The following is a 57671-nucleotide window of genomic DNA, read 5'->3' as shown; positions in this document are numbered from 1 at the left end:
CCTGCAAGTCTGCTTCCATCCGGTAACATGTCGCTTTCGCCGCATGCCCGCTCCCATGTCCATCGCCGCCATCCTGCTTCCCGATTTTTCGCTGATCCTGATCGGCCTGATCCTGATACGCGTGACGAACTGGGGCGCCGAATTTTGGGCCGGCCTGGAAAAGATGGTGTATTTCGTGCTGTTCCCGGCGCTGCTGTTCTATTCGACCTCGCGCACGCCGCTCGACTTTTCCACCACCGGCAAGCTGATCCAGGGCGCCCTGCTCATCGTCACGGCCGGCATTGCGCTTGGCTGGCTGGCCAAGCCGCTGTTCCCGGTCGGGCCGATGAGCTTCGAGTCGGCAGTGCAGACCGCTTTCCGCTTCAATTCCTACATGGCGCTGGCGATCGCATTCCGGCTGGGCGGCGAAGCCGGCACCTCGATGATGGCGCTGATCATCGGCTTCGCCGTCCCGCTATGCAATATGGCCGCCGTGCATGCGCTGGTGCACAAGAGCGGCGGCCTGGCCAAGGAACTGGCCAAGAATCCGCTGCTCATCGCCACCGCCTGCGGGGTGCTGTTCAACCTGACCGGCCTGCCGATGCCGGAAGTCGCCGGCGTGGTGCTGTCGCGGATGGGCAATGCGTCGATTGCGCTCGGGCTGATCATGGTCGGCGCCGGACTGAAGCTGTCCGGCCTGACCGAGGGACGCGGGATGTCGGCCTACCTGATTGCCGTCAAGCTGCTGGCCTTGCCGGTCATCGCCCTGCTCATCGGCGCCTGGTTCGCGCTGCCGCCGCTGCAGCTGCAGATCCTCGTCACGTTCGCCGCCCTGCCCACCGCCTCCAGCGCCTACGTGCTGGCCGCGCGCCTCGGCGGCAACGGGCCGCTGGTCGCCTTCATCATTTCGGCGGGCACGCTGGCGTCGATTGCGACGCTGCCGGTCTGGCTGATGCTGGCGCGCTAGGCGCCGGCGTGGCGCGCCAGCGCCCATGCCACGTGTTCCCGGACCAGCAGCGACGGGTGCGCCGCGCGCGCGTCCAGCGCCGCGACGATGCCGGCGTCGCCCGCCAGGCCCGCGCCTGCCGCATTTCCCAGCCCGACAGCGATATTGCGCAGCCAGCGCTCATGGCCGATCCGGCGTATCGCGCTGCCCTGCAGCCTCTCGTCGAATTCCTGCTCGGTCCATGCGAATAGTCCGGTCAGCGTCGCATTGTCCAGGCCGTTGCGCACATCGAAGTCCGGCAGGCTGGCGCGCTGCGCAAACTTGTTCCATGGGCATACCAGCTGGCAATCGTCGCATCCCAGCACACGGTTACCGATCAGCGGCCGCAATTCCAGCGGGATTCTGCCCTTGAGTTCGATGGTGAGATAGGAAATGCAGCGCCGCGCATCCATGCGCTGCGGCCCGAGGATGGCCTGGGTCGGGCAGGCGGCGATGCAGGCGGTGCAGCCGCCGCAGTGGGCGCTGACCGGCGGATCGACCGGCAGCGCCAGGTCGGTATAGATCTCGCCCAGGAAGTACATCGAACCGGCGTCGCGGTTGAGCAGCAGCGTATGCTTGCCGCGCCAGCCCAGGCCGGCCTTGTCGGCCAGCGCCACTTCCAGCACCGGCGCCGAGTCGGTGAACACGCGATAGCCGAATGGGCCGATTTCCGTTTCCACCCGCTGCGCCAGCTGCTGCAGCCGGCTGCGCAGCACCTTGTGATAATCGCGGCCGCGGGCATAGACCGACACCACCGCGGCGCCCGGGTCGGCCAGGCGCGCCAGTTCGGCGTCGCGCCAGTCCGGCCCGGCGTCGCGCGGCAGGTAATCCATGCGGGCGGCGATCACGCGCCGGGTGCCGGGCACCAGTTCGGCCGGCCGCGTGCGCTTGCTGCCGTGCGCTGCCATATAATCCATCTCGCCATGGAAACCCTGGGCCAGCCAGGCTTCGAAGCCGGGCTCGCTGGCGGCAAGGTCGGCGTCGGCGATGCGCACATCGGCAAAACCGAGTTCGCGGCCCCAGGCCTTGATCGCCGTGGCGAGTACGTCAAGGTCGATCACGGTTTCGGCATGCACAATCGTTATTCCCTCTCTGACAGGCAGCTATTTTAAAAGATGCGTCACTTTGAAGCAGAACTGAAGGATGAAGCCGGCACGCTGGCGCTGGGCGCGGCGCTGTCGCGGGCGCTTGCGCCGGGCCTGACCATCTACCTGCATGGCGACCTCGGCGCCGGCAAGACCGCGCTGACCCGGGCGCTGCTGCATGCGGCCGGCCACCCCGGCCATGTAAAGAGCCCCACCTACACGCTGGCCGAACCGTACACCGTGCAGCTGTCCGGGCAGCCGGTCGAGGTCGTGCATTTCGACCTGTACCGGATGGCCAGCGAGGAAGAGTTCCTCGACGCCGGTTTCCGCGAGTATTTCAACCACCGTACCGTCTGCATCATAGAGTGGCCGGAAAAGGCTGGCGACTTGTTGCCTCCGCCCGACATTAACGTCTTCCTCACCGTGCATGGCGAGGGGCGTAAGGTAGAATTGCAGGCCTTGTCTCAGCAAGGTTCCCTATGCCTCGAACGCCTGCACTTCGCTCCCAATCTCTGACTTCCCGCAACCGCCGCGTCATGCTCAAGGCGGGCGGCACGTTGCTTCTGTCGGTGATGGGCGCAACGCCGGCGCGGGCAACGCAGATCGTCGGCGTGCGGGTCTGGCCTGCAGAGGAATATACCCGCGTCACGCTGGAAAACGACAGCAACCTGAAGACGACCCATTTCCTGGTCAAGGACCCGGAACGCATGGTGGTCGACATCGAGGGCATCGACCTGAACCCGGCGCTGAAAAGCCTGGTGGCCAAGATACAGTCGAACGACCCATACATCCGCCAGGTGCGTGTCGGCCAGAACCGGCCGAGCGTGGTCCGGCTGGTGTTCGACCTGAAGGAGGAAGTGCGGCCGCAGGTGTTCGTGCTGCCGCCGGTCGGAACCTACCAGCATCGGCTCATCTTCGACCTGTACCCGGTCAACCCGCCCGACCCGATCGCCGCGCTGATCGCCAAGGGCGACTGGATGAAGGAAATGCCCAAGGAATTGCCGCCCGAGTTCGGCGCGCCGATGACCGACGAAAGGCGTCAGCCCAAGCCGCGGGCGAGCGAACCGCAAATCGCGAAATCCGAGCAGCCCGACGACCCGCCGCCCAAGCTCACCCGGATGATCACCATCGCGCTCGACCCCGGCCATGGCGGCGAGGACCCGGGCGCCATCGGCGCTTCCGGCAGCCGCGAGAAGGACGTGGTGCTGGCGATCGCCAAGCGGCTCAAGGCGCGCATCGAACAGCAGCCCAACATGCGGGTGATGCTCACGCGCGACGCCGACTACTTCGTGCCGCTGCAGGTGCGGGTGCAGAAGGCGCGCAAGGTGCAGGCCGACCTGTTCGTGTCCATCCATGCGGATGCGTTTGTCGAGCCGACCGCGCGCGGCTCGTCGGTCTTCGCGCTGTCGGAAAAAGGCGCCAGCTCGACTGCCGCGCGCTGGCTGGCCAACAAGGAAAACTCGGCCGACCTGATCGGCGGCGTCAACCTGCGCGGCCAGGATCATCAACTGGCCAGCGTGCTGCTCGACCTCTCGACCACCGCGCAGATCAACGACAGCATGAAGCTCGCGCGCGCGGTGCTCGGCGAGATCGGCGGCATCAACAAGCTGCACAAGGGATCGGTCGAACAGGCCGGCTTCGCGGTGCTGAAAGCGCCGGACATTCCCAGCATCCTGGTGGAAACCGCCTTCATCTCCAACCCGGAGGAAGAGGCGCGGCTGACCGACGACGGCTACCAGAACCAGATGGCGGACGCGCTGATGAACGGCATCCGCAAGTACTTCTCGAAGAATCCGCCGCTGGCGAAGAATCGCCTGACCTGACCTGGGCTAAAGCCGGCGCGCGTTGCCGCCGGCCGGCGAGGCCCGCCCTGCGGCGGCCTCGCCAGTTTTATCAGCTGCGTGCGAACCGCTGGTAAAACTTGTACAGCGCGCCCAGTGCCACCGGGATCGCCGCCGCGCCGACGCCGACCAGCACGATCACTGTCAGGTGGTCGCGGATCACCGGGATGTTGCCGAAGAAATAGCCGGCGGTGACCAGTCCGACCACCCATATCAGCGCGCCGGTGATGTTGAAGAACTGGAATTTCGCCACGCTCATGCCGGACACGCCGGCGACGAATGGCGCGAAGGTGCGGACCACGGGCACGAAGCGCGCCAGGATGATGGTCTTGCCGCCGTGGTTCTCGTAGAAGGCATGGGTCTTCTGCAGCGCCTTCTTGTCCAGCCAGCGGTAGTCGTGGGTAAAGACCTTCTGCCCGATCGCCGCGCCTATCATGTAGTTGACGGTGTTGCCGGCCACGGCCGCGAACACCAGCAGGCCGACCAGCACCCAGTAATTCAGCTCGCCGGTCGCGGCAAACGCACCGGCGATGAACAGCAGCGTGTCGCCAGGAAGGAAGGGAAATATCACCAGGCCGGTTTCGGCGAACACGATGGCCGACAGCACTGCATAGACCATCTGGCCGTATTCGGCGATTACCCTGCCGAGTGACTTGTCCACGTGCAGGATCATGTCGACAAATTGCATGAAATCCATTGTTTCCCCTTAGTTCGAGTGCGTAAAGTGCCGCGGAATCATACACCACTGCTTGTCAAAATGACCCGTTTTGACGGTCGTTCAGCGGACGACTGCGCGCAAACTTCATGCAGGTAGGACGCTATAATCGATGCATGAATGCTCCCTTCCAGCCGGCGCGCCGCGCCATCCAGCCCTTGTCCGACCAGCTCATTTCCCAGATCGCCGCCGGCGAGGTCATCGAACGGCCGGCCGCGGTGGTCAAGGAACTGCTGGAAAACGCGCTCGACGCCGGCGCCACCCAGGTCACCATCCGGCTCGACCAGGGCGGGGTCAAGCGCATCGCCGTCTGCGACAACGGCCGCGGCATTCCGCCGGAAGAACTGCCGCTGGCGCTGGCCCGCCATGCGACATCGAAGATCGCCACGCTGACCGACCTGGAAAGCGTGATGTCGCTGGGCTTCCGGGGCGAGGCGCTGGCGTCCATCGCGTCGGTGGCCCAGCTGACGCTGACCTCGCGCACCGCCGACGCGCCGCATGCGTGGGAGATCGGTCCCGGCGCGATGCAGCCGTCGCCCGCCTCCGGCGCGGTCGGCACCACGGTCGACGTGCAGGACCTGTACTTCAATACGCCGGCGCGCCGCAAGTTCCTGAAGTCGGACCAGACCGAGTACGGTCATTGCGCCGAAGTGGTCAGGCGCATCGCGCTGGCCCGTCCCGACGTCGGCTTCACCCTGACCCATAACGGCCGCACGGTCGAGCACTGGACCGCCTGCGAGATGGACAAGCGCAGCGCGCAACTGCTGGGCGAGGGCTTCGCCCAGGCCAGGCTGGCGCTGGAGGAAGCCAGCGGCGAACTGCGCATCCACGGATATGCCGGCTTGCCGACCGCGGCCAGGCTGCGCGCCGATGCGCAGTACTTCTACGTCAACGGCCGCTTCGTGCGCGACAAGCTGCTGACCCACGCGGTGCGCGCCGCCTACCAGGATGTGCTGCATGGCGACCGTTATCCGTCCTATGTGCTGCGGCTGGACCTGGACCCGACGCTGGTCGACGTGAACGTGCATCCGTCCAAGATCGAGGTGCGCTTCCGCGACAGCCGCGCGGTGCACCAGTTCGTGTTCCACGCAATCAGCCGCACGCTGGGCAAGACGTCCGCCACCGCGGCCGGCACGGTGCCGGCGCCGCAGCCCGCGGCCACGCTGGGCGGCGCCCTGTCCGCTTCCTCGTGGCAGCGGCCGCCGCCGCAGCAGGCCAGTTTCGGCGCCCAGTTCACGCCGCGCTTCGGCCAGCAGGACACCGGCGGCGTGACGCAGTCGACAGCCAGTTACGGCGCGCTGTTCGACGGCTTGCGCCAGCAGTCCGACGCCGCGGCGGACAGCCAGGTCCGCGAGCCGGACGCGCCCTACGTCGCCGCCCCACCGGCCGCGGATGCGCAGTCGCAGGAATTCCCGCTCGGCTTCGCGCTGGCGCAGCTGCACGGCGTCTTCGTGCTGGCGCAGAACGCCGCCGGCCTGGTGCTGGTCGACATGCATGCGGCGCACGAGCGCATCCTTTACGAGCAGTTCAAGCAGGCGCTGGACGAGGACGCGGTGCAGGTGCAGCCGCTGCTGATCCCCGTCACGTTTTTCGCCGACCCGGTGGAAGTCGGTGCCGCCGAGGAAAACCGCGAGACGCTGCAGACGCTGGGCTTCGACATCGCGGTCATGTCGCCGACCACGCTGGCGGTGCGCTCCATCCCGGCGCTGCTGAAAAATGCCGACGCCCAGGGCCTGGCGCGCGACGTGCTGCGCGATGTCCGCGAATACGGCGGCTCGCGCCTGCTGGTCGAGCGCCGCAACGAGCTGCTGGGCACGCTGGCCTGCCATACCGCGGTGCGGGCCAACCGCATGCTCACCGTCCCGGAAATGAATGCGCTGCTGCGCCAGATGGAAGCGACCGAACGCGCCGACCAGTGCAACCATGGCCGTCCGACCTGGGTGCAGCTGGGCCTGGCCGAGCTGGACCGGCTGTTCCTGCGCGGGCAATAGGCGGTGACCAACGACACACCGGCGCGCCTGCCGCTCGCGGTCGCCATCATGGGGCCGACCGCTTCCGGCAAGACCGGCGCCGCGCTGGAAATCGCGCGCCGCCGTCCCTGTGAAATCATCTCGGTCGATTCCGCGCTGGTCTACCGCGGCATGGACATCGGCACCGCCAAGCCGACGCCCGATGAACTGGCCGCGGTGCCGCATCACCTGATCGACATCATCGACCCCGCCGAAAGCTATTCGGTGATGCAGTTCCGCGCCGATGCGCTTCGGCTGGTGGATGAAATCCGCCAGCGCGGCGCGCTGCCGCTGCTGGTCGGCGGCACCATGCTCTACTTCAAGGCGCTGCGCGACGGCCTCGACGCGCTGCCGCCGGCCGACCCGCTGATCCGGGCCGAACTGGACCGCGACGCCGCCGAACTCGGCATGCCGGCAATGCACGCCCGCCTGGCCACGCTCGATGCGCCCACCGCCGCGCGCCTGAAGCCGAACGACAGCCAGCGGATACAGCGCGCGCTGGAAATCATCCGGCTGACCGGCCAGCCGATGTCCGAACTGCTCGCACAGGCCGTACCTGAACCCCTGCCCTTCCGGCTGCTGCCCATCGCGTTGGAGCCGTCGGACCGCGCCGTGCTCCACCAGCGCATCGCCACCCGTTTCGACGCGATGCTGGACCGCGCCAACGGCGGCCTGCTGGCCGAAGTGCGGCGCCTGCGCACGCGCGGCGACCTGCATCCGGGACTGCCGTCGATGCGCTGCGTCGGCTACCGCCAGGCCTGGGAATACCTGGATGGCCAGATCGACCGCGCCACCCTGCGCGACAAGGGCATCGCCGCCACCCGCCAGCTGGCGAAGCGGCAGCTGACCTGGCTGCGCTCGATGCCGGACCGGATCGTCATCGACTGCCTGGCGCCTGAACCCGCACCGGCGGAACGGATCATGGCCGAGATCGCACGGTGGGAGCGCACAGATGGCTGAAATTTGCATACAGAGCGCCGCACAGGCTTGACAGATTTTGGCGGGGACGTCAAAATCTCGGGCTTGTTTGGTGATATAGCTCAGTTGGTTAGAGCACAGCACTCATAATGCTGGGGTCGGTGGTTCAAGTCCACCTATCACCACCAGAACACGTTTGATGCAGTAAAGCACCGCAAAAGCCCGCGTTTCTCTTTTGAGAACGCGGGTTTTTTGTTTGCCCCGCAGCGTCCACGCGTTGCCATACGCCACCTCCAAGCCACTGCGCCGACGGTATCATGGCAATTTCCCGGCCACCTGCCTCCGTCCGTATGCCCGCCAACGACCGCTTCGACTTCCTGCTCGCCTGGTTTTTCGTGCTGGTCTGGGGTTCGGGATATCTTGCCAGCAAGACGGGCATGCAATATGCGGCGCCGTTGACCTTCCTCTCGCTGCGCTACGCCTTCGGGGTGCTGTGCCTGGCGCTCTGGGTGCTGGCATCACGTCCGCGCTGGCCCTCCACGAAACGCGAAGTGCTGCACATCTGCGTTGCGGGGCTGCTGATGCATGCGGTCAACCTGGGCGGCAGCCATTATGCGCAATACCTCGGCATGTCTGCCGGGATTACGGCGCTGCTGCTGGCGACACAACCGCTGTTCACAGCGATATTCGCGTCGCAGATGCTGGGCGAGAAGCTGCTGCGGCGTCAGTGGCTGGGCGTGGCGATTGCGCTGGCAGGGGTCAGCCTCGTGGTCTGGTACAAGGTCAACCTGCAGGCGGGCAGCCTGGCGAGCTTTGTGGCCGTGGCCGTGTCGCTGGCGGCGATCACGAGCGGCACGCTTTACCAGCGGGCGTTTTGCCGGGATGCCGATCTGCGCAGCGCGGCGTTCATCCAGTTTCTCGTCTCGCTGGCCGTGCTGGCGCCGCTCGCCGTTGGCATCGACGGATTTGCGGTGCGCTGGAGTTGGCAGCTCATTGCAGCCATCGTGTTTCTTGTGGTGTTCGCATCGATTCTTGCGGTTAATGTCCTGCATACCCTGATGCGGCGCGGCCATGCGACCAAGGTAACCAGCCTGTTCTTTCTGACGCCCATCGTCGCGGTGCTGCTGGAATGGGGAATGTTCGGGGTGGTTCCCACTGCGCTTACCCTTATCGGCATCGTGATCACCTGTGCCGGCGTTGCGCTCGTGACGGCCCGTGGGGAACGAAAATCCTGAAAAACCGGTGCCGTCCTGGCGGACAAAAAGGTGCCCTGATTGCGGCCTCACCGTGGTAACTCACGGTGACATTGTTCCTTGATTGTCAAAAACAATCACCTTGTGTTAGCGAATCTGGCGGCTAGAGCAGAGGCTGTTTATTGGGGAAGTAATCAACCGCAAATCCTTCAGCGGGAGGCGGCATGGCTGCCAGGACGGGCACGAATGGAGATGACACATTAAACGGGCTGGATGGTGACGACCTGCTCGATGGCGGCGGCGCCGACACGATGAACGGCGGCGCTGGAAACGATACCTTGATTGGCAATGGCGGTAATGATGTCCTGGAAGGCGGCACTGGTGCGGATAGCTTGTCAGGCGGCGCTGACAGCGCCCGTTAGACCCTGTTATCGCCTCTGGAATACCGAAGACCTCTACCAAGGTTTTGCAGGCGAAGACTGCTTTTCAAAATATTACGAGCAGCCTTCTGCCCGCGATGATCTTTCTCCACGATTTCCGCTCCGGGCCAGGCTACTCACCGGCGAGCAGCCTGCCCCGACCCATCGCTTCCCTATACCAGGGCTGGCAATTTCTCCAGATGCTTGTCCAGCGTGACCGGATACTCCCGCACCCGTACGCCGGTGGCGTTGTAGACGGCATTGGCAATCGCCGCAGCCACGCCGCAGATACCCAGTTCGCCGACGCCCTTGGCCTTCATCGGCGACGAGATCGGGTCGGTTTCGTCCAGGAAGATCACGTCCTGGTGCGGCACGTCGGCATGTACCGGCACTTCGTACCCTGCCAGGTCATGGTTGACGAAATACCCATAACGCTGGTCGACCACCAGGTCTTCCATCAGCGCCGCGCCCAGGCCCATGGTCATCGCGCCGATCACCTGGCTGCGCGCCGACTTCGGGTTCAGGATGCGGCCGGCGGCGCATACCGCCAGCATGCGCCTGACGCGGGTCTCGCCGGTGGCGGCATCGACCGCGACTTCGACGAAGTGCGCGCCGAACGTCGACTGCTGGTATTTCTTGTCCAGGTCGCCGTATTCCATATGGTCTTCCGCTACCAGTTCGCCGCCTTCGGCCGCCTGCGCCAGCGGCACCGACTGTCCGCCAGCACGCACCATGCCGCCAGAAAACTCGGACGCCGCCGTGTCCATGCCCAGCTGCCTGGTCACGGCCTCGCGCATCTTCATGCAGGCCGCATACACGCCTGCCGTCGAGCTGTTGCCGCCCCATTGCCCGCCCGACCCGGCGGACACCGGGAAGTTCGAGTCGCCCAGCTTGACGACGACCTTGTCCAGGCCCACGCCCATCATCTCGGCGGCGGTCTGGGCAATGATGGTATAGCTGCCGGTGCCGATGTCGGTCATGTCGGTTTCCACCGTGACGACGCCGTTGCGGTCGAGGCGTATGCGGGCCGCCGACTTCATCACGAGGTTGTTGCGGAATGCCGCGGCCACGCCGTAGCCGATCAGCCAACGGCCGTCGCGGACCTGCGCCGGCTTCGGATTGCGCGCATTCCAGCCGAACTTCTCTGCGCCGGTGCGCATGCACTGGATCAGCCGGCGCTGGGAGAACGGACGATCGGGCTTCTCCGGGTCGACCTGGGTGTCGTTGATCACGCGGAACGCCACCGGGTCCATGTTGAGCTTCTCGGCCATCTCGTCGATCGCAATTTCGAGCGCCATCAGGCCCGGCGCCTCGCCGGGCGCGCGCATCGCATTGCCCTCGGGCAGGTCGAGCACGGCAAGCCGCATTTTCGTCATGCGGTTCGCGCCGGCATAGAGCAGGCGCGTTTGCATCACGGCGGTTTCTGGCTGCCCGCCGGGCAGGTCGCCCGACCAGCTTTCATGGCCGATGGCGGTGATCTTGCCGTTCCGGTTGGCGCCGATGCGAATGCGCTGTATGGTCGCCGGGCGATGGGTGGTGTTGTTGAACATCATCGGCCGTGTCAGCGCGACCTTCACTGGGCGTTTCACCGCCCAGGCGCCGAGCGACGCCAGCAGCGCCTCGGTCCGCAGGAACAGCTTGCCGCCAAAGCCGCCGCCGATGAACGGCGACACCATGCGCACCCTGTCCTTGGGAATATTCAGCGTCCTGGCCAGGTCGTCGTGGCCCCAGCCTATCATCTGGTTGGAAGTCCAGACGGTGAGCTTGTCGCCGTCCCATGCAGCGATGGACGCATGCGGCTCCATCATCGCGTGCGACTGGTCGGGCGTGGTGTAGGTGGCGTCCAGCTTCACCGGCGCGGAGGCAAACGCGCCGGCAAAGTCACCGGCCTTGCTGTCCGGCGGGCTGTCCTCGGACTTCGGCTTGGTGGCCGAACCCTTGGCCTTTTCCAGGCTGTACTCGCCCTTCTCGGCGGCATATTTCACGCGCACCAGCTGGCCGGCGGCGCGCGCCTGCTCGAAGGTCTCGGCCACCACCAGCGCGATCGCCTGGTGATAATGCTCGATATCGGGCCCGGCCAGCAGCTTCGCGGTGTTCTTGCTGCCCTTGCCCAGCTTGCCGACATTGTCGGCGGTGATGACCGCCAGCACGCCCGGCGCGCGCCTGGCTTCGCTGGTGTCCATCGACGCAATGCGGCCCTTGGCGATCGCCGCGCCCACCACGTGGCCGTATGCGGCATTCGGCGCGACCTTGTTCTGCTCGTAGGCGTAAGGGGCCGTGCCGGTGGTCTTGAGCGCGCCGTCGATGCGGTCGGTCGGCTTGCCGATGACCTTGAGCTGGTCGATCGGGTTGGTGGTTGCGGGAGTGGTAAATTTCATTTGCTCAGCCTTTCTTCACTTCTGCCAGCACCGAATGCAATGTGCGCTGGACCAGGGGAACCTTGAACGCGTTTTCCGGCGTTGTTCTGGCGTCGGCGAGCAGGCCGTCGACCACCGCCTTGGCGCCGTTGCGCATCTTCTGCTCGGCGCCTTCGACGCGCCACGGCTTGTGCGCGACGCCGCCCAGGGCGACCCGCCCGCTGCCGTCCGGCTGCACGATGGCGGCCACCGAGATCAGTGCGAACGCATACGAGGACCGGTCGCGCACCTTGCGGTAGACATGGGCGCCGCCGACCGGCTTGGGCAGCGTCACCGCGGTGATCAGCTCGCCCGGGACCAGCGCATTTTCAATATGCGGCGTCGTCCCCGGCAGCTTGTGGAAGTCGGCGATGGGGATCACGCGCGTCGTTCCATCCGGCCGCACGGTCTCGACCTCGGCGTCCAGGATGCGCATGGCCACGGCCATGTCGCTCGGATGGGTCGCGATGCATGCGTCGCTGGCCCCGACGATCGCCAGCTGGCGGCTATAGCCGTTGAGGGCCGAGCAACCGCTGCCTGGGCTGCGCTTGTTGCACGGCTGGTTGGTGTCGTAGAAGTAAGGGCAGCGGGTGCGCTGCAGCAGGTTGCCGGCGGTGGTCGCCTTGTTGCGCAGCTGGCCGGATGCGCCCGACAGCAGCGCGCGCGACAGCACGCCGTAATGGCGGCGCACGTTTTCATCGGCGGCGAGGTCGGTGTTGCGCACCAGCGCGCCGATGCGCAGGCCGCCCGCCGGCGTGGCTTCCATCTTGTCGAGCGCCAGGCCATTGACGTCGATCAGGTGGGTGGGCGTCTCGATTTCCAGCTTCATCAGGTCGAGCAGGTTGGTGCCGCCGGCAATGAAGCGGGCGCGGGGATGCTGCAGCGCGGCTGCAGCGGCCTCGGCCGGCGTGCCTGCGCGCAGATAGGTAAAGGCTTTCATGCGGCACCTCCGGCGACTTCGGTCATCGCGTCGACGATGTTCGAATACGCGCCGCAGCGGCAGATGTTGCCGCTCATCCGCTCGCGGATCTCGTCGGCGCTCAGCAGCGGCCGCGCGGTCAGGTCGGCGCTGACATGGCTCGGGATGCCCTGCTTGATTTCGTCCAGCGTCGCCACGGCCGAACAGATCTGCCCGGGCGTGCAGTAGCCACATTGATAGCCGTCATGCTTGATGAAGGCAGCCTGCATCGGATGCAGCTTGCCGACGGTGCCCAGGCCCTCGATGGTCGTGACCTTGGACTTGTCGTGCATCACCGCCAAGCTCAGGCAGGAATTGATGCGCCGGCCGTCGACGATGACGGTGCAGGCGCCGCACTGGCCGTGGTCGCAGCCTTTCTTGGTCCCGGTCAGGTGCAGGTTTTCGCGCAGCGCATCGAGCAGCGTGGTGCGCGTGTCCACTTCCATCTGGTGGACTTCGCCGTTGACGTTGAGGGACAGCTTGCTCATGACCGGCGCTGGTTCCGCGCTGGCCGACGCCGACGCCTGCGCGCCAGCCACTGCGGGAACGCTGAGGGCGGTCGCCGATATCGCACTGGTAATAAGCATGTTGCGCCTTGAAATTTTGATGTTGCTGAGGTCGTCCATAACGGTATGCATCCTGTGAGCTGTTGATCTGGCCACCCCGCCGTGCATCCTGGCTGGCGGCGCTGGCCGACGATCGTCGGGCGGGTAAGGACTATCCTTGCGCGCTGTATCCAGTTGAAGAATGGTTAACAGTTCAGTAAGTTCCACTTTGTCCGGACAACCGGCGCGGCATCCGCCGAAAGCTTGACGTATTGCCTGCCTGTAGAGGCTGCGCAAGGGTTTGACCAAGGCAGATGCAGCGCTAAAAGCGGGCAAGGCTGCGCTACGTTCATACCCGGGGCCGGCCAGCGACCGCCAGCTTTCGATTTGTGCGTCATGGCATATTGCTGGAAGGATATTCGGGAAACCGGAAGTCGGCGTAAAATCCCGCTGCCGTGAAGGTTGCCGCCTTTCCGGCAGGCCCCTTAACTTGCCAGCAGCGAGTCAGTTTCATGAAAAATCCAACAAGCACCCCGGCACGCGCAACCGACGGCCGCATGACGCTGCGCGACTGGCTCGCAAAGCTTGGCCCCGGCCTCATCACCGGCGCAGCGGACGACGACCCGAGCGGCATTGCAACCTATTCCCAGGCCGGCGCGCAATTCGGCTTGAACCTGCTCTGGTCGATGGCGTTCACCTATCCGCTGATGGTGGGCATCCAGGTCGTGAGCGCGCGCATCGGCCGCGTCACCGGCAAGGGGCTGGCAGGCAATATCCGCATGCACTACCCGCGCTGGCTGCTGTACCTGATCGTCGGCTCGCTGATGGTGGCCAACACCATCAACATCGCCGCCGACGTCTCCGCCATGGGCGACGCGCTGGCGCTGCTCATCGGCGGTCCGACGCATGTGTATGCCGCGGCATTCGGCGTGGTGTCGCTGGTGCTGCAGATATTCATCCCCTACAGCCGCTACGTGCGGATTCTCAAGTGGCTCACGCTGGGGCTGCTGGCATACGTCGCCACCGTGTTCGTCATCCATATTTCCTGGTGGGACGTGGCCAGCGCCATGGTCCGGCCCAGGTTCGAATGGAATGCCGCGACCATCACCACGCTGGTCGCGGTCTTCGGCACCACGATCAGCCCCTACCTGTTCTTCTGGCAGGCGTCGCAGGAAGTCGAGGAACTGGAAGCCGACCCGCATGCGCTGCCGCTGAAGGATGCGCCAAACCAGGCGCGCGCCAGTTTTCTGCGCATCAAGATCGACACCTATTTCGGCATGGGCTTTTCCAACCTGGTCGCGTTTTTCATCATGCTGACCACGGCGATGACGCTGAGCCTGCACGGCGTGACGGACATCGAGACCTCGGCCCAGGCGGCCAGCGCCCTGCGCCCCATCGCCGGCGAATTTGCCTTCCTGCTGTTCGCCGCCGGCATCATCGGCACCGGCCTCCTGGCCGTGCCGGTGCTGGCAGGCTCGGCCGCCTATGCAATGGCCGGCGCATTCAACTGGAAGAAAGGGCTGGAGCACAAGCCGGCAATGGCCAAGCGCTTCTACAGCATCATCGCGGTGTCCACGCTTGTCGGCGTAGCGCTCTGCTTCGCACCGATCGACCCGATCAAGGCGCTGTACTGGAGCGCCGTGATCAACGGCGTGATCTCGGTGCCCATCATGGCGGTGATGATGCTGATGGCAACGCGCACTGACGTGATGGGACGCTTCGTGGTGACGCGGCGGCTGAAGTGGCTGGGGTGGCTGGCGACCGGGGTGATGGCAGTGGCGGTGGTCGCGATGTTTGTGACGCTGGCGTGATGGATGAAGCCGGGAACGGTGGCAGCCCGAGAGCTGCCACCGTTCACTACTGCATTACTGCACTACTGCTATTGCTTGACGGCGCCTCGCGTCAATGTGTCGCCCAGTCCATCGGGGCCGCGCGAGCCCTTGCTCAGGTAAAGCACGTTGTTGTCGAGGACGTAGGCTTTATCGACGGTGGCGCCTGCCGCCGGCAGTTTGAAACTGATATTGCCCTTGGAAAATCTCAGGCCGGTATAAGCGATGCTTGCAACGCTGGCCGTAACAGGCTTGCCGGCGGGACCCGTATAAATTTTGCTTCCGGATTTATCAGCCGCGGTGCCAAAGAACGTCAGGTCAAATTCGAGCGCCGCTGCATCGCAGGTCGTGCTGTTCAGATAGTACCGGCGTTGCGCGCTGATGGTTGCCTTGCCGCTGGCGGCATCCGCGGAAATAACGATAGTTGCGGTTTCCGACTCGCTCTTGGGGTCAGTCGGGTTTGCCGACGGAGCGAAGGTCGTGCCTGTGCAGGGCATGATGTAAGTGCCTGCCATTTGCGCAATTGACGTGGTGGCGCCGCTGCTGTTGTCACCTCCGCCGCCGCATGCACTCAGTGCAGTGGCGACAACGGCAAGGGTAATCATGGAACGCATGAGAGTTTTCATTTGGTGAGAGGGTCATTGCGCCTGATGCATAAAATGCCGGACCGACGCAGGCGCACGTCGGGCGGCACTACGGATAGCGTGTGTCGAAGCACACCGCGCTGCGATAAGCCCGCGATGCTTGCCTGTTCACGAAGACGGTGTGTTGCGGACCAAGGCGACTAAAAACGTAAGGGGCGCGGTCTCCAGATTGCACCCGGCATGTGCAATGGCTTGCTGGGACTATGCTGAATCCCCTGAGAGGCTGGTTTGACTGCCCCTCGGCTCCACGCACGTCCACTTGCCCATCGCGCAACCTGCGATTGCTGATACATCGATTGCACGTTGCGGATGCGCAGCCTTGATCTTTTTGCCTACCAACGGGTGCGTTCGTAGCCACGTTTGAACTGTTGTTCAATTAATTTCTGATCGTTTATTGATGTGGAGATTGTTGGATCTGGTGATGCGTGCAGAGGAGCGCCCGTGTATTACTGCTGAGGCGTGAAAGCAGGTGCATGAGCGCCCGGCAGAGGCGCTTTTCAGAGTCTTCAGCAGCCTCAATATGAGCCCATTTCGTTTTGCAACTCCTGATGGGACAAACGTTGGCCCCAATGGGGGATTCGATCTGAATGCTGATGGGTACGGTAAATCCGATTCCGCCTGCAACGACAGATGAAGAAAGATGTCCGCTTTGCTCCCGCACGCTGGCAAAGTCGCCGCCAGATTGCGCTCTGGCTGCAGCTGGCCGATACCGATGGAACCCAGCCGGCCATGCCGGACATGCTGGCGCTCTGGCTTTTGCTGTCGAACCTCGCGGTGTCCTGGCGCGATTCGATGTCGAGGTCGCCGCCGATGTCGGCAATGACCTTGCCGCCCGCTATGACCGCGCCCTTGATATTGGCGTCGCCGCTGAAGACGGTCACGCTGTCGCCGCCGCTGACATGGGTGTTGCGCTTGGTCGCGCCGTTGCCATCTTCCTGGGTGCGCGATGCTGGCCACGCCAATGGCATTGCCCTTGGTGCCCACGTCAGCCGCGGCGCTCATGCTCCTGCTGCTGTGCTGTTCCTTGAGGTCTTGCGAAGAGCCCAGGCTGACCTGGTTGTCGGCGCGGATAAATGTCCTTGCTATTCCCACTCAGGGGGCTGCCGACAACATTGATGTTGCTGTCCTTGCCGCCGCCGGTGGCGATAATGGACAGGTCCCGTCCGGCGGCAATGCTACTGCCCGCAACGGAGTTGAGGCTGTGCGTTTCGGTCTTGCAAATTTCGCTATGGCCGCCTGTGATGCTGACGCTGACATTGACGCCGTTTGTCGCCACGTCGCGCGCGCTGTTGGCTGCCGCCAGCTCGATCCCGATCCCGCTGTTGACCGTGCCGGTGTAGGATGCATCGCATGAAGGTTCGCTGTCTTATTTTCATCATTACGGTCCCGGCTTCCTTTCGCTCGATACCCTGCTGGGCGTGCAACAGAAAGCATCTACAACCATCGAGGAGCATCTAATGAAAACCTTCCTTGCCAGCGTCCTGCTGCTGCTGGCCCATGGCCTGGCTTCCGCAGCCGATGCGCCCGCTGCTCCGCCGTCTGCGCCCTCCGCCACCGCCACCGCCATCTTCGCCGGCGGCTGCTTCTGGTGCACCGAGGCCGATTTCGAGAAACTGCCCGGCGTGATCGAGGCCGAGTCCGGCTATACCGGCGGCCAGGTCAAGGAACCGACTTATGAACAGGTCAGCGCCGGCAAGACCGGCCATACCGAGGCGGTGCGGGTGCGCTATGACCCGGCGAAAGTCAGCTATGCGCAGTTGGTCGAGCACTACTGGCGCACGATAGACCCGACCGTCAAGGACCGGCAGTTCTGCGATGTCGGCAGCCAGTACCGGACCGGCATTTATTACCACGGCGAAGCGCAGCGCGCGGCGGCGCTGGCGAGCAAGGCGCAACTTGAGAAGCAGGGTCGATTCAAGCAGATCTATACCGAGGTGGTGGCTGCCAGGCCGTTCTACCTGGCCGAGGCGTATCACCAGGACTACTACAAGAAAAACCCGGTGCGCTACAAGTTCTACCGGCTCAACTGCGGCCGCGACGCGCGGCTGGCCGAGGTGTGGGGCAAGGCGAACTAGCGCGTCAGCCGATACCGCGGGAAGGTGCGCGGGACGTCACGGCGCGAACCTGTCGCAAGCTCCGCGCGGCATTCGTCAGCGCGGCGCCCAGCCGCCGCAGACCGGAAACACCTGCCCGACGAAGCAGCCGGTGGCGTCGCTGCACAGGAAGGCAGCAAACAATGCATCCTCGCGCGGCGCCACCAGCCGGCCCAGCGGCACTTCGCGCCGCAGCCTTTCCTGGAAGGCTGGCAGCGCCTGGACTTCGGGCGGGAAATAGGTCGGATTGTCGACGAAGTTCTGGGCGATCGCGTTGACCTGCACATTGTGCTGCGCCACTTCGACGCCGACCGCCTGGATGTAGGCCAACTGCGCGCCGCGCGCGGCGCTGTAGCTGGATGCGCGCTTCATGCCGCGCAGCGCCGACGCGCTGCCCATCAGCAGGATCTTGCCGGCGCGCCTTGCCACCATGTCCGGCAATGCCGCCCGCACCAGCCGCGCCATCGGGTCGACCATGTGGCCGAACACATGCGCCCATTCCGCGTCGGTGGCATCGACGGCGCTGGTGGTCGGCGCCGGAACGGCCAGGTTCAGCAGCAGCACGTCGATATGGCCGGCTTCCCGCACTGCCGCGGCCGCCGCTTCCGGCGCCAGCAGCGAACGGATGTCGGCAACGACATCGGCGCCAAGCTCGGCGAATACGCTGCAGAGCACCGGGCCCATGAAGGCATCGGCCTGGGTGATCAGAACGCGCTTGCCGGCAAGGTCGGGCATGGCCATGGTCAGGCTCCTAGCAGAACAGCAGCGCAAGCATTGCGGCGTCGTCGATGATCATCAGCGCAGCGGCGACGGACCAGAACGCGAGATTGGCGCGCAAGGCGGGGATGGAGAAATTGCGCATGGCGGATCGGGAGTGTCCAAGGGAATGCGCAGTTTAGCAAAGTGTGCGGGAGGACGGCCTTTGCACGCATGAAGCAGGATTCCGGGCATGGAGCAGGCCCAAAAAAATACCCGCCAATGTCGGCGGGTAGAAAAATAACGCTGAAGGAGACTACAAGTTATCTACGGCCTTCTACCACCAAACTTTAGCGCCTGACCGCAACTTTATTCCCCAGCCTCATTTGCGCCCTTCCCTCACCACCGCGCCGCGCACTTCGAAATGCACCTCGTCCAGCACCTTGCCGCCGGCGTCGACCAGCGCCAGCGCATGCCGTCCCGGCCACGGCGCCCAGTCGCTGCCGGGCAGCGGCTTGCCGTCGAGTCGCCAGCGGGCCACGCCTGCGCCGTCCGCCACCGGGCGGATGCGCTGCCGCGACGGCGGGATGTCCGGGTCCAGCGCAACCACCATGCCGGGCGTCGGATAGCGGATCGCCGGGCTGATCTGTGCGGCATCTGCCCGCATGATCACCGGCTGCGCGGTGCCGGCCAGGAAAAACTCGGTGCGCGCGGCCTCGGCACGATCCTCGTAGCGGATGGCCTGCGCCTGCACGCTGCCCGGCGCGGGCGGCTGCGGCGCCGGCGCGCCGGCATGCAGGTAGTGCATCACGTCCTGCCAGACGGGCGCCGCGCCGGTGACGCCGGAGACATTCCACATCGGCGCGCCGGAGGCGTTGCCGACCCAGACGCCCACCGTGTAGCGGGCCGAATAGCCGATGCACCAGTTGTCGCGCATGTCCTTGGAGGTGCCGGTCTTGACCGCGCTCCAGCTGCGGGTGGACAGCACGCTGTCCAGGCCGAAGGTGCGGGCGCGGGCGCTGGGGTCGGACAGGATGTCGCCGATGATCCATGCGGCGCCGGGATCGACTGCGGGCGTCGGCCTGCCTGCCGGCGCCGCCAGCACTGTGCGCACCGGCTGGTAGAGCCCGCCGGCGGCCAGCGCGCGATAGGCGTTGGTCAGCGCCAGCAGGCTGACGTCGGCGCTGCCGAGCGCCAGGCTGTAGCCGTAATAGTCGCCGGATTCGCGCAGGTTGAAACCGAGCGCCTGCAAACGCTGGAACAGGCGCTCCGGGGTGACTGTCACCAGCGTGCGCACCGCCGGAATGTTGAGCGAGGATGCCAGCGCGGTGCGCAGGCTGACCAGTCCCTTGTACTGCTGGTCGTAGTTCTGCGGCATGTAGAGGCCGGACGCGGTCGCCAGGTTCAGCGGGCTGTCGTCCAGCAGCGAGGCCGCGGTCAGCCAGCGCTGCTCCAGCGCCAGGCTGTAGAGGAAGGGTTTCAGGGTCGAGCCGGCCTGACGCAGCGCCAGCACCGCGTCGACCTGGCCGGCGTCCGACAGCGCGCCGCTGGAGCCGACCCAGGCCAGCACGTCGCCGCTGGCATTGTCCAGCACCAGCACCGCGCCGTCTTCCACATTGCTGCCGCCCAGCGCCGCCAGGTGCCGCTGCAGCGCGTCGCGCGCATGGCGCTGCAGGCCGGCGTCGAGCGTGCTGGCGACGGGTCCGCCAGCCGCGGCCAGCAGGCGCCGCCCGAGATGCGGCGCCAGTTGCGGCGCGCCCGCCACGGCGCGGTCCGGCCCGGCCATGCGCGCCAGCACCAGCTGGGCGACGCCGTCCAGCCCGCCGCAAAGACCCGGCGCGCCTTGCCCGCTCAGGATCGCGCAGGCGCGGCGCGCAACCAGCGCCGGGGCGGCGTTGGGCGCGCGGATCAGCGCCGCGGCCAGCGCCGACTCGACCTGGTCCAGCCCGTCGGGGTGCTTGCCGAACAGGATCCGCGCCAGCGCATGCACGCCGACCAGTTCGCCGCGGAAGCTGACCAGGTTCAGATAGGCTTCCAGGATCTGGTCCTTGCGCCAGTTTCGCTCCAGCGACTGCGCTGCCAGCGCCTGCGCCACCTTGCGGCTGCCGCTGCGCGGCGCGGCGCCGCGCCGCAGGTCGTCGTCGAGCAGCCCGGCCAGCTGCATCGTGATGGTGGACGCGCCGCGGGTGCGGCTGTGCCACAGGCCGCCCCAGGCAGCCGCCGCCACCGCGTCCCAGTCGACGCCGGCATGCTGGTAGAAGCGCTTGTCCTCCGACGCCAGCAGGGCCGCGCGCAGCGCCGGCGAGACGTCGGCCAGCGCCACCCACGGCAGGCGGCGCACGGTGGCGTCGACGCGCACCTGCTGCAGCGGCGCGCCGTGCCGGTCCAGCAGCAGCGCGTCGGACGGCCGGTAAGCCGCGCGGACGTCGGCATACGAAGGCAGGGCATGCGCCGCCGACGATGCGCATCTGAAGGCAAGCACCAAGGCAAGCGCGGGCAGCAGGCGCTTCATTTGACCTCCACCGCGGCATTCGGCGACATGCCGTGCATCTCGGGCGCATACATGGCCTCGACCCGGGTCGGCGGCATCTGGAACACGCCCGGATTATTCAGGCGCACCGTGTAGCTGTATTTAAAGACGCCCTTGGGCATATAGCCGTAATAGGCGCGCACGCTGTCGAAGCTGCGTTCCTCGTAGGCCAGCCAGGCCGCGCCCTGCTGCGCGGTCGATGCCGACGATGCGGCGATGGCCGAATCGCGGCCGAGGCCGGAGCCGAGCACGGTGGCGCCGGCCGGCACCGGGTCGGTCAGCGCGACCTGCGTCATGTCGGCCTGCGCGTCGACCTCCAGCGTGATGCGCATGATGTCGCCGCGGCTGAGCACGCCGGGCTGCTTCTGGTCGACCATCGCGATGCTGCGCTTGATGCGGTAGCCGCTGGACCAGGGCGCGGCCAGCGGCACCGCGGCCAGGCTTTGCAGCGTGATCCAGGGCTTGCCGGGCCCGTCCTGGGTCAGCGTGACGCTGCCGTTCGTGGACGGCCCGGCCTTCCATGGCAATTCGACGCGGCCCGGCTTGCCGCCGGCCCAGCCGTGGCTGGCCGTGCTGTCCGCCTCGCCCTGGCGCAGCACGATGCGGGTTGCGCCGCCCGGCGCCTCGGCCTCGAACACGGCCGAGAACTTGCGCAGCGCCAGCATGCCCCAGGCATTGGCGGTCGTGGTATCCCAGTGGCCGCGCTGCTGGCGTCCGATCGCGCCGGTCAGCAGCCGGCCCATGTCCTCGCGCCATGCGGGGTCGTCGACTGCCATCAGCACCAGGCGCGCCGCATTGGCGTCGGCGCCGGCCATCAGCCAGAACCAGTTGTCGCCGGACTCGCTGGAGAAGCCCATGCGGCTGCCCTGGAAATTGAGGCGGCCGCGCAATTCCTGGCCGGCTTCCTCCAGCCGGCGCGCCTGCGACGGCAGTTCCGGCGTGCGGCGCAGGATGGCGACCCAGTCCAGCAGCGCCGAGGTCGGCCACTGTCCGGGCGTGATCGGTATCGCATCCAGTCCGCGCGGCGGCAGCCTGCCGTAGCGCGACAGCGCTTCCAGCGCCGACAGGCGGCGGATATCGATGTCCTTGCGCGGAGCCCAGTCGCCGCTGGCGTCGATGCGGCCTTCGACGAAGGCCTGCAGCCCGCGCAGCATCCGCTCCCGCCCCTCGTCCGGCAGCGACCAGCCGGCCTCGTGCGCAAGCGCCAGCAGGTAGGCGGTCAGCGCCGCGCTGCCCGGCACGTCGCCGCTGGTCGATGGGTAGTAGCGCGCCAGGCCATTGCTGTCGAGATAGGCCGGCAGCTCGGCTGTCAGGCGCTGCCAGCCGGCCTGGTCGTCCAGCCCGACCGCGCGCGACGCCTTCTGCTCCAGGCAGCTGTACGGATAGTCCCTGAAGTAGCGGCGCAGGCCGTCCGCCGCCCCGGCCAGTCCCGGCGCCAGCATGACCGTGACGCCGCCGCGCCCGGGCAAGGCGCCGGCGGGCGCCGCCAGCTCGATGCTGCGGCTCCTGTCGAGCTGGAACAGCGTCGCCTGCTGCACGGTGACCGGCACCGCCGGCAGCAGCTTCTGGCTGACCTTCAGCGCATCCTTCGCGCCGGCGCCGCCGGCTTCCTGCGCCCGCAGCTCCCAGCCCAGCTGCTCGCCGCTGGCCGGCGCGGTGACCTGCCACGCGAATTCCTGCGCATCGCCGGCGGCGAGCCGGACACGGCGCGGCGCGGTCTCCAGCAGCTTGCCGTCGACCAGCGCGCTGACGTCGATGTCCATCGGCCGTTCCGCGCCATTGCGCACGGTCGCCATCGCGCTGTAGCGGTCGCCCTGCCGCACCAGCGGCGGCAGTCCGGCGATCAGCTGCAAATCCTGGGTCGTGCGTATGCTGGTCGAGCCGTAGCCGTACAGGCCGGCGCCGCTGGTGGCCACCGCGACGATGCGAAAACCCGACAGCGCATCGTTCAGAGGCACCTCGACCTGCGCGCGGCCATTCGCGTCCAGCAGCACGGCGGGCCGCCACAGCAGCAGCGTGTCCAGCAGCTCCCGCGTCGCCGCCCGGCCGCCGCCGCCGCCGGGCGGCATTGCCTTGCGGCCGTAATGCCGCTTGCCGACGATCTGCAACTGCGCGGTGGCGGTCTGCACGCCGTAGCTGCGCCGCTGCAGCATCGCCGGCAGCAGGTTCCAGCTGTCGTTGGGCTGCAGCTCGAGCAGCGCTTCATCGACCGCGGCCAGCGCGATCTCGGCGCCGGCCGCCGGCTTGCCGTCGGGCAGATTGACCTGCACCGTCGCCACCGCCCGGCCGCGCACCGGGTAGCTGGCCTGCGGCGTGCTGACCTTGACCGCGAGCTGGTGGCTGGCGGCGCCGACGGCGATCTCGGCGACGCCGAAGCGGAATGCCGGCCGCGCCAGGTCCACCGTCGGGCCGGGCGCCTGCCAGGCGCGGAAGTCGGCCAGCCAGTTGCGCGGCTCGCGCCAGCCCCAGCTGAAGAACGAATACCATTTGACCTCGCGCAGGCGCGGGCGCACGGCCAGCACCGACACGTAGATGTTCGGCGCATGGGCCGCCGTCACCGGCACCCTGATCACCGGCGAACTGCCGGACAGCGTGGCGACGCTGGTTTCGATCACGCCTTCGCGTTCGATGGCCACCAGCGCGGTCGCCTCGCGAAACGGCATGCGCACCTGGAACACCGCCGTCTCGCCCGGCGCGTATTGCTTCTTCTCCGGCAGCACGTCGATGCGGTCCTGGTTGCCGGCGCCGAACCAGTTGTCGTCCGAGCCGCCGACCCAGACCGTGGTCGCCGCCTGCGCGCGGCGGCCGGCGGCGTCGGTGACGAACGCGGTAAGCACGACTTCGCCGGTGTCGCCGAACCCGGCCTCGCATTGCAGCATCCCGCGCGCATCCGACTTGCCGCTGCACAGGCGGCCCAGGTCGCGGCTGCTGGTGTTCTCCTCGTACGCATAGAACCCGCCGACCATGCGCTTGCGGTGCGCGTTGCGCTGCTTCAGCGCGCCGGTGATTTCCAGCGGCACGCCGGCGCGCGGCTTGCCGTCGAGGTCGAGCGCGACCGCGGTCAGCGTCGCGTTCTTTTTCAGCGCAGCCCAGGAGTCGGCCCGGATGCCGGCGACCAGCGCCGCCGGCCAGAGCGGCGTGCTCTGCGACACGGTCTGGATCTCGCCATTCGGGTCGGCGAAATGCATTTCGCTCAGCAGTTCCGAAGCATTTGCCAGCGCCGGCAGCGCGCGCACGACGGTATTGCCGACGCCATTGCGGTCGAGCTTCACCGGCAGCTTGTCGGCGACGATCCTGCGGTCGTCGCTGACGCCATCGGCGCTGCCGGCAAAGCTGAAATCGTCGTAGCCGGGAAAGCGCAGCGCGCGTTCGCGCAGCAGCGCGCTCAGGGTGACCGGCAGGCCGGACGCGCCGCCGCCGTTCAGGTAATTCAGTTGCAGCGTCAACGGCAGCTCGGACGGCGCGACCTGGGCTGCCTTGGGCGGCGCGATGCGTCCCTGCAGCAGCGGCAGCCGGAATTCCTCGACCCGGAAGCTGCCGCTGCGCCAGGCGCTGGCGGACGGCTCCTCCTGGTCCCGCGCTTCCTGCGCTTCCGGATCCGGCGGCGCCAGGGCGCCGGCATCGGCCGGGCCGGTGTCCAGGATCACGTCATAGCGGCCCAGCCTGGCCTGTGCCGGAATCGCGAACATGCTGTCGCTGGCGGCGCCGCCGCGCCATTTCAATGGAAAACGGTATTCCTGGCCGCTCCCCTGGTGCTGTATGCGCATCCGGTTCGGCAGGCGGTTCGCGGGCAGCAGCGCCAGACCGGCGCCGGTCTCGGCCCGGATCAGGTGCTTCATCGACACTGTCTGCCCGGCCCGCAGCAGCGTGCGGTCGAACACGGTATGGGCGCGCACCGTGGCCGGCAGCGCGCCGTCGGTCGGCAGGTTGAAGCGGAACGGTTCGATGCCGCTGTTCCAGCTCGACAGCGCGAAGGCCATGTCGGCGCGGCCGTCGCGCCCGGTGGCCCGGGCGCTGACGAACAGGCCCTGCACCAGGCGCTTCCCGTAATGCTGGCTGCCGCAGTCGACGTCAAGCTGCTGCGGCACCATCGCCACGCCGTTGGCCCCGGTCACGCCGCGCCACAGCGGCTTGCCGAAGCAGTCGGCAATGCGCACGTCGGCGTTGGCGACCGGCCTGGCGCCGTCCAGCGTGGTCACCCAGACCGCGCCGTTCTCGCGGCCTACCTTCAGGTGCACCGCCAGGTTGGTGACCAGCGCCGACGTGCGCACATACATCGGCGCGGGCTTGCCCAGCAAGGCCGCGCCCAGCCGCTGCGACGCCAGCTCCATCACGTAAAAGCCGGGCGCCGGCAACGGGACGCCGATCACCTCGAACGGCCGTGCTTCCTTCGCGCCGCCGTCCGGCGCGGGCAGCGCGACCTGGCGCGCGCCAGGTTCGGCGGCCAGCAGGCTCAGGCTGCGGGTCTCGACCGGCTTGCCGCCGATGTCGATGGACGACTCGTGATAGCGGCTCAGCCGCGCGATCCAGGCCATGATGGCGGCGTCGCCCTCGACCCGCAGGCTGCCCACCGTCGGCGCGGCCTGGCCGTTCGTCATCAGCACCTGCGCGTCGGCTTCGATATTGCGCACGGTGACCGGCATGGCCGGCGCATCGTCGAGTTCGATGATGCCGAACGGCGCTGCGGCGAACTTGGCCAGCGGCGGGTAGACCGCGGTCTGCACCCGCATCGGAAACAGGCTGGCATTGGCCAGCGGGCGGCCGGCGTCGTCGCGGAAGTCCGGCGGCAGCGCGAGCACCAGCGGGCTGTTCTCGGGCAGCGGCGCCTTGAACGACAGCGCCTGGACGAATTCGTCGCCGGCCTCGCCTTCCAGCACCGGGGCGATGGTGCGGCTGCCGGCGGACAGCGTGACCTTCTGCGCCAGCGCGCGCGCCACCGGCGCGCTCAGCGACAGGCGCAGCGGCGACAGCGGCCCGCAGGCGGCCTGCGCATTCTCGCGGGCGCAGCTGAAGCTGGCGGAGAAGGCGCGGCGCACCGCGTACTTGAAAGTCTGCGCATCGCTGCGCGCCACGCCATTGGCGCCGGGCGTGCTGACGCCCTTGCCCCAGACCAGCTGCACCGCCGCCTCGTTGGGCAGGCGCTGCGCGCATTGCAGCGCAGTCAGCCGTTCCGGCGGCGCGTTGGGCTCGAAGCGCTTGACCAGCGCGTCCCGCACCGCGCCGGCGACCAGCTTCACCGGGATGCGCTCCTGCACGCCGGCGGCCTCGCACCAGACATTCGCCAGCAGGCTGGCGTTGTCGACCGGGCCGTTCTGCAGCAGCAGGAACACCTGTTCCTCGTCGAGCAGCTGGGAAATGGACGGATGGATGCGCACCACCGCCGGCCCGCCGGTCTGGAAACGATAGGTCTTCGCACCGTTCACCGCGGCGCCGGACAGCAGCCGGAAGTCGGGCTTGACCGTGAAGCTGCAGCGCACGCCGGGCGGCACGTCGCGGTTGAAGTCGAACACCCAGTTGCGCTCGTCGGCCCAGCGGCCGCTGCCGGCCTCGCTGCAGGCGATGTCGAACGGCGCCGGCGCGCGCGGGTCGCCGAAACGCACCGCCGGCTCGGAAAAGGTAGCCCGGACCTGGCGCACATTGACGACCTCGCCCTGCGGCGAGAACCGGCTGATCGCGCCGGCCTGGGCCAGCAGGGGCAAGACCAGCAGCGCCAGGGCGCATAGTCGGCTGACCAGTTTCATCAAGCTTTTTCCTTTCGAAGTAGAGCGGCAGTCGAACGCCGATTCGCCGATATCCTGTCACGCCGGATGGCCATGGGTTCATCGTGAACGATAGCGGCGCCGGATTGCAATGGTGCTATTGCGGCGGCGCGTGCCAATCCGCGAAACCGGAAGACGGGGTGGGCGCGTACCGCGCCGCACGCGGCCCAATATTTACCTTTTTGGTTAACTTTTACCTTGTACTGATGGTACATGTTTTCTATATTGAGTCGTCCGGCGAATGATCCGGCGCCTCGCATTCCCTACCTGGCGCCTCGACCCGGGCGCAGCCGATGCCCGACTTTCCGGCTGCAAAACAAAGTGCCGAACCGGGTGACCAGAATGCGCCTTCATCAAGGTGCTCCTGCACGCCCTAATTGAATCAGGATTCCACCATGGCCACCACAACGACCACAACGACATCGACATCGACATCGACATCGACATTCGACATCAGCGCACAGGCAAGAACGGGCGCGAACGTCATCAACGACGGCGACCTGGGCAACCGCAACCTCGTCGGCACCTCGAAGAACGACATCATTTTCGGCAATAGCGGCGACGATGTCATCGATGGGCTGGGGGGCGCCGATATCGTCCTGGGCGGCGCCGGAAATGACACATTGATTTACAACATGAGCCAGAACATCGGCGTGAGGGACAACTATGCCGGCAACGGCGGCGCCGATCAGCTGGTGATCCAATTCAGCTACGCGCAATGGATCGATCGTGGCGTCCAGGCCGATATTGCGCATTACCTGTCATTCCTTGCGCAGGCAGGCAGGGAGGCGCCACCGTTTGCGTTCAAGGCATTCGGCCTGACCGCCGCCGGAATCGAAACTTTCAACGTGCGCGTGGATGGCATGGCTCTCGACCCCGTGGACCAGCGGCCGGTGCTGGCGGCCGATACGCTCACGACCGCGGAAGACACGCGCAGCGCCAGCATCGATGTGCTGGCGAACGACAGCATTCCCGACCTGGCCGCGAGCGTCGCTTTCACGCAGGGAGCGCACGGCGCCGTGACCCGCGCCGCGCTGGACCTGACGCACCCTGCAAGCGGGCAGAGTGCAAGCTTCGTCTACACGCCCGCCGCGAATTACGCCGGGCCGGACACCTTCCGCTACACGGTGACCGACGCCGATGGCGATGTCCGCAGCGCTGTCGTGAACGTGAATGTCACTCCCGTCAACGATGCCGCCGTGATCTCCGGCACAAGCACCGGCACGGTGACGGAAGCGGGCGGCGTCGCGAACGCGCTTCCCGGCATGCCCACGGCCACCGGGAACCTGACCGACACCGACATCGACAACCCGGCGAACAGCTTCCTGCCAGTGGCTGCCGGCCAGGCCAGCGCCGGCGGCCATGGCAGCTACGCGATGACGGCCGGCGGCGCATGGACCTACACGCTCAGCGACACCGACGGCACGGTGCAGGCGCTCAACGCGGGTGGGACCCTGCAGGACACATTCCAGGCAAGGACGGTCGACGGCACCGCGCAAACGGTCACCATCCTGATCAAGGGCGCCAATGACGCCGCCACGCTGGGCACAGGCGTGGCCAATCTGGTCGAAGGCGACACCGCCGCCGCCATCAGCACCTCGGGCACGCTTGCCATCAGCGACGTCGACGATCCCGCCACCTTCGTGCAGCAGGCCGCGACGGCAGGCCAGTACGGCACGTTCGGCATCGGCGCGAACGGCGCCTGGACCTACGCCGCCAGTTCCGCGCATGACGAATTCATCGGCGGAACGACCTATACCGACACGTTCGCGGTCGCCAGCGCCGACGGCACCGCAACACAGGTGACGATCAGTATCCTGGGCGCGAATGAAAACAGCGCAGTGGTGCTGACCAGCGCGGCGCAGGCCGGAAAAGTGACGGAAGACGCCGACACCACGCCCGCCACCACCGACTCGCTGAGCGCGACCGGCCTGGTGACCTTCACCGACGCGGACCGCGGCGATACGCATACGGCGACCCTGAGCTACGCGCCGGCGGGCAACGCGCCGCCGCTCGGCACGTTCTCGGCCGGGCCGTTTACCGACACCGGCAGCGACGGCGCCGCCGGGTCCGCCGGATGGCGCTACGACCTGGACAACAGCGCGGCGCAGTCGCTGGCGGCAGGCCAGACCGTCACCGAGAAATTCCGGGTCACCATCGACGACCATCATGGATCGACCGTGTCGCAGGACGTCGACATCACGATCGAAGGGACCGGCGAGAGGCCGACGTTGCCCGTCGGCGGCATAAGTTACGAGATCCTCGCCGAGGCCGGCATGCGCGGCGCAGCGCCCTCCGTCGCGTTTCTGGACGTGGACGGCAACCACGTGGCCAATGTCGGCGACCTCATCTACTTCGGCTCCTGGATCCCCAACCGCGGCGTGGCCGCGCCCACCGCGCTGGATACGCCGCTGGTCAAAACGATCGAGGCCGTCACCGAGATCCATCCGCGCGCCGGACTGACGACGGAAAGGGAAATCACCGCCAGCTACACGGACGACAACGGGCTCCGGGGCGACTTCACCATCTCGACCACCAGCATCCTCGATACGCTGTCGGGCGGGCGCTCCGAGACCGACGAGTTCCTGAAAGTGGCGTTTTCCAATCCGACGCTCAATCCGGTCGCGCTGTACGGCAACCTCCCGGCCTCGGCCTCGGAACTGGAACCGCCGCTGCTCGAAATGGGCAAGGTGTGGATCGCGGAAGACTGGCAGTTCCTGCGCAGCAGCCTGCCGGACGTGATCTCGTTCTCGGACGGCACATCACTCAGCGGCTACTACCTGGAGGACTTTCCCTATACGTTCGACGGCGGCTCGGGCGACTCGGCAGCGTATTTCTATCACCAGCCGGCCAGCAGCCCGACGCATCCGGTGGAAAATTTCAGTTCGCCGCTCGACCCCGCCCTCGCCGCCATCCCGGCCGGCGGGATCTTCGTGCAGGACAGCGCCCTGCTCTACCCTGACAATACCTTTCTCGATGTGCATATTTACGCGGCCTGACGGCGCCGGCGGGGATCCGGCGCCGGGCCGGCGAGGACCTGGGGCTCGAACGGCATGCCCAGGGAATCGGGCGTGGCGGCCCCGATTGCGATAAACTCCTGATTTTTCACGTTTTCGGAGCTGGCCCATGCGGTCGCATCGCGTCCTTCCCCGCATTCTTTCCTGCATCGCCCTGGGCCTGGCGCTCTCCGCGCCGGCCCATGCGCTGGACCGGCTGTTCCCGCCGCAGACCAAGCGCGGCGACATGTCGAATGTCGACTTCCCCACGGTAAAGATCAATGGCGCCGAACGAAGATTGTCCGCCGGCGCATGGATCAAGAACGAAAACAACATGATCGACATGCCGGTGACGCTGAGAGGCCGCCAGTTTGTCGTGAATTACACCGAAGACAATGAAGGCAACGTCAACCGGGTCTGGATACTGAGTCCGGCCGAAGCCAGCGTGCCCCTGCCCAAGCAGCAATAAGATTCCATGCAAAAAAAAGTTTTCATCAAGACCTTCGGCTGCCAGATGAACGAGTACGACTCGGACAAGATGGTGGATGTGCTCCATGAAGCCGATGGCTATGTCCGCACCGACACGCCGGACGATGCCGACGTCATCCTGTTCAACACCTGCTCGGTGCGCGAAAAGGCGCAGGAAAAAGTGTTTTCCGACCTCGGCCGCGTCAAGGAATTGAAGCGCGCCAACCCCGGCCTCGTCATCGGCGTCGGCGGCTGCGTCGCTTCCCAGGAAGGCGACGCGATCGTCAAGCGCGCGCCCTATGTCGACCTGGTGTTCGGCCCGCAGACCCTGCACCGGCTGCCGGCCATGCTGCAGCAGCGGCGCGACAGCGGACGCTCGCAGGTCGACATCAGCTTTCCCGAGATCGAGAAGTTCGACCACCTGCCGCCGGCCAAGGTGGACGGACCGACCGCCTTCGTTTCCATCATGGAAGGCTGCAGCAAGTATTGCAGCTACTGCGTAGTGCCCTACACCCGCGGCGAGGAAGTGTCCCGCCGCTTCGACGACGTGCTGGCCGAAGTGGCCGGGCTGGAAGCGCAGGGCGTGAAGGAAATCACGCTGCTCGGGCAGAACGTCAATGCCTTCCGCGGCGAAATGGCCGACGGCGAGATCGCCGACTTCGCGCTGCTGATCGAATACATTGCCGAACTCGACGGCATCGAGCGCATCCGCTACGTCACCAGCCATCCGAAGGAATTCACCCAGCGCCTGATCGACACCTATGCGCGCGTGCCCAAGCTGGTCAGCCACCTCTACCTGCCGGCGCAGCACGGCGCGGACAAGGTGCTGGCGGCGATGAAGCGCGGCTATACGGCGCTGGAATACAAGTCCATCATCCGCCGTCTGCGCGAAGTGCGGCCCGACATCGCCATTTCCTCCGACTTCATCGTCGGCTTCCCGGGCGAGACCGATGCCGACTTCGAGGCGATGATGAAGCTGATCGCCGACATCGGCTACGACAACAGCTTTTCCTTCATCTTCAGCCCGCGCCCCGGCACGCCGGCGGCCAGCCTGCAGGACGACACCCCGCACGAGGTGAAGCAGAAGCGGCTGGTGCGCCTGCAGGCGGCGATTGCCGAAAACACCCGGCGCATCAGCGACGCGATGGTCGGCACGGTGCAGCGCATCCTGGTCGAAGGCCCGTCGAAGAAGGACGCGCTGCAGATGCAGGGACGCACCGAGAACAACCGGGTCGTCAATTTCGACGCCGGCCCCGACGGCGCGCGGCTGACAGGCCGGATGCTGGACTTGCGCATCACCGAATCGTACGCATATTCACTGCGGGGCGAACTTGTGGCGTCCTGAACACTCTCTCCACTACCACTGAAGATTACCGACAAGACCCCGATTTGAAGACCAAGACACCGCAGCAACCGATGCATTTCGAACCGCAGCCGGTCGATAACAACCGCCTCGCCCACCTGTGCGGCCCGATGGATGAAAACCTGCGCCAGATTTCGGCGGCGCTCGACGTGACCCTGTTCCGGCGCGGCGAACGCTTCATCGTCTCCGGCGCCAATGCCGAACGCGCGGTCGACATCCTGCAGAAGTTCTACGCGATCGCCGACAAGCCGGTCTCGGTCGAGGACGTGCAGCTGGCGCTGGTCGAGCAGCGCGCCAACCTGGCGCAGGCGGTCGAAAAGCCGGCCATCCTGACCAAGAAGCCCGAGCCCGACAGCGAGGAGCTTCCCGCCGTCGAAACCCCGGTGCTGAAGACCCGCCGCAGCGACCTGCGCGGCCGCACGCCGCACCAGAACCAGTACCTGAAGTCGATACTGGAACATGACGTGACCTTCGGCATCGGCCCGGCCGGCACCGGCAAGACCTACCTGGCGGTGGCCTGCGCGGTCGATGCGCTGGAGCGCGACGCGGTCAAGCGCATCGTGCTGACGCGGCCGGCGGTGGAGGCCGGCGAGCGGCTGGGTTTCCTGCCGGGCGACCTGGCGCAGAAGGTCGACCCCTACCTGCGCCCGCTGTACGACGCGCTGTACGACCTGATGGGCTTCGACCGCGTGCAGAAGATGTTCGAGAAGCAGGCGATCGAGATCGCGCCGCTGGCCTACATGCGCGGCCGCACGCTGAACCATGCATTCATCATCCTCGACGAGGCGCAGAACACCACGCCGGAACAGATGAAGATGTTCCTGACCCGCATCGGCTTCGGCAGCAAGTCGGTGGTGACCGGCGACGTCACGCAGATCGACCTGCAGCGCAACCAGAAATCCGGCCTGATCGATGCCGCCGCGGTGCTCAAGGACGTGCGCGGCATTGCCTTCACGCACTTCAACAGCACCGACGTCGTGCGCCACCCGCTGGTGGCGCGCATCGTCGACGCCTACGAGTCGGCCGGCGAGGCCAGCGCCATCGCAGCGACGTTCAGCAATGCCGCCAAAAAATAAGCTCACGCTGTCGCTGCAATATGCCGACCCGCGCGCCCGCGCGCACGTGGCACGGGCCGACGCGCGGCGCTGGGTCCAGGCGGCGCTGCTGGCGCCGGCCGAACTGACGCTGCGCTTCGTCGATGCCGAGGAAGGCCGCACGCTGAACCGCGATTACCGCGGCAAGGACTACGCGACCAATGTGCTGACCTTCGCCTACACCGAGGAGCAGGAAGCCGAGGTCACCCAGGCCGACATCATCCTGTGCACCGACGTGCTGGAGAAGGAAGCCGCCGAACAGGGCGTGAGCATCGCCGACCATGCAGCGCACCTGGTCGTCCACGGCGTGCTGCATGCGCAGGGCTACGACCACGAGGACGATGCCGAGGCGACTGAAATGGAGGCGCTGGAAATCGAGATCCTGGCCGGACTGGGCATCGCCAACCCCTACCTCGAACGCCAGGGCTGATGCGCCGCCTCAAGGCCGCCCGGCAGAAATGTTGGCGGTCCAGCCATTTGTTGTATCCTATTCCCCACCAAAACGACGGCAATACGCCATATGCAAGACTATCCCAGTAGCGCCAAACTCCCTGACGCCAAACCCCACCGGTCACTGCTCGAACGCCTGACCGCACTCATTTCCCCCGAGCCAGAAAATCGCGCCGAACTGCTGGAAATCCTGCATGACGCGCATGAACGCAACCTGATCGACGCCGACGCGCTGTCGATGATCGAGGGCGTGTTCCAGGTTTCCGACCTGGCCGCGCGCGACATCATGGTCCCGCGCTCGCAGGTCGACATGGTCGACATCAGCAAGCCGATCGAGGCCTGGATGCCGCTGGTGCTCGAAACCGCGCACTCGCGCTTCCCGGCGGTCGACGGCGAACGCGACCGCGTGGTCGGCATCCTGCTGGCCAAGGACCTGCTGCGGTATTACGCCGAGGAATCGTTCGACGTGCGCGGCATGCTGCGCCCGGCGGTCTTCATTCCCGAGGCCAAGCGCCTGAACGTGCTGCTGAGCGATTTCCGCGCCAACCGCAACCACATGGCGGTGGTGGTCGACGAGTACGGCGGCGTCGCCGGCCTGATCACCATCGAGGACGTGCTGGAGCAGATCGTCGGCGACATCGAGGACGAATACGACTTCGACGAGGAAGAGGACAACATCCTCGCGCTCAAGGACGGCCCGCTCGGCCCGCGCTGGCGGGTCAAGGCGCTGACCGAGATCGAGCAGTTCAACGACGCGATCGGCAGCCATTTCGCCGACGAGGGCGTCGACACCATCGGCGGCCTGATCGCCGGCCACCTGGGCCGCATGCCGCGCAAGGGCGAAACCTTCGACCTGGCCGGCCTGCGCTTCGAAGTCATGCGGGCCGACGCCCGGCAGGTGCATGTGCTGCTGGTGGAAAAACTGCCGCAGCAGGCCGCCGTCCAGGACGAAGACAATCTCTGACGACGGCCGTCCCGGCCGCACCGGCGCTGCCGCCGCGCAGCGCCGCAGCCATGCCCGCCCGCAACGCCAACCCTTACCCGAATCTGCACGGATGCCTTCCGAAACCCTGTCCCCTGCCCTGTCGCGCTGGTCGCCGCTGTGGGCGATGCTGGCCGGCGCCACCGCCGTCCTGTCCTTTGCGCCGCTGACCTGGTGGCCGGTGCAGATCGCCAGCCTCGCCGTGCTGTTGTGGCTGGCGGTCGCGCAGACCGCGGTGCGCCGCAGCGCGCTGGTCGGCTGGAGCTTCAGCTTCGGCTGGATGGTCGCCGGCACCCACTGGCTCTACACCAGCCTGCACGACTACGGCGGCCTGCCCGGCCCGATGGCGATTGCCGCGGTGCTGCTGCTGTCGGCGGCCATGGCCCTGTATGCCGGTATGGCGATGGCCGCCGGCACCTGGCTGCGGCTGCGCTGCGCGCTGTCGCCGGCTGCGACGCTGCTGCTGGTCTACCCGCCGCTCTGGGCGATCAGCGAATGGCTGCGCAACTGGGTCGCGACCGGCTTTCCCTGGATCGTGTCCGGTTATGCGCATGTGAGCAGCCCGCTGGCCGGCTATGCGCCGCTCGTCGGCGTCTACGGCATAGGCTGGCTGGCGGCGCTGCTGGCGGCCTGCGCGGTGCTGGCGTTTGCCGGACGCCGCCGGCTGGCGCTGGCGCTGGGCGCGGCGGTGATGGTCGCCGGCCTCGCGCTGGACCAGCTGGCCTGGACCAGCCCGCACGGCCGGCCGATCTCGGTGCGGCTGCTGCAGGGCAACGTGCCGCAGGAAATGAAGTTCAACCCGGACACCGCGAACGACACGCTGGCGCTGTACCACGACATGCTGACCGAGGCCCGCGCCGACCTGATCGCCACGCCCGAGACCGCTCTGCCGATGATGGCGCATGCGCTGCCGCCCGATTACCTGGAGCTGCTCGCGACCTTTGCCCGCCAGTCGAAAAGCAACCTGCTGGTCGGCGTGCCGGTCAGCGACGGGCCAGGCAGCTATGCCAACAGCCTGCTGGGGCTGGGCATGGACGGCGCGCGGAACTACCGCTACGACAAGCATCACCTGGTGCCCTTCGGCGAATTCATCCCGCCGGGCTTCCGCTGGTTCGTCGACATGATGCATATCCCGCTCGGCGACTTCACCCGCGGCGCGGTGGTGCAGGCGCCGTTCAGCGCGGCCGGCCAGTGGGTGCTGCCCAACATCTGCTACGAAGACCTGTTCGGCGAGGAAATCGCCGACCAGATCGCCGCCAGCTATTTCTCCGGCCGGCCGCAGCCGACCATGATGCTCAACGTCTCCAACATCGCCTGGTTCGGCGACTCGATCGCGCTGCCGCAGCATCTGCAGATCTCGCAGATGCGCTCGCTGGAGACCCGCCGCCCGATGCTGCGCGCGACCAACACCGGCGCCACCGCCATCGTCGACGCCCGCGGCCGGGTGCAGGCGCAGCTGCAGCCCTATACGAAGGATGTGCTGTCGGGACAGGTGCAGGGCATGAGCGGCTATACGCCGTATATATTGCTGGGCAACGTGCCGGTGCTGACGGCGGCGGTGCTGCTGCTGGGTGCTATCTGGCTCAGGCGGCGCGAGCAAAAATCGTAGACAGTTGCGGTTGCAGCTGACGCCCCCGGCAGCGACCGTTGCCGTTGCCGTTGCCGTTGCAGTTGTTTTTGACGCGGCTTTTGACGTGAATCCCCGTTGATGACGCCACGTCGCTGGTGCCGAAATCGGATAAAGAAGCGTCCGCTGTCTGAGCGAAGCGAGTTTCGGACGCTTCCCGATTTCGGTGCCAGCGGCGTGGGCACCCCGCGCAGCGGGGCGGCATCTCCGGGGTCGCCTTCTCTTGCCTACTTCTCTTGGCGAAGCAAGAGAAGTAGGTCGGCTGCCGGGCCGAAACCCGGCTAGGTCGTCCGGCAGGCCAGCCGGTATTGCTTCATCCGCCAGCCGGCGTACTGTCGCGAAGCCGCTTCTGCAGTTTGCGACGGCTGCACGTCAGGAACACGCGCCACAGCGCAAGGCGCCGATGCTGCGTCTGCTGACGGATGAAACATTGAGGCTTCACTGCCGTGGGGAATAGCCGGGTGTTCGGCCCGGCAGCCGACCCGCTTTTTTGCTCCGCCAAAAAAGTGGGGCAAAAAAGGCGGCCCCTACGACGGCGGTCCGTGCTGCGCACGGACTGCACGCGCCGCCAGGGACTGAAACGGGAAGCGTCGGAAACTCGCTGCGCTCAGACAGCCGACGCTTCTTTATCCGTTTCAGTCTCTGGCGACGCGTCGCCGTCTAACGGGGATCCACGTCAAAGGCCACTTCAAAAACCAACGGCAACTGCAACTGCAACTGCAACTGCAACGGTCGCTGCGCGGGGCTAACTGCCTAATGCGCCATTGGCCACCCCCATTTCGCCGAAGGCGCCTAAAAAACGCTAGAATCCACCCTTCGTTCCGCCTCACAGCAACAACCACTTCCCTGCTCCCGCCAGCAGAAAAATAATATGCTCACATTTCAACAAGTCATCCTCACCCTGCAAGAGTACTGGGACGCGCAGGGTTGCGCGCTTCTGCAGCCCTACGACATGGAAGTCGGCGCCGGCACCTCGCACACCGCGACCTTCCTGCGCGCGATCGGGCCGGAGCCATGGCGGGCCGCCTATGTGCAGCCGTCGCGCCGGCCCAAGGATGGCCGCTACGGCGAAAACCCGAACCGGATGCAGCACTACTACCAGTACCAGGTGGTGCTGAAGCCAGCCCCGGAAAACATCCTCGACCTCTATCTCGGCTCGCTGAAGGCGCTGGGCCTGGACCTGACGCAGAACGATGTGCGCTTCGTCGAGGACGACTGGGAAAACCCGACGCTGGGCGCCTGGGGACTGGGTTGGGAAGTCTGGCTCAACGGCATGGAAGTGACGCAGTTCACCTATTTCCAGCAGGTCGGCGGCCTTGACTGCAAGCCGGTGCTGGGCGAGATCACCTACGGCATCGAGCGGCTGGCGATGTACCTGCAGGGCGTGGAAAACGTGTACGACCTGGTGTGGACCACCCGGGAAGAACATGGGGTGACAAAGAAGCTGACCTACGGCGACGTGTTCCACCAGAACGAGGTCGAGCAGTCGACCTACAACTTCGAGCATTCCAACGCCGAGTTCCTGTTCTCGCTGTTTACCAATTACGAAGCCGAAGCCAAGCGCCTGCTGGCCGTGCCGCTGACCCTGCCGGCCTACGAAATGATCCTGAAGGCCGCGCACACGTTCAACCTGCTCGACGCCCGCGGCGCGATCTCGGTGACCGAGCGCGCAGCCTATATTGGCCGCATCCGCAACCTGTCGCGCGCGGTGGCCCAGGCCTATTACGAATCCCGCGAAACGCTGGGCTTCCCGATGTGCGGCGACAGCCGCGCCGCCGCCTGATCCACTGCCCTGTTGACCACGATAAAAATGAATCAGACCTTACTCGTCGAACTGCTGACCGAAGAACTGCCGCCGAAGGCGCTGGCCAAGCTGGGCGCGGCCTTTGCCGCCGGCCTCTTCAACGGCCTGAAAAACCGCGCCTTCCTGAACGACGGCGCCGCCTACACCGCGTATGCCACCCCGCGCCGCCTTGCCGTGACCATCACCGGCGTGCGCGCCGGCTCGCCCGACAAGTCCATCCGCGAGAAAGTGCTGCCGGTGTCGGTCGCGCTCGACGCACAGGGCAATCCGAGCGCGCCGCTGGGCAAGAAGCTCGCGGCGCTGGCTGCCACCGCCGGCGTCCCGCAGATCGGCCTGGAGCAGCTCGAACGCGCCGCCGACGGCAAGGCCGACAGCTTTTTCTTCACCTACACCGCGCCCGGCTCGCCGCTGCAATCCGGCCTGCAGGCCAGCCTGGAGGAATCGGTCGCCAAGCTGCCGATCCCCAAGGTGATGAGCTACCAGCGGCCCGACGGCGCCACCGTGCAGTTCGTGCGCCCGGTGCACAAGCTCATCGCGCTGCATGGCGACCAGGTCGTGCCGATCTCGCTGCTGGGACTGGACGCGTCCAACGTGACCCTGGGCCACCGCTTCCTCGCGCCCGGCGAAATCGTGATCGGCCATGCCGACAGTTATGCGGCCACGCTGGAAACCGAGGGTCGGGTGATCCCGGGCGTCGAGGCGCGCCGCGAACGCATCCGCGCCGGCCTCGTGGCCGCCGCCGGCGAGGACAGCATCCTGATGCCGGAGTCGCTGCTCGACGAAGTCAATGCGCTGGTCGAATGGCCGGTGGTCTATGCCTGCCATTTCGAGGATGAATTCCTGGCGGTGCCGCAGGAATGCCTGATCCTGACCATGCAGACCAACCAGAAATATTTCGCGCTGACCGATGCCGCCGGCAAGCTGCGCTCGCGTTTCCTGATCGTCTCCAACCTGGAGACCGCCGATCCCGTCCACATCATTTCCGGCAACGAGCGCGTGGTGCGCCCGCGCCTGTCGGACGCCAAGTTCTTCTTCGAGCAGGACAAGAAGAAGAAGCTGGCCGACCGCGTGCCGGGCCTGGCCAATGTCGTCTATCACAACAAGCTGGGCACGCAGGGCGAACGCACCGGCCGCGTCACCGCGCTGGCGGTCGAGATCGCCGGCATGCTGGGCGCCGACGGCGACCTGGCCGCGCGCGCGGCGATGCTGGCCAAGACCGACCTGCTGACCGACATGGTCGGCGAGTTCCCCGAGCTGCAGGGCATCATGGGCACCTACTATGCCCGCCATGACGGCGAGCCCGAAGAAGTCGCGCTGTCGATTTCCGAGCATTACCAGCCGCGCTTCGCCGGCGACGCGCTGCCGTCCACCATGACCGGCACCGTCGTGGCGCTGGCCGACAAGCTCGAAACCCTGGTCGGCATCTGGGGCATCGGCCTCGCGCCCACCGGCGACAAGGACCCGTTCGCGCTGCGCCGCCATGCGCTGGGCGTGCTGCGCATGCTGGTCGAGAAGCGCCTGCCGCTGGCGCTGTCGTCGCTGCTGCAGGCCGCCGCCGCGCTGTTCGCCGGCAACACCAACTTCAAGGACCCGGTGGCCGACGTCACCGCCTTCCTGTACGACCGGCTGCGCGGCCTGCTGCGCGAGCGCGGCTTCACCCAGAACGAGGTGGAGGCCGTCGTCGCCCAGCAGCCGCAACTGCTGGACAACATCGTGCTGCGCCTGCAGGCGGTGCAGGCATTCGCCGCGCTGCCGGAAGCCGAGGCGCTGGCCGCGGCCAACAAGCGCATCACCAATATCCTGAAGAAGGCCGACGTGGCCGGCGCCGCGGTGCAGGCCGGGCTGCTGCAGGAGAACGCCGAGCAGGGCCTGCATGCGGCGATGAGCAGCCTGAAGCCCACCGTCGACGCCGCCTACGCAAGCGGCGACTTTGCCGCCACGCTGAAGGGGCTGGCGCGGCTGCGCGGCGATGTCGACGCGTTTTTCAACGACGTGATGGTGATGGCCGAGGATGCCAGCCTGCGCAACAACCGCATCGCGCTGCTGTCGGAACTGCACGGCATGATGAACCGCGTGGCCGACATTTCCAAGCTGGCCGCCTGACCGGAGCACGCATGAGGCTGATTATTCTGGACCGCGACGGCGTCATCAACCAGGACTCCGACGACTTCATCAAGTCGCCGGCGGAATGGGTGCCGATACCCGGCTCGCTGGAAGCGATCGCGCGCCTGAACCAGGCCGGCTACCGGGTCGTGGTAGCGACCAACCAGTCCGGCATCGCGCGCGGCCTGTTCGACGTCAAGACGCTCAACGCCATCCACCAGAAGCTGCACGCGGCCGCGCACCAGGCCGGCGCCGATGTCGACGCCATCTTCTACTGCCCGCATGCGGCCGACGACAACTGCGACTGCCGCAAGCCCAAGCCCGGCATGCTGCAGACCATCGCCAGCCGCTTCAACGTCAGCCTGAAGGGCGTCCCCAATGTCGGCGACTCGCTGCGCGACCTGCAGGCCGGCTACGGCGTCGGCTGCGTGCCCTACCTGGTCCTGACCGGCAAGGGCGAGCGCACCCGCGCCAAGGGCGGCCTGCCGCCCGGCACGCTGGTCTTTTCCGACCTTGCCAGCGTGGTCGACAGCCTGCTAAAGGACAGCAAGCCGCTGCCGGTCGACGAAATCACGCCGCAAAAGGATGGCCGGCGCCGGCAGGCATGATGCCCCGGCGACGCGATTGATAACCCATGGAGATTGAATGTCCCGCCTGATGCTGTTTTTGCGTTCGCTGGTGTTTGCATTGCTGATGTTGATCGCCACCGTGATCTGGGCGCCGCTGTGCTTCCTGTTCGCGCCGATGTCCTATCCCAACCGCTATTACTGGACCTCGCGATGGAACGTGTTCGTGATCTGGGCCGCGCGCGTGGTTTGCGGCATCCGCTATGAAGTGCGCGGCTACGAGAACCTTCCCGACGCGCCGGTGGTGCTGCTGTCCAAGCACCAGTCGGCCTGGGAAACCATCTTCTACCTGTGCAACATGCCGCGGCCGCTGGTCTACGTGTTCAAGAAGGAGATCACCTATATTCCCTTCTTCGGCTGGGGCATCGCGCTGCTGCGCATGATCCCGATCGACCGCAGCAAGGGCAAGGACGCGATGGCGCAGATCGTCGCCCACGGCCGGCGCCGGCTGGCCGACGGCCAGTGGATCATCATGTTCCCCGAAGGCACGCGCAGCGCCGTCGGACGCCAGGGCAAGTACAAGGGCGGCGGCGCCCGGCTCGCGGTCGAGACCAACACGCCGGTCGTGCCCATCGCGATGAACTCCGGCGAATGCTGGCCGCGCAATTCCTTCATCAAGAAGCCCGGCCTGATCACCGTGTCGATCGGCAAGCCGATCTCGCCCGAAGGCCTCACCGCCAACGAGCTGATGCAGAAGGTGGAGACCTGGATCGAGTCCGAGATGCGGGTCATCTCGCCGGCGGTCTATGCGTCCGAACGCACGCCCGCCGCGGCAGCGCCTATCAGGTGACTGCGGTGAATGGCCAGCGCCGGCTGCAACTGGGCAGCAAGCAGATCGACTACACGCTGCAGCGCTCGACCCGGCGCACCATCGGTTTCGTGATCAGCGACAGCGGCCTGCGCGTCACCGCCCCGCGCTGGGTGCTGCTGCGCGACATCGAGCTGGCGATCCACAGCAAGGAAACGTGGATACTGGCCAAGCTGCAGGAGCGCGGGGAACGCGCGGTCGAGCGCGCCCGGCAGCAGATGGAATGGCGCGACGGCGCCCGCCTGCCCTATCTCGGCGGCGCGCTGACGCTGCGGGTGCGGCCGGCGTCGGCCCACAGCGTGGCCGTGCACCATGACGAAAGCGCCGGCGAGCTGGCTGTCCACCTGCCCGAAGGCGCGCAGGAGCAGGCGCTGAAGGATACCGTCCGCGACTGGCTGCAGCGGCAGGCGCATGCCCTTTTCGCGCAGCGCCTGCCGCTGTATGCGATGCAGCTGGGCGTGCAGTACTGCGCATTCAAGCTGACGTCGGCGCGTACCCAGTGGGGTTCGTGCACGGCCAAGGGCATCATCCGGCTGAACTGGCGGCTGGTGCATTTCGGCCAGGCGCAGATCGACTACGTGATCGCGCACGAACTGGCGCACCTGCGCGAGATGAACCACAGCCCGCGTTTCTGGGCGCTGGTGGCGTCGGTCTTTCCCGACTATGCGGCGGCGCGCAAGGTGCTGCGCGAGCGCGGGCCGGAGATGCTGCCAGTGTTTTGACGGGCCGGCGCAGGACTTGCGCGCTGCGGTTAAAATGCACTTTTGCCGCATCACCAGAGGACAATCATGCGCTTGCTGCACACCATGCTGCGGGTAGGAAACCTGCAGCGCTCCATCGACTTCTATACCAATGTGCTGGGCATGCAACTGCTGCGCACCAGCGACAACCCCGAGTACAAATACAAGCTGGCCTTTCTCGGTTATGGCCGCAACCCGGAGCATGCCGAGCTTGAACTGACCTATAACTACGGCGTGGAAAGCTACGAGATGGGCACCGCCTACGGCCACATCGCGGTCGGCGTCGACGACGCGAAGAAAGCCTGCGACGCCGCCCGCACCGCCGGCGGCGCCGTGACCCGCGAAGCCGGCCCGGTCAAGGGCGGCAGCACCGTGATCGCCTTCCTGGCCGACCCGGACGGCTACAAGGTCGAGCTGATCGAACGGCCGGAACAATCGTCCGGGCTGCACAAGAAGGAAGAGACGGCGTAATCCAAAGAATCCGCAGGGTGTAATGAGCGACAGCGCATTACACCTTCTCCACGCTCACCCGCCAGCTTCCGGCATCGCAGGGTGTAATGCCCTCCGGTCATTACACCCTGCGATGCGGACCATCCCCTACTTCAACCAGCCGCGCTTCCGGAAATACCAGAACGGCGTGATCGCGCTCGCCACCATCAGCACGATCGCGAACGGATAGCCGAAGTCCCAGTTCAGTTCCGGCAGGATCTTGAAGTTCATGCCGTAGATGCTGGCGATCAGCGTCGGCGGCAGGAAGGCGACCGAGGCCACCGAGAAGATCTTGATGATCTTGTTCTGGTTGATGTTGATGAAGCCGACGGTGGCGTCCATCAGGAAGTTGATCTTGTCGAACAGGAAGGCGGTATGGCCGTCGAGCGACTCGATGTCGCGCAGGATCTGGCGTGCTTCCTCGAACTGGTCGGCATTGAGCAGCCGTCCGCGCATCAGGAAGCTGACCGCGCGCCGGGTATCCATCATGTTGCGCCGGATGCGGCCGTTCAAGTCCTCTTCCTGCGCGATCGCATTCAGCGATGCGGCCGCGTCCTGGTCGGTGAAATCCTTCTGCAGCACGCTGCGGCTGACTTCCTCGAGGCTCTGGTAGATGCCTTCCAGCGCATCGGCCGAATACTCGGCATCGGTCGCATACAGGTCCAGCAGCACGTCCTTGTAGTCGGCGATGGAGCCGGGCCGCGAGCGGGCGCGCATGCGCACCAGGCGGAACACCGGCAGGTCGTCGGTATGCACGGAAAACAGCATGTCGCGGGCCAGGATGAAGGCCACCGTCACCACCCGCGCCGGGCCGTCGTCCTCTTCCAGCAGGAAGTCGGTGCGCAGGTGCAGGTCGCCGTTCTCGGCTTCGTAGTAGCGGGCCGAGGCCTCGATGTCCTTGACCTCGTCCTCGCCCGGCAGGGTCACGCCGTAGATGCTTCTTACCCAGTTGCGTTCTTCGTCGTTCGGGTCCGTCAGGTCCACCCAGACCGGCACTGCCTGCACCAGGTCGTCGCGGCTGTTGATGTTGACCTGGCTCAGCCGGCCGTTTTGCAGCACGAATACATTGATCATCTGACCTCCCGCCCGCCGTGCGTCGGCACGTGCGGCGCCACCTCCGGCTGGACTGCCCGGAAGGGTTGAAACAAAATCAGGGAACGCGGCCGATATGGCCTTTGATGCGCCCGCCCACCGTAAGATTTCATGGCGAGCGGCGATTGGGGGAACTCCGCAGCGCTAACTCGCCGACCTGCCATGCGACGATGGCTGCCTGTCTGAAAAGGGACTACCCAAGTCGGGTTCTCCGGAAACAAAAACAGCGCAAGTGTACTGACAAGGCCATGCGCAGGCAAGTCATAACACGGCACGAATGCAGACCGGCGCAACACCCCCTGAAAACAGGCCGGCCCGGTCATGCGCCCGTCATATCGACGCTGCCCGATGCGCCGCATTTCGATGATGAAAACAGCTACGGCAGCTCCGCGGAACCCATGCGCCGGAGGATCAGCCCGGTGCGCCGGACCAGGTAAGGAGACTGCCGGTGCGCATCGTAATACCGCGGGTTGGGCAGCATCACCGCCAGCCTGGCGGCCTGGCTGGCCGACAGCGCGGCCGCCGGCACGCCGTAGTAATAGCGGGCCGCGGCCTGCGCGCCGAACACGCCGTTGCCCCACTCGACCATGTTCAGGTAGATCTCGAAGATGCGTTCCTTGTCCATCCAGTATTCGAGCATGTAGGCAATGACCACTTCCTGTCCCTTGCGCAGGTAGCTGCGCTCGCCCGACAGGAACAGGTTCTTCGCCAGCTGCTGGGTGATGGTCGAGCCGCCCGACACGACCTTGCCGCGCTTCGTGTTTTTTTCATAGGCCTTTTGCAGCGCTTCCCAGTCTATGCCTTCATGGCCGGAGAAATTGGCGTCCTCGGACGCGATGATGGCGCGCTTGAGGTTGCCCGAGATGCGCTCGTAATCGACCCATTCGAATTTCAGGCGGGCATTCGGATCGCTCTTCTGCAGTTCGGCCAGCTGCTGGCGCATGAAGCTGCTGGAGGTCGGGTTGTGCTCGACCCACCAGCCTATCTGCAGGAAGAAATACAGCTGGAGCGCCAGCACCAGGGCCAGCGGCAGCAGGACCACCCAGAACAGCAGCTTGCGCAGCATCGGCTACAGCAGCGCGCGCAGTGCAATATGCACCGGGGCCGTGTCGGGCCGCACGCCGCGCCAGACCAGGAAGGACGCCGCCGCCTGTTCGACCAGCATGCCCAGCCCGTCGCGCACCGCGGCGCCATGGCCGGCGGCGAAGCGCATGAAGGGCGTGGCGTCGCGGCTGTACATCATGTCGTACGCAAACGCGCCGGCGGCGAACACCCGGCCCTCCAGCGGCGGCAGCGCATCGGCAAGGCTGGCGGACGTGGCATTGATGACGATGTCGTATTCGCCATCGAGCGCGTCATAGCCGGTAGCCCGCAGCACGCCGTGCGGCGCTGAAAATTCCTGCACCAGCAGTTCGGCACGGTCCACCGTGCGGTTGGCTATCGCCAGCTCGGCCGGCTGCTGCTCCAGCAGGGGCAGCAGCACGCCGCGCGCGGCGCCGCCCGCGCCCAGCAGCAGCAGCCGCTTGCCATGCAGCGCCACGCCGGCGTTCTGGACGATGTCGGTCACCAGGCCGACGCCGTCGGTGTTGTCGCCATGGATGACGCCGTCGGTGAAGCGCAGCGTATTGACCGCGCCGGCCGCCTGCGCCCGCACCGACAGCTCGGTCGCCAGCGCATGGGCCTGCAGCTTGAACGGCACGGTGACGTTGGCGCCGCGCCCTCCCGCTTCCATGAACGCGGCGACGGTCGCATCGAACCCGTCCAGCGGCGCCAGCAGGCGCTCATAGCTGATCGGCTCGCCGGTCTGCTGCGCAAAGCGCGCATGGATTTCCGGCGACTTGCTGTGCGCCACCGGGTTGCCTATCACCGCGTACCTGTCGGCCATCAGTTGCTTCCTCCGCGCAGTTCGGTCTGCACCGCGTCGTCCCGGGTGAACTTGAAGCGGGTGATGATTTCCCAGACGTCGTCCTTGCCTGTCGTGCGCATGTTTTCCGGGAAGCGGCCGAACGGCGCGGCGCGGCGCACGATGCGCAGCGCCGCTTCATCCAGCGCCGGGTTGCCGGACGGACGCTCGACGCGCGGGCCGCCTTCCTTGTCGTAGATCGTCCCGTCCTGGAACACCGGGATATAGATCACCAGCTCGCCGTACAGCTTCTTGCCGTTCTGCTGCGGGAAGTTGAGCGTGCCGATGTTCTCGATGCGCTTCTGCAGCTGGCTGTAGTACATCGCATAACCGACCTCGCGGGTGCTGGGCGTGATCTGGGTCTTGCGCGGGCGCTTGTTGTAGTCCTCGATCTGGCGGTTGATCTCGGCCTCGGCACGCGCCAGCGCACGGCTGTTTTCATTGTCGTCGGGCGCGGCCGGCGTCGGCGGCGCCGGGTTGGGCGACTCCTGCGGCGTGGTCTTGGGCGCTGTGGTGCGGGTCTTCTTCGCATTCTGCGCCAGCACCTTCTGCTGCTGCTCCAGTTCGGCCACGCGGCGGCGCGCCGCCTTGATGTTGTCGCCGTCCTCTGACTTCTTCAGGTTGGGCAGCGGCGATTTGGCGCGGCCGGCGTCGGCATTGCCGCCGCCATCGAGATTGGCCTGCGCCAGCGCCTCGGCCTTGACCGGCTTCTTGTCATGCTTGGCATTGACCAGGATGACTTCCAGGCCGGGGTCGACCGGCTTGAAGCGCACCGGCTCGGGTGCGGCAAAACGCACCGCCAGCAGCAGACCATGCAGCAGCACGGAAATGACAACGGCGATTACCAGGGTGCGGTCTTGTAGAAAATGCTTCACGCGCGGCTTAGTCAGGATTCATCGGGACGTCGATTTTACGCCAAAGGGCTGGCCGCGCGGCTGCGCTTTGCCGCGCGGCATGCAGCGTCGGCCTAGGCGGCCGCCGGCGCCGCGTCGCTGGCATCGCCTTCGGCGGGGCCGGATTCGACTGCGTCGACTGCGGCATGGGCCGCGGCCGCGGCATCCGCCGCCTCGGTCTGCTGCGCCGGGTCGGGGTCCAGCGGCGGCATGCCTGCCGCCAGCTCTTCCTCGTCGGCCAGCGCATCTTCGGCGTCGGCCACCGACGCGTCGCCCGGGCCGGCCTCGACTTCCAGCAGCCGCGCCTCGACCGACAAATCGACCTCGTCCCAGCGCAGCAGGTCCAGCTTGACGCCGGTGCCGCGCGCCAGCGGCGTCATGCCGGGCAGCTTCAGCACCAGCGGGATCTCGACCAGGCGCACGATCTCGTCCTTCAGCACCACGGCCTCCACCTGCCGCGCCTGTTCCTGGCTCAGCCAGCGCAGGCACCAGTAACGCTCCATCGCCGACTGGAACTCGGCATAGGCGGCATAGGCGCCGTCGAAGGCCGAGACGATCGCATACAGGTCGGCGTCCTTGGGCTTGAAGGTGGCCACCAGCGGCGCGGTCACGCCATGCTGGACGCAGGCCATGATCTGCCACTGGTTGACCAGGTCGGTGTAGCGCCGCAGCGGCGACGTGCTCCACGCGTACTGGTCGACGCCCAGGCCCTGGTGCGGGGCGGCATGGGTGACCATGCGCACCTGCATCCGCGTGGCCCATCCGCCGCTGCCGCCGCCCTGCGCCCGGTAGATGCCGGGCACGCCATGGTCATGCATCAGCTTGCCCCAGCTGCTGTTGGCCAGGATCATCAGCTCGGCGACGATCTTGTCCAGCGGCGCGCCGCGTTTCCTGCGGCTGATCGTGACGACGTCGTCCTCGACATAGAAGTTGAAGTCGACCCGGTTGTTCTGCTCGGGCTTGAGGCCGAAGGACTCGCGCTTGGCCATGCGGCCCTTTTCCAGCGACTGCGCCCACTGCCACAGCAGCGCGATCTCGTCCTTGTAGCGGTATTCGCCGGCGCCCGCCGCCAGGTTTTCCTCGGTGACCAGCGCGTCGAGGTCGTTGTGCCGCAGGTTCGCGCCGATGGGCACCGCTTCGATCCGGGTCTCGCTGGAGACCACGCGCCAGTCGGCCGGGTCCAGCGTCAGGTACAGCGACAGCGCCGGGCAGTCCTGGCCCTCGGCCAGCGTATAGGCCTGCACCAGTTCATCGGGCAGCATGGTGATCTTGTCGCCCGGCATATAGACGGTGGACATGCGCGCTCGGGCGATCGCGTCGATCGCATCGTTGCGCTCGATGCCGAGGCCGGGCGCGGCGATGTGGATGCCGACCTTCACGAGGCCGTCGGCCTGCCGCACCACGGAAAACGCGTCGTCGATCTCGGTGGTGGTGACATCGTCGATCGAGAATGCCTCGACCTCGGCCACCGGCAGCGCCGGGCGCGCGGGAATCGCCACCCGCGGAAAGCCGGTGCCCTTCGGGAAATTCTCCAGCAGGAAGCGGGTCAGGTGCAATTCCCTCGGCGAGGCGATCGCGCCGACCGACAGCATCAGCCGCTGCGGCGTGGTCTGCAGCGCACTGGCGGCGGCGTCGAGCGCCTTGTATTCGATGCTGTTCTTGTCCGGCTTGAACAGCAGCTGCGTGGTCAGCGGCCTCATCGCATCGGGCAGGCGGCCGGCCTTCAGCTCGTCGACATAGGCGGCCTGCACCAGCGCCTGCTGGCGCTTCTTTTCCAGCCCGGCCAGGGCAGCCTTCAGCGCCGTTTCCGGCGCGGCCTTGTAGCGGCCGCGGCCCTTGCGATGGAAGTAGATGGGCGCCGAATGCAGCTTCAGCACTAGCCCGGCCGCTTCGTGCGGCAGCGGCGCGTGGCCGAAATACTCGGCGCCCAGCTCGGCGAAACCGAACTCTTCCTGGCCGGCGACTTCCCACAGGAAGTCGAGGTCGACTTCCTCGGCCACCTGGTGCGCGGCGGCCAGCATGTCGGCCGGCGTCGGCGCGGCGAACTGCAGCAGCACGTCGCGCGCGCGGACCTTGGTGCGCTTGCCTGTCGGCAGTTCGACCTGGTAAGCCTCGCCCTGCTGCGAAAGCACCGCGCCGGCCTTGAAATCGCCGGACTCTTCGAAAAATAGATTCATCAGATTACTGCCTGTCTGGTTCGGTAGGGATACGCCGGCGCGGCATCAGCTGCGCTATCGCCGGCAGGAAAAGTTCGGTCACGAGCAGCAGGCCGCGCCGCCGGCGGTACAGGCAGCGGCGCGCATGCAGCATGGCGGCCGGGCCATGCGGCTCATGCAAGTCGCCCGGCGCGGGCGGCGGCAGCGCGGCCAGCGCGCGACGCAGCAGCGGATGGCGGCCCGACAGCCGCGCATGCTGCAGCGCGCCGCGCTCGATGCGCGGGTCGTGGAACAGCGCCGAGCCCAGCGAGCGGCTTCCAAGCGCATTGAAAAAGGGCCAGTGGGCGCGGATGCATCCGGCCGGCACCACGGTCTGCGCATAAACGACCGGGATGCCGTCGCACACCAGCAGCACTTCGCGCTCGAGCACGCGGCCCGTGCCGGCCAGCCCGATGGCCGATGCCTGGTCCGGCAGGCAGGCAGCCGCGCCCTGCCGCAGTAGACGGACGTCGAAGCGTTCGCAGTGCGCGCGCAGCCGCCTGGTCAGCGAGCCGGGCGAGACTAGCCATTCGCGCAATGCCGGCGCGGCATGCGCAGCCGCCACGTGCCGCAGCCAGCGGTTCACGCGGCCTTCCCCGGCGCGCCGTCGCAGAAGGCCAGCACCGCGTCCATCTGGCTGGCGAAATCCGACAGGCCATGGTCGCTGCCCTGGACGATCAGCTGCCTGGCGGCCGCATAGTGCGCGGCCATGTCGCGCCAGTCGAGCACTTCGTCGCCGGTGGCGGCGACCAGGAAATAGCGCTCGGGACGGCTGATGCGCGGCACCGCCAGCGCATGCAGTTCGTCGATGTATTCAGCCTTGAACTCGAACGGCTCGCCGCTGTGCCAGGCGGTGGTGGTGCCGACATACTTCGCAAGATCCTGCGGCGGCGCGACCGCCGGGTTCAGCAGCACTGCGCGGCAGCCGGTCTGCTCGGCCAGCCAGGTCGCATAGTAGCCGCCCAGCGACGAGCCTATCAGCGTCAGCCGTTCCGGCGGCTGCGCGGCGATCAGCGATTGCGCCAGCGCGATGGCGGCGGCGGGCGACGGCGGCAGCTGCGGGCACTGGTATTCGCCGCCGCGGCCGAGGGCCTGCAGCCGGTCGGCCAGCATCTGCGCCTTGAACGACTGCGGCGAGGAGCGGAATCCATGCAGGTAAAGGATCATGTCGGCGCGGGCATCGGCATTCAGCGGCGCGCCAGCGCGTCCAGCAGCTTCTGGTGGACGCCGCCAAAACCGCCGTTGCTCATCGCCAGCACCAGGTCGCCGGGCCGGGCGTCGCGCGCGATGGCCGACACCAGCGCATCGATATCGTCGAAGGCCGAGGCCCGCTCGCCCAGCGGCGCCAGCGCTTCGGCCAGGCTCCAGCCCAGCGCGTCCTTGCCGCTCGCCGCGCCGTAGCCGTAGACCAGGTCGGCGTCGGCCAGGCTGCCGGGTAGCGCATCCTTCATCGCGCCCAGCTTCATGGTGTTGGAACGCGGCTCCAGCACCGCCAGGATGCGGGCGCCGCCCGCCTGCCTGCGCAGCCCGGCCACCGTGGTCGCGATCGCGGTCGGATGATGCGCGAAATCATCGTAGACGGTCACGCCGTTCACCGTGCCGCGCACTTCCATGCGCCGCTTCACGCTCTCGAAGCGGGACAGCGAGGCGATCGCCTGCGCCGGCTGCACGCCGACATGGCGGGCCGCGGCGATCGCGGCCAGCGCGTTGAGCCGGTTATGTTCGCCGCCCAGGCTCCAGCGCACGGTGCCGAGCGCGGCGCCGTCGAGCGCCACGTCGAAGCTGCCGTCGTCATGCGTAACGAGCGTCCAGCCGGTGCCGTCGCCGGCGCCGAACAGCTCGCGCTCGCTCCAGCAGCCGCGCGCCAGCACGCGCTGCAAGGCCGGTTCGCGCGCATTGACCACCAGCCGGCCGACGCCGGGCACGGTGCGCACCAGGTGATGGAACTGGGTCTCGATGGCGGCGAGGTCGGGGAAGATGTCCGCGTGGTCGTATTCGAGGTTGTTGAGCACCGCGGTGCGGGCATGGTAATGCACGAACTTGCTGCGCTTGTCGAAGAAGGCGGTGTCGTATTCGTCGGCCTCGATCACGAAGAAGGACGATGCGCCGCCCTTGCCCGCCAGCCGCGCCGAGATCCCGAAGTTCATCGGCACGCCGCCGATCAGGAAGCCGGGGTCGTAGCCGGCGTCTTCCAGTATCCAGGCCAGCATGGACGAGGTGGTGGTCTTGCCGTGGGTGCCCGCGACTGCCAGCACCCAGCGTTCGCGCAGGATGTGCTCGCCTATCCATTGCGGGCCGGACGTATAGGGCAGGCCGCGGTTGAGGATTTCCTCCATCAGCGGATTGCCGCGCGAAACGACATTGCCTATTACATACAGGTCGGGCTGCAGCGCGGTCTGGTCGGCGCCGTAGCCCTCGATCAGCGTGATGCCCTGTTCCTCGAGCTGGGTGCTCATCGGCGGGTAGACGTTGGCGTCGCAGCCGGTCACCTTGTGGCCAGCCTGGCGGGCCAGCACGGCAAGGCCACCCATGAATGTGCCGCAAATGCCAAGGATATGTATATGCATTGTACAATTTCGGATTGAAGACACCGCGATTTTACCCGACCCGCAGCAGCCAGGAGCCTGCACGGTAGAAGCCTGCGATAGCGAAACGCGCGACCGGCGATGCCAGCATGGACCGCTTGCCCGCGCGTTGCAGCCGCAGCGCTTCCGCCACGCAGGCCCTACCCGCCCTGCCTACCGCATGACGCCATGACCAGCCAACCCACAGAGATCGAACTGCTGCGTGCCGAGATCGCCGCCGCCGCCGCCCGCATGATCGCGGAGGACGGCGCCGACTATGGCACCGCAAAGCGCCGCGCCGCCCGCCAGATACTGGGCGACGTCCGGGCCAGGGGCGACATTCTGCCCGACAATGCACAAATAGAGGATGAAGTGCGGGTATATAACGATTTGTTTTTTTCCGAGACCCAGCCGGCCCGGCTGCTGCACCTGCGCAAGCTGGCCGTGCAGCTGATGGAAGAGCTTGCCGAATTCACGCCTTACCTGACCGGGGCGGTGCTCAACGGCACCGCCGGCGACCAGTCCGACATCCATCTGCAGCTGTTCGTCGAAAACGCGAAGGATGTCGCGGTCTTCCTGATGAACAGGAACGTCCAGTTCGAAGTGTCGGAGTCGCCGCATTTCCACAAGCGCGGCGAGCCGGTCGAGACCCTGAGCTTCCTGCGCGGCAGCGACGGCGTGCACCTGGCGCTCTACGACTACAACGACAGGCGCGCCGCCCGCAAGCCGGCCGACCCTGAACGGCCCGAACGGGCCAACCTGGAGGCAGTGCGCGCGCTGCTGGCGAAAGCCGGCCAATGAAGCGGTCCTATTTGCCGATGCTGGCGGTGGCGCTCGTCTTCTGCGCGGCTGGCGCCTGGTTCGGCGCGCGCCAGTTCCAGTCCGGTCCGGCCACGCCGAGCGCCGTCGACCAGTTCTACAGCCGCACCCTGCCGGATGCCGCCGGCGCGCCGGCCGAGATGAAGCAATGGAAAGGCCGGCCGCTGGTGCTCAACTTCTGGGCGACATGGTGCGCGCCCTGCGTCGAGGAAATGCCCGAGCTGACCGCGCTGCAGAAGGAACTGCAGCCGAAGAATGTGCAGATCCTTGGCATCGGCATAGATAATCCGGCCAACATCAGCGCCTTCGCCGACAAGTACAAGATCGGCTACCCGCTGTATGTGGCCGGCATGGAAGGTTCGGAACTGTCGCGCCAGCTGGGCAACCAGGCCGGCGGCCTGCCGTTCACGGTACTGGTCGATGCATCCGGGAACGTGAAAAAGACCTACCTGGGCCGGCTGAAAATGGAGGAGCTGCGCCGGGATATCGCCGCGATGTAGCGCCGCTTCCCGTGCTCCGCCAGCATTTTCCTTGCCAATCTTCTGCATTTAACGGCAAAATGCCGCCAACTTCGTGATTTGAAAACCGACCTCGATGGCAAAAAATCTACTCCTGCTCAACGGTCCCAACCTGAACCTGCTGGGAATCCGCGAGCCGGAAGTGTACGGATCGACAACACTTGCAGACATCGAGGCAGCAGCGAAGAAGCAGGCGGCTTCCGCACAAGCGGTTCTCGCCAGCTTTCAGAGCAATCATGAAGGCGCACTGATCGACCGCATCCAGGCCGCGCGCGGCGAGCAGGTCGATGCGATCATCATCAATCCCGGCGGCCTCACGCATACCAGCGTTGCGCTGCGCGATGCGCTGGCCGGCGTCGCGATACCGTTCATCGAAGTCCACATTTCCAACATCCACAAGCGCGAGCCGTTCCGGCACAAGTCCTTCCTGTCCGAGATCGCAGTCGGGGTCATTTGTGGACTCGGGACCGAGGGCTATGGCGCCGCGATCGATTTCGCGCTTAAAAAGCTTTAATTTCCAATAATTACACTTAATCGACCTATACTCTGTCGATTTTTGCACACACGAATATTTTGAGGGGCTCCCATGGATTTACGTAAACTGAAGACCTTGATCGACCTGGTCGCAGAATCAGACATCGCCGAACTCGAAGTCACCGAAGGCGAAAGCAAGGTCCGCATCGTTAAATCCTCGGCATCGCCGGCCAACCAGCTGGTCATGATGCAACCCCAGGCAATGCAGCCGCAGCAACCTGCCGCCGCACCGCTGCCGGCAGCGCCCGCCGCCGTGGTCGACGCCGCACCCACCGGCCATGTCGTCAAATCGCCGATGGTCGGCACCTTCTACCGCGCCGCGTCCCCGGGCACGCCGCCGTTCGTCGAAGTCGGCGCCACCGTCAAGGAAGGCGACACCCTGTGCATCATCGAGGCGATGAAGCTGCTCAATGAAATCGACGCCGATGCCTCCGGTGTGGTCCAGCAAATCCTGGTCGAGAACGGCCAGCCAGTCGAGTTCGGTCAGCCGCTGTTCATCATCGGATGACGACGGGCCCGGCGCGCCTGGCCATGCCGGCGCGCCCGTCCGCTGCCGCTTTTCGTCTCCACTAACGCTGACACTCCCAACATGTTCGAAAAAATCCTCATTGCCAATCGTGGCGAAATTGCGCTGCGTATCCAGCGTGCTTGCCGCGAGATGGGCATCAAGACCGTGGTCGTCCATTCCGAGGCCGACCGCGAAGCAAAGTATGTGAAGCTGGCCGATGAATCGGTCTGCATCGGCCCGGCGGCGTCCTCGCTCAGCTATCTGAGCATGCCGGCCATCATCAGCGCGGCCGAGGTGACCGACGCCGAGGCGATCCATCCGGGCTACGGCTTCCTGTCCGAGAACGCCGATTTCGCCGAGCGGGTCGAGCAGTCCGGCTTCGTCTTCATCGGCCCGCGCTCGGACTCGATCCGCCTGATGGGCGACAAGGTCTCGGCCAAGCAGGCGATGATCAAGGCCGGCGTGCCCTGCGTGCCGGGCTCGGACGGTGCGCTGCCGGACGACCCGAAGGAAATCGTCCGTATTGCGCGCAAGGTCGGCTATCCGGTCATCATCAAGGCCGCCGGCGGCGGCGGCGGCCGCGGCATGCGCGTGGTCCACACCGAGGCGGCGCTGCTGTCGGCGGTGACCATGACCAAGACGGAAGCCGGCAGCGCCTTCGGCAATCCGGAAGTCTATATGGAGAAGTACCTGGAAAATCCGCGCCACGTGGAGATCCAGATCCTGGCGGACGAATTCAAGAACGCGGTCTGGCTGGGCGAGCGCGACTGCTCGATGCAGCGGCGGCACCAGAAGGTGATCGAGGAAGCGCCGGCCATCGGCATTCCGCGCAAGCTGATCGAGAAGATCGGCGACCGCTGCGCTGAAGCCTGCCGCCGCATCGGCTACCGCGGCGCCGGCACCTTCGAGTTCCTGTATGAAAACGGCGAGTTCTATTTCATCGAGATGAACACCCGCATCCAGGTCGAGCACCCGGTGACCGAGATGATCACCGGCATCGACCTGGTGCAGGAACAGATCCGCGTCGCCGCCGGCGAGAAGCTGCGCTTCCGCCAGCGCGACGTCGAGCTCAAGGGCCATGCGATCGAGTGCCGCATCAATGCGGAAGACCCGTTCAAGTTCACGCCGTCGCCGGGCCGCATCGTCGCCTGGCATCCGCCCGGCGGCCCCGGCATCCGCGTCGACTCGCATGCGTACACAGGATATTACGTGCCGCCGCATTACGATTCGATGGTCGGCAAGGTGATCGCCTATGGCGCCACCCGCGACCAGGCGATACGCCGGATGCAGATTGCATTGTCCGAGATGGTGGTCGAAGGCATACTGACCAACATTCCGCTGCACCGCGAGCTGATGGTGGACGCGCGCTTCATCGAGGGCGGCACCAACATCCATTACCTCGAGCACAAGCTGGCCAGCAAGCCCGACCTGCCCAAGGACGCGGGCTGAGCCGGATGCCTGCCACCCAGACCGACAAGGCAAGACCATGAGCTGGACCGAAATCGTCATTGAAGTACCGCTGCACCAGGCCGAGCTGCTGTCGGACACGCTGATCGACGCCGGCGCGCTGTCGGTGTCAGTCGAAGACGCCGACCAGGGCACCGAGGCCGAGCAGCCGCTGTTCGGCGAGCCCGGCATGGAGCCGAAGCAGGCCGGCTGGGAACGCAGCCGCGTGGTGGCGCTGACCGACGCCAATGCCGACCATGAAGCCCTGATCGCCGAAGCGCTGGCCACGGCCGGCATTGCGCCGGCCGGCGTGCGCCACACGCTGCGCACGGTGCAGGACCAGGACTGGGTGCGGCTGACGCAGTCCCAGTTCGAGCCCATCCATATCGGCGTCAACATCTGGGTCGTGCCGAGCTGGCATGACGCGCCTGACCCGAATGCGCTGGTGCTGGAGCTGGACCCCGGCCTCGCCTTCGGCACCGGCAGCCATCCGACGACCCGCCTGTGCATGGAATGGCTGGAAGCGCATGCGCCGCGCGGCCTGTCCGTGCTGGACTACGGCTGCGGCTCCGGCATCCTGGCGATGGTGGCGTCCAAGCTGCATGCGGCCGCCGTCGCCGGCGTCGACATCGATCCGCAGGCGATCGAGTCGGCCCGCTTCAATGCGGAGCGCAACCAGTGCGACATCGCGTTCTACCTGCCCGGCGAGTTCGGCGAGGCCGAGCACCGCAGCCGCTATGACGTGGTAGTGGCGAACATCCTGTCGAGCCCGCTGAAGCTGATGGCGCCGATGCTGTCGGGCCGGGTTGCCCCGGGCGGCAGGCTGGTGCTGTCGGGCGTGCTGGCGCGCCAGGCGGACGAAGTGATCGCCGCCTACGCGCCGCACCTGCCGCTGTCGGTCTGGGCCGAACGCGAAGGCTGGGTGGCGCTGGCAGGCCAGGCGCCCCAGGCTGACGGCGCCCTGTAATCACCATGGTGCTGGCGACGCGCTGCCCGCATTGCCGGACCACCTTCCGGGTCGTCCAGGACCAGCTCAAGCTGCGCGGCGGCCTGGTCCGCTGCGGCGCCTGCAAGGAAATCTTCAACGGCACCGAGAACCTGCTGCGCCCTATCGATGCGCCGGCAAGCGGCACGCGTGCGCCGGCGCCGGATGCAGCCGCGACGCCGGCTTCCACAGCGGCGCCGGCAGCGGCCGACGCACAGGGGGCAGCGGCTGCGTCCCTCCACCCGCAATCGACCGCGGCCGCGCGAACGCCTCCGCCGGAATCCGGGCCCGCGCTTGCAGCTGCAGCTATAGCTTCATCTTCATCTTCAGCGACAGCTGCAGCCACTGCTTCGGCAGCGCCGGGCGAGCCGGACGCCGCGCCCCAGCCCGACCCGCTGCTGCGCATGACGCTGATGGATTTTTCTCCTTACCAGGAGGAAGCGGAAAAAGCACAAGCCGATGGCGCGGACGAGGCCAGGCCGGCCGCGCCGGCCAGCACCGATTACTCGCTGCCGCGCATGGCTGCGGCGCCCGCGCCGGCGCCCGACAACGGCGACGAGCTGGCGCGCGCCATCGACGACATGAAGAGCAAGCCCTGGCGCGGCATGACGGCCAAGCGCGCGAAGGTCGAGGAGGACGCAATCGATGCGCTCGACTCCGCCGAACCCGACTTCGTCGTCCGCGCGCGCCAGCGCCAGCGCGTCGCGCAGTCGCGCCGCATCGCCCTGCTGGCCGGGTCCGCCGTGCTGGCGCTGCTGCTCGTGGTCCAGCTGCTGATCCAGTTCAGGGTGCCGCTGGCGGCGCAGTCGCCGGCGGCGGCGACCTTGCTGACGGCCGCGTGCCGCGTGTTCGGCTGCACGGTCGGGCTGCCCTCCCATATCGACATGGTCACCATCGAGTCGAGCGAACTGCAGGCGCTGCCGGGCAGCACCGACAGCTTCACGCTGCTGGCCCTGCTGCGCAACCGCAGCGCCACCCGCCAGCAGTGGCCGCATCTCGAACTGACGCTGAACGACGCCAATGACGCGCCGGTCGCGCGCCGCGTCATCGCGCCGGCTGACTACCTGCCTCCCAGCCAGAACCCGGACGAAGGCTTTGCGCCGAATTCCGAGCAGTCGGCCAGGCTGGTGTTCAACCTGGCCCAGGCGAAGGCGGCCGGCTTCCGCGTCTACGTGTTCTACCCCTGACATTTCATCGACCTCACCATACGGATAACCCCATGACTGCCCTCATCTGCGGCTCGCTTGCCTTCGACACCATCATGGCGTTCCACGGCCGCTTCTCGGAAGCGCTGCTGGCCGACCAGCTGCACAAGATCAACGTCGCCTTCCTGGTGCCCAGCATGCGACGCGAGTTCGGCGGCTGCGCCGGCAACATCGCCTATAACCTGAAGCTGCTGGGCGGCGACCCGCTGATCATGGCGACCGTAGGCCAGGACGGCGCCCCCTACATCGAGCGCCTGGAACAGCTGGACATTTCGCGCCGCTGCATCAGCACGATAGACACGTCATATACGGCGCAGGCCTTCATCACGACCGACGCCGGCAGCAACCAGATCACCGCCTTCCATCCCGGCGCGATGACGCTGTCGCACCAGAACAAGGTGGCCGATGCCGGCCCGCTGAAGCTGGCCATCATCGCCCCCGACGGCCGCGACGGCATGCTGCAGCATGCGCAGCAATGCGTGGACCTGAACGTGCCGTTCATCTTCGATCCGGGCCAGGGCCTGCCGATGTTCGACGGCGCGGAGCTCAAGCGCTTCATTGAACTTGCGACCTGGGTTGCAGTCAACGACTATGAAGCCGAGCTGCTGATGGAACGCACCGGGCTGACCCTGGCGGGCATCGCCGCGCTGGTTGATGCGCTCGTCGTCACCCGCGGCGAAAATGGCGCCGAGATCTATACCGGCAGCGAGCGGCTGGACATCCCCAGCGTGCCAGTCGATAACGTGGTGGACCCGACCGGCTGCGGCGACGCATTCCGCGCCGGCATGATGTACGGCCTGTCGCGCGGATTGCCGTGGGAAACCACCGGCCGCATCGCCAGCCTGATGGGCGCGATCAAGATCGT

Annotated in this window: 49 protein-coding genes and 1 tRNA gene (1 of these 50 cut by a window edge); 31 read left to right on the top strand and 19 right to left on the bottom strand. The window is 66.6% G+C overall.

Annotation, left to right across the window (positions count from 1 at the left end):
- Positions 1–55 precede the first annotated feature (55 nt).
- Positions 56–946: an AEC family transporter gene (locus QOL82_RS00525; protein ID WP_283440266.1), complete on the top strand. Its 891-nt coding sequence runs from the start codon at positions 56–58 to the stop codon at positions 944–946.
- On the opposite strand, the gene queG is transcribed toward QOL82_RS00525, so the two are convergent.
- Complete coding sequence (queG, locus tag QOL82_RS00520) at positions 943–2040, bottom strand: tRNA epoxyqueuosine(34) reductase QueG (protein WP_430438419.1); 1098 nt, start codon at positions 2038–2040, stop codon at positions 943–945. The two genes, QOL82_RS00525 and queG, sit on opposite strands and share 4 nt — an antisense overlap.
- 39 nt (positions 2041–2079) lie before the next feature.
- Here queG and tsaE point away from each other — a divergent pair, with 39 nt between their 5' ends.
- Both tsaE and QOL82_RS00510 read left to right on the top strand, forming a co-directional pair.
- Positions 2080–2565, top strand: coding sequence for a tRNA (adenosine(37)-N6)-threonylcarbamoyltransferase complex ATPase subunit type 1 TsaE (gene tsaE, locus QOL82_RS00515; RefSeq protein ID WP_283440265.1), 486 nt, complete (start codon positions 2080–2082; stop codon positions 2563–2565).
- The gene (locus tag QOL82_RS00510) at positions 2529–3872 is read left to right on the top strand and encodes an N-acetylmuramoyl-L-alanine amidase (RefSeq protein ID WP_283440264.1); all 1344 of its coding nucleotides are present in this window, start codon (positions 2529–2531) and stop codon (positions 3870–3872) included. The genes tsaE and QOL82_RS00510 overlap by 37 nt, the downstream gene beginning before the upstream one ends.
- A 70-nt stretch (positions 3873–3942) precedes the next feature.
- Here QOL82_RS00510 and QOL82_RS00505 read toward each other — a convergent pair whose 3' ends face one another.
- Entirely contained in the window at positions 3943–4587 is a 645-nt protein-coding gene (locus QOL82_RS00505) for a VTT domain-containing protein (RefSeq protein ID WP_283440263.1), read from the bottom strand.
- A gap of 134 nt (positions 4588–4721) precedes the next feature.
- Between QOL82_RS00505 and mutL the strand changes: the two genes are divergently transcribed.
- The 5 genes from mutL (at position 4722) to QOL82_RS00480 (ending at position 9147) form a co-directional block, all read left to right on the top strand.
- On the top strand, positions 4722–6596 hold the full coding sequence (gene mutL / locus QOL82_RS00500; RefSeq protein ID WP_283440262.1) for a DNA mismatch repair endonuclease MutL: 1875 nt from the start codon (positions 4722–4724) through the stop codon (positions 6594–6596).
- Positions 6597–6644: 48 nt separating this feature from the next.
- On the top strand, positions 6645–7574 hold the full coding sequence (gene miaA / locus QOL82_RS00495; RefSeq protein WP_283440788.1) for a tRNA (adenosine(37)-N6)-dimethylallyltransferase MiaA: 930 nt from the start codon (positions 6645–6647) through the stop codon (positions 7572–7574).
- 69 nt (positions 7575–7643) lie between these two features.
- A tRNA-Met gene (locus QOL82_RS00490) sits at positions 7644–7720 on the top strand.
- 162 nt (positions 7721–7882) lie between these two features.
- On the top strand, positions 7883–8767 hold the full coding sequence (locus QOL82_RS00485; RefSeq protein ID WP_283440261.1) for a DMT family transporter: 885 nt from the start codon (positions 7883–7885) through the stop codon (positions 8765–8767).
- Positions 8768–8949: 182 nt separating this feature from the next.
- A complete protein-coding gene (locus QOL82_RS00480) occupies positions 8950–9147 on the top strand; it encodes a calcium-binding protein (RefSeq protein WP_283440260.1) in 198 nt (65 codons plus the stop codon).
- A gap of 170 nt (positions 9148–9317) precedes the next feature.
- On the opposite strand, the gene paoC is transcribed toward QOL82_RS00480, so the two are convergent.
- The 3 genes from paoC to paoA are packed head-to-tail and all read right to left on the bottom strand — an operon-like array spanning position 9318 to position 13124.
- Positions 9318–11522 (bottom strand): aldehyde oxidoreductase molybdenum-binding subunit PaoC, encoded by a 2205-nt coding sequence (gene paoC, locus QOL82_RS00475; RefSeq protein WP_283440259.1) that lies wholly within the window; start codon positions 11520–11522, stop codon positions 9318–9320.
- A 4-nt stretch (positions 11523–11526) separates the two neighbouring features.
- A complete protein-coding gene (locus tag QOL82_RS00470) occupies positions 11527–12480 on the bottom strand; it encodes an FAD binding domain-containing protein (RefSeq protein WP_283440258.1) in 954 nt (317 codons plus the stop codon).
- On the bottom strand, positions 12477–13124 hold the full coding sequence (paoA, locus tag QOL82_RS00465) for an aldehyde dehydrogenase iron-sulfur subunit PaoA (protein WP_283440257.1): 648 nt from the start codon (positions 13122–13124) through the stop codon (positions 12477–12479). Before paoA ends, QOL82_RS00470 begins: the two co-directional genes overlap by 4 nt.
- Before the next feature lie 431 nt (positions 13125–13555).
- On the opposite strand from paoA, the gene QOL82_RS00460 reads away from it, so the two are divergent.
- Entirely contained in the window at positions 13556–14854 is a 1299-nt protein-coding gene (locus tag QOL82_RS00460; RefSeq protein ID WP_283440256.1) for an NRAMP family divalent metal transporter, read from the top strand.
- Between the two features lie 68 nt (positions 14855–14922).
- Here QOL82_RS00460 and QOL82_RS00455 read toward each other — a convergent pair whose 3' ends face one another.
- From QOL82_RS00455 to QOL82_RS29215, 3 genes are all read right to left on the bottom strand, one after another.
- Positions 14923–15486: a hypothetical protein gene (locus tag QOL82_RS00455; RefSeq protein ID WP_283440255.1), complete on the bottom strand. Its 564-nt coding sequence runs from the start codon at positions 15484–15486 to the stop codon at positions 14923–14925.
- Positions 15487–16031: 545 nt separating this feature from the next.
- Positions 16032–16484: a hemagglutinin repeat-containing protein gene (locus QOL82_RS29220; RefSeq protein ID WP_430438418.1), complete on the bottom strand. Its 453-nt coding sequence runs from the start codon at positions 16482–16484 to the stop codon at positions 16032–16034.
- Between the two features lie 17 nt (positions 16485–16501).
- Entirely contained in the window at positions 16502–16792 is a 291-nt protein-coding gene (locus tag QOL82_RS29215) for a hypothetical protein (protein WP_430438417.1), read from the bottom strand.
- Between the two features lie 181 nt (positions 16793–16973).
- Here QOL82_RS29215 and msrA point away from each other — a divergent pair, with 181 nt between their 5' ends.
- On the top strand, positions 16974–17591 hold the full coding sequence (gene msrA / locus QOL82_RS00445; RefSeq protein ID WP_283440253.1) for a peptide-methionine (S)-S-oxide reductase MsrA: 618 nt from the start codon (positions 16974–16976) through the stop codon (positions 17589–17591).
- Positions 17592–17666: 75 nt separating this feature from the next.
- Here msrA and QOL82_RS00440 read toward each other — a convergent pair whose 3' ends face one another.
- From QOL82_RS00440 to QOL82_RS00430, 3 genes are all read right to left on the bottom strand, one after another.
- Positions 17667–18350, bottom strand: coding sequence for an SDR family oxidoreductase (locus QOL82_RS00440; protein ID WP_283440252.1), 684 nt, complete (start codon positions 18348–18350; stop codon positions 17667–17669).
- 337 nt (positions 18351–18687) lie between these two features.
- Complete coding sequence (gene pbpC / locus QOL82_RS00435; protein ID WP_283440251.1) at positions 18688–20817, bottom strand: penicillin-binding protein 1C; 2130 nt, start codon at positions 20815–20817, stop codon at positions 18688–18690.
- On the bottom strand, positions 20814–26576 hold the full coding sequence (locus QOL82_RS00430) for an alpha-2-macroglobulin family protein (protein WP_283440250.1): 5763 nt from the start codon (positions 26574–26576) through the stop codon (positions 20814–20816). The genes pbpC and QOL82_RS00430 overlap by 4 nt, the downstream gene beginning before the upstream one ends.
- 413 nt (positions 26577–26989) lie before the next feature.
- Between QOL82_RS00430 and QOL82_RS00425 the strand changes: the two genes are divergently transcribed.
- From QOL82_RS00425 to gloA, 13 genes are all read left to right on the top strand, one after another.
- Positions 26990–29593 carry a VCBS domain-containing protein gene (locus QOL82_RS00425; RefSeq protein WP_283440249.1) on the top strand — a complete coding sequence of 868 codons (2604 nt, stop codon included), beginning with the start codon at positions 26990–26992 and terminating at the stop codon, positions 29591–29593.
- Between the two features lie 127 nt (positions 29594–29720).
- A complete protein-coding gene (locus tag QOL82_RS00420) occupies positions 29721–30059 on the top strand; it encodes a hypothetical protein (protein ID WP_283440248.1) in 339 nt (112 codons plus the stop codon).
- A 6-nt stretch (positions 30060–30065) separates the two neighbouring features.
- Positions 30066–31403 (top strand): tRNA (N6-isopentenyl adenosine(37)-C2)-methylthiotransferase MiaB, encoded by a 1338-nt coding sequence (miaB, locus tag QOL82_RS00415; protein WP_283440247.1) that lies wholly within the window; start codon positions 30066–30068, stop codon positions 31401–31403.
- A gap of 44 nt (positions 31404–31447) precedes the next feature.
- On the top strand, positions 31448–32497 hold the full coding sequence (locus tag QOL82_RS00410) for a PhoH family protein (protein WP_283440246.1): 1050 nt from the start codon (positions 31448–31450) through the stop codon (positions 32495–32497).
- Positions 32481–32945 (top strand): rRNA maturation RNase YbeY, encoded by a 465-nt coding sequence (gene ybeY / locus QOL82_RS00405; RefSeq protein ID WP_283440245.1) that lies wholly within the window; start codon positions 32481–32483, stop codon positions 32943–32945. Before QOL82_RS00410 ends, ybeY begins: the two co-directional genes overlap by 17 nt.
- 90 nt (positions 32946–33035) lie before the next feature.
- A complete protein-coding gene (locus QOL82_RS00400; RefSeq protein ID WP_283440244.1) occupies positions 33036–33929 on the top strand; it encodes a CorC family transporter in 894 nt (297 codons plus the stop codon).
- Positions 33930–34020: 91 nt separating this feature from the next.
- Complete coding sequence (lnt, locus tag QOL82_RS00395) at positions 34021–35556, top strand: apolipoprotein N-acyltransferase (RefSeq protein WP_283440243.1); 1536 nt, start codon at positions 34021–34023, stop codon at positions 35554–35556.
- Between the two features lie 889 nt (positions 35557–36445).
- A complete protein-coding gene (gene glyQ, locus QOL82_RS00390) occupies positions 36446–37357 on the top strand; it encodes a glycine--tRNA ligase subunit alpha (protein ID WP_283440242.1) in 912 nt (303 codons plus the stop codon).
- Positions 37358–37384: 27 nt separating this feature from the next.
- Positions 37385–39481: a glycine--tRNA ligase subunit beta gene (gene glyS, locus QOL82_RS00385; protein WP_283440241.1), complete on the top strand. Its 2097-nt coding sequence runs from the start codon at positions 37385–37387 to the stop codon at positions 39479–39481.
- 11 nt (positions 39482–39492) lie between these two features.
- Entirely contained in the window at positions 39493–40089 is a 597-nt protein-coding gene (gmhB, locus tag QOL82_RS00380; RefSeq protein WP_283440240.1) for a D-glycero-beta-D-manno-heptose 1,7-bisphosphate 7-phosphatase, read from the top strand.
- Between the two features lie 37 nt (positions 40090–40126).
- Complete coding sequence (locus QOL82_RS00375; protein WP_283440239.1) at positions 40127–40897, top strand: lysophospholipid acyltransferase family protein; 771 nt, start codon at positions 40127–40129, stop codon at positions 40895–40897.
- A gap of 5 nt (positions 40898–40902) precedes the next feature.
- Positions 40903–41637, top strand: a complete 735-nt coding sequence (locus QOL82_RS00370) for a M48 family metallopeptidase (RefSeq protein ID WP_283440238.1) — start codon at positions 40903–40905, stop codon at positions 41635–41637.
- Between the two features lie 66 nt (positions 41638–41703).
- Complete coding sequence (gene gloA, locus QOL82_RS00365; protein ID WP_283440237.1) at positions 41704–42126, top strand: lactoylglutathione lyase; 423 nt, start codon at positions 41704–41706, stop codon at positions 42124–42126.
- 126 nt (positions 42127–42252) lie between these two features.
- Here gloA and corA read toward each other — a convergent pair whose 3' ends face one another.
- From corA to mpl, 8 genes are all read right to left on the bottom strand, one after another.
- On the bottom strand, positions 42253–43218 hold the full coding sequence (gene corA, locus QOL82_RS00360; protein ID WP_283440236.1) for a magnesium/cobalt transporter CorA: 966 nt from the start codon (positions 43216–43218) through the stop codon (positions 42253–42255).
- A gap of 394 nt (positions 43219–43612) precedes the next feature.
- Positions 43613–44302, bottom strand: coding sequence for a monofunctional biosynthetic peptidoglycan transglycosylase (gene mtgA, locus QOL82_RS00355; protein WP_283440235.1), 690 nt, complete (start codon positions 44300–44302; stop codon positions 43613–43615).
- A gap of 3 nt (positions 44303–44305) precedes the next feature.
- Positions 44306–45121, bottom strand: coding sequence for a shikimate dehydrogenase (aroE, locus tag QOL82_RS00350; protein WP_283440234.1), 816 nt, complete (start codon positions 45119–45121; stop codon positions 44306–44308).
- A complete protein-coding gene (locus QOL82_RS00345; RefSeq protein WP_283440233.1) occupies positions 45121–46014 on the bottom strand; it encodes a TonB C-terminal domain-containing protein in 894 nt (297 codons plus the stop codon). Before QOL82_RS00345 ends, aroE begins: the two co-directional genes overlap by 1 nt.
- 92 nt (positions 46015–46106) lie before the next feature.
- A complete protein-coding gene (locus QOL82_RS00340) occupies positions 46107–48209 on the bottom strand; it encodes a ribonuclease catalytic domain-containing protein (protein ID WP_283440232.1) in 2103 nt (700 codons plus the stop codon).
- 4 nt (positions 48210–48213) lie between these two features.
- The gene (locus QOL82_RS00335) at positions 48214–48813 is read right to left on the bottom strand and encodes a chorismate--pyruvate lyase family protein (RefSeq protein ID WP_283440231.1); all 600 of its coding nucleotides are present in this window, start codon (positions 48811–48813) and stop codon (positions 48214–48216) included.
- Positions 48810–49394, bottom strand: coding sequence for a YqiA/YcfP family alpha/beta fold hydrolase (locus tag QOL82_RS00330; protein WP_283440230.1), 585 nt, complete (start codon positions 49392–49394; stop codon positions 48810–48812). Before QOL82_RS00330 ends, QOL82_RS00335 begins: the two co-directional genes overlap by 4 nt.
- Positions 49395–49414: 20 nt before the next feature.
- Complete coding sequence (gene mpl, locus QOL82_RS00325; protein ID WP_283440229.1) at positions 49415–50794, bottom strand: UDP-N-acetylmuramate:L-alanyl-gamma-D-glutamyl-meso-diaminopimelate ligase; 1380 nt, start codon at positions 50792–50794, stop codon at positions 49415–49417.
- Positions 50795–50980: 186 nt separating this feature from the next.
- On the opposite strand from mpl, the gene QOL82_RS00320 reads away from it, so the two are divergent.
- From QOL82_RS00320 to QOL82_RS00285, 8 genes are all read left to right on the top strand, one after another.
- The gene (locus QOL82_RS00320; RefSeq protein WP_283440228.1) at positions 50981–51592 is read left to right on the top strand and encodes a hypothetical protein; all 612 of its coding nucleotides are present in this window, start codon (positions 50981–50983) and stop codon (positions 51590–51592) included.
- Complete coding sequence (locus QOL82_RS00315; RefSeq protein ID WP_283440227.1) at positions 51589–52110, top strand: TlpA disulfide reductase family protein; 522 nt, start codon at positions 51589–51591, stop codon at positions 52108–52110. The genes QOL82_RS00320 and QOL82_RS00315 overlap by 4 nt, the downstream gene beginning before the upstream one ends.
- 94 nt (positions 52111–52204) lie before the next feature.
- Positions 52205–52642, top strand: a complete 438-nt coding sequence (gene aroQ / locus QOL82_RS00310) for a type II 3-dehydroquinate dehydratase (RefSeq protein WP_283440226.1) — start codon at positions 52205–52207, stop codon at positions 52640–52642.
- 72 nt (positions 52643–52714) lie between these two features.
- Complete coding sequence (gene accB, locus QOL82_RS00305) at positions 52715–53170, top strand: acetyl-CoA carboxylase biotin carboxyl carrier protein (protein ID WP_283440225.1); 456 nt, start codon at positions 52715–52717, stop codon at positions 53168–53170.
- Between the two features lie 81 nt (positions 53171–53251).
- A complete protein-coding gene (gene accC, locus QOL82_RS00300; protein ID WP_283440224.1) occupies positions 53252–54619 on the top strand; it encodes an acetyl-CoA carboxylase biotin carboxylase subunit in 1368 nt (455 codons plus the stop codon).
- Positions 54620–54656: 37 nt separating this feature from the next.
- Complete coding sequence (gene prmA / locus QOL82_RS00295; RefSeq protein WP_283440223.1) at positions 54657–55583, top strand: 50S ribosomal protein L11 methyltransferase; 927 nt, start codon at positions 54657–54659, stop codon at positions 55581–55583.
- 5 nt (positions 55584–55588) lie between these two features.
- Positions 55589–56788: a DUF3426 domain-containing protein gene (locus tag QOL82_RS00290; RefSeq protein WP_283440222.1), complete on the top strand. Its 1200-nt coding sequence runs from the start codon at positions 55589–55591 to the stop codon at positions 56786–56788.
- Positions 56789–56820: 32 nt separating this feature from the next.
- A protein-coding gene (locus QOL82_RS00285) for a carbohydrate kinase family protein (protein WP_283440221.1) crosses the window boundary here: on the top strand, positions 56821–57671 show its 5' portion. 82 nt of this gene lie beyond the right edge of the window; 851 of the gene's 933 nt are visible here — the first part of the coding sequence; the start codon lies at positions 56821–56823; its stop codon lies beyond the right edge, outside the window.

It is taken from the genome of Noviherbaspirillum suwonense, from assembly GCF_900182955.1.
Taxonomy (GTDB): Bacteria; Pseudomonadota; Gammaproteobacteria; order Burkholderiales; family Burkholderiaceae_D; genus Noviherbaspirillum_A; species Noviherbaspirillum_A suwonense.
The sequence above is the reverse complement of the archived record's forward strand: the minus strand, read 5'-3'. Positions and strand labels throughout refer to the sequence as shown.

Bases quoted from the DNA above. Each gene is read 5' to 3' on its own strand.
- mpl (WP_283440229.1), bottom strand. From the start codon at position 50,794: ATGCATATACATATCCTTGGCATTTGCGGCACATTCATGGGTGGCCTT.
- aroQ (WP_283440226.1), top strand. From the start codon at position 52,205: ATGGCAAAAAATCTACTCCTGCTCAACGGTCCCAACCTGAACCTGCTG.
- miaA (WP_283440788.1), top strand. From the start codon at position 6,645: ATGGGGCCGACCGCTTCCGGCAAGACCGGCGCCGCGCTGGAAATCGCG.
- paoA (WP_283440257.1), bottom strand. From the start codon at position 13,124: ATGGACGACCTCAGCAACATCAAAATTTCAAGGCGCAACATGCTTATT.
- QOL82_RS00525 (WP_283440266.1), top strand. From the start codon at position 56: ATGTCCATCGCCGCCATCCTGCTTCCCGATTTTTCGCTGATCCTGATC.
- glyQ (WP_283440242.1), top strand. From the start codon at position 36,446: ATGCTCACATTTCAACAAGTCATCCTCACCCTGCAAGAGTACTGGGAC.
- paoC (WP_283440259.1), bottom strand. From the start codon at position 11,522: ATGAAATTTACCACTCCCGCAACCACCAACCCGATCGACCAGCTCAAG.
- QOL82_RS00510 (WP_283440264.1), top strand. From the start codon at position 2,529: ATGCCTCGAACGCCTGCACTTCGCTCCCAATCTCTGACTTCCCGCAAC.
- aroE (WP_283440234.1), bottom strand. From the start codon at position 45,121: ATGGCCGACAGGTACGCGGTGATAGGCAACCCGGTGGCGCACAGCAAG.
- QOL82_RS00290 (WP_283440222.1), top strand. From the start codon at position 55,589: ATGGTGCTGGCGACGCGCTGCCCGCATTGCCGGACCACCTTCCGGGTC.
- QOL82_RS00470 (WP_283440258.1), bottom strand. From the start codon at position 12,480: ATGAAAGCCTTTACCTATCTGCGCGCAGGCACGCCGGCCGAGGCCGCT.
- accC (WP_283440224.1), top strand. From the start codon at position 53,252: ATGTTCGAAAAAATCCTCATTGCCAATCGTGGCGAAATTGCGCTGCGT.
- QOL82_RS00440 (WP_283440252.1), bottom strand. From the start codon at position 18,350: ATGGCCATGCCCGACCTTGCCGGCAAGCGCGTTCTGATCACCCAGGCC.
- miaB (WP_283440247.1), top strand. From the start codon at position 30,066: ATGCAAAAAAAAGTTTTCATCAAGACCTTCGGCTGCCAGATGAACGAG.
- QOL82_RS00340 (WP_283440232.1), bottom strand. From the start codon at position 48,209: ATGAATCTATTTTTCGAAGAGTCCGGCGATTTCAAGGCCGGCGCGGTG.
- QOL82_RS00315 (WP_283440227.1), top strand. From the start codon at position 51,589: ATGAAGCGGTCCTATTTGCCGATGCTGGCGGTGGCGCTCGTCTTCTGC.
- gloA (WP_283440237.1), top strand. From the start codon at position 41,704: ATGCGCTTGCTGCACACCATGCTGCGGGTAGGAAACCTGCAGCGCTCC.
- QOL82_RS00460 (WP_283440256.1), top strand. From the start codon at position 13,556: ATGAAAAATCCAACAAGCACCCCGGCACGCGCAACCGACGGCCGCATG.
- msrA (WP_283440253.1), top strand. From the start codon at position 16,974: ATGAAAACCTTCCTTGCCAGCGTCCTGCTGCTGCTGGCCCATGGCCTG.
- gmhB (WP_283440240.1), top strand. From the start codon at position 39,493: ATGAGGCTGATTATTCTGGACCGCGACGGCGTCATCAACCAGGACTCC.
- QOL82_RS00430 (WP_283440250.1), bottom strand. From the start codon at position 26,576: ATGAAACTGGTCAGCCGACTATGCGCCCTGGCGCTGCTGGTCTTGCCC.
- ybeY (WP_283440245.1), top strand. From the start codon at position 32,481: ATGCCGCCAAAAAATAAGCTCACGCTGTCGCTGCAATATGCCGACCCG.
- QOL82_RS00400 (WP_283440244.1), top strand. From the start codon at position 33,036: ATGCAAGACTATCCCAGTAGCGCCAAACTCCCTGACGCCAAACCCCAC.
- QOL82_RS00485 (WP_283440261.1), top strand. From the start codon at position 7,883: ATGCCCGCCAACGACCGCTTCGACTTCCTGCTCGCCTGGTTTTTCGTG.
- glyS (WP_283440241.1), top strand. From the start codon at position 37,385: ATGAATCAGACCTTACTCGTCGAACTGCTGACCGAAGAACTGCCGCCG.
- QOL82_RS00420 (WP_283440248.1), top strand. From the start codon at position 29,721: ATGCGGTCGCATCGCGTCCTTCCCCGCATTCTTTCCTGCATCGCCCTG.
- QOL82_RS00330 (WP_283440230.1), bottom strand. From the start codon at position 49,394: ATGATCCTTTACCTGCATGGATTCCGCTCCTCGCCGCAGTCGTTCAAG.
- mutL (WP_283440262.1), top strand. From the start codon at position 4,722: ATGAATGCTCCCTTCCAGCCGGCGCGCCGCGCCATCCAGCCCTTGTCC.
- QOL82_RS00375 (WP_283440239.1), top strand. From the start codon at position 40,127: ATGTCCCGCCTGATGCTGTTTTTGCGTTCGCTGGTGTTTGCATTGCTG.
- QOL82_RS00320 (WP_283440228.1), top strand. From the start codon at position 50,981: ATGACCAGCCAACCCACAGAGATCGAACTGCTGCGTGCCGAGATCGCC.
- pbpC (WP_283440251.1), bottom strand. From the start codon at position 20,817: ATGAAGCGCCTGCTGCCCGCGCTTGCCTTGGTGCTTGCCTTCAGATGC.
- tsaE (WP_283440265.1), top strand. From the start codon at position 2,080: ATGCGTCACTTTGAAGCAGAACTGAAGGATGAAGCCGGCACGCTGGCG.
- accB (WP_283440225.1), top strand. From the start codon at position 52,715: ATGGATTTACGTAAACTGAAGACCTTGATCGACCTGGTCGCAGAATCA.
- mtgA (WP_283440235.1), bottom strand. From the start codon at position 44,302: ATGCTGCGCAAGCTGCTGTTCTGGGTGGTCCTGCTGCCGCTGGCCCTG.
- QOL82_RS29220 (WP_430438418.1), bottom strand. From the start codon at position 16,484: ATGCCATTGGCGTGGCCAGCATCGCGCACCCAGGAAGATGGCAACGGC.
- prmA (WP_283440223.1), top strand. From the start codon at position 54,657: ATGAGCTGGACCGAAATCGTCATTGAAGTACCGCTGCACCAGGCCGAG.
- corA (WP_283440236.1), bottom strand. From the start codon at position 43,218: ATGATCAATGTATTCGTGCTGCAAAACGGCCGGCTGAGCCAGGTCAAC.
- QOL82_RS00455 (WP_283440255.1), bottom strand. From the start codon at position 15,486: ATGCGTTCCATGATTACCCTTGCCGTTGTCGCCACTGCACTGAGTGCA.
- QOL82_RS00425 (WP_283440249.1), top strand. From the start codon at position 26,990: ATGGCCACCACAACGACCACAACGACATCGACATCGACATCGACATCG.
- QOL82_RS00480 (WP_283440260.1), top strand. From the start codon at position 8,950: ATGGCTGCCAGGACGGGCACGAATGGAGATGACACATTAAACGGGCTG.
- lnt (WP_283440243.1), top strand. From the start codon at position 34,021: ATGCCTTCCGAAACCCTGTCCCCTGCCCTGTCGCGCTGGTCGCCGCTG.
- QOL82_RS00505 (WP_283440263.1), bottom strand. From the start codon at position 4,587: ATGGATTTCATGCAATTTGTCGACATGATCCTGCACGTGGACAAGTCA.